Genomic DNA, 43,420 nt, shown 5'->3' with positions numbered 1-43,420 from the left:
GTATTTCCAGTCGATCGCCCGGACCGCCATCGCCGCGGCCTGGCGGTCGGTCAGGTTCTCGGTGAACTGCAACACCGTGACCAGCGACAACACCGCCGGTGGTAGACCCGGCGCCCCCCGCCGGCCGAACGCGCCGGTGAACGGCTCGTCGACGAACACCTCGGCGAGGCGGTCCCGCAGCCGCATCGCCANCGTCCCCCGCGGGAACGCCGCCCGCGCGACCGCCACCGTCTGCGCCGGGATCTCCGGCAGCCCCTTCGGCTGCAACGACATGTGCCCCACCTCCCGCGACCCACGAGGCGACCCGGACCGCACAGGAGATCATGCCGCACCCACGACACCCAGCCGAATTAAGCAGCAGAGTCGTCGGTGGCGGTGGCTGCTAGTTAGGTAAATCTAACTTTCCGGAGTGATGGTGACTACTGGTGCGCTGCGTCTGGTTCCTGCTCGGCTGGGTGCGTGGGCGGCGGAGGAGGTGTCTCCGCGGGCTGACGCGTTCCGGATCTCGCAGGTGTTGTGGCTTGACGGCGAGGTGGATGCGTCGTTGCTTGCCGCGGTTGGCGACTTCGCTTAGGCTTACCTAAGTTCACAGGTAGACAATCCAGTCGGAAGCGGTCGTCGATGCCCGTGAAGCCGCATTGACGAGTGTCCCGGGTCGTTCCTTCGCTGACGGCAGGCGGCGAAGGCCGCGGGATCTCGTCGACGGTCTTCGGTCAGGCGAACGGTTTCGGGTTCCTGCTCCTGGTATTGATCAACTTTCGGATATCGGCTTCGAGTGCGACGACCAAGCGGTGGGTGGCCCGGTGCGGCTTGCGGTTCCTCGGCCCGGCGAACGAGCGTTCCGCGGGGTTCATCCACGACGACGAGGTAGAGGTGACGTGCAGGTCGCATGTGGTGGGTGCCGAGGAGCCGATCAGCCCGAGGAGTCGAACAGGCTGGTCGTGCCGTTGCGGATGGGGTCGTGCGTCACCCGCTCGGGTACGCCGGGAGCCGGCGACAGCGTCGGCGCGGTGTGGGCCAGGCCTGGATCCGCGGTTTCTCGCCGACGGCGACAACCCGGAGGCCTTCGCCATCAACCACGATGACCTGTGGGTGACCAGACAAGCGCGCCGGTAGCGCCCGGTCAGCGGCCCGGCCGACGACCGGGGTCGTCGCTGCCGAGCCCTGCGATGCGACTCGATGAGGCTCCGCGCGCCGTGCGGGGAGCCGGCCGCTGGGTCAGGCTGCCGGCAAAACGGGCGTGAATCCGCGTGAACAAGAAGACTGACGACGACTGAAGGGATCTACCTACGATGGCGGCGAATCCTTTTGACGACGACGAGGGCACATTCTACGCGCTGATCAACCATGAGGAGCAGTACTCGCTGTGGCCGACCTTCAAGCCGGTGCCAGGCGGATGGGAAATCGCCTACGGCGCACCCGCCGGAGCGCCCCGTCAGGAGGTCCTCGCCTGGATCGACAGCAGGTGGATCGATCTGCGGCCCAAGTCGCTGCGTGACTTCATCGCCCAGCACGAGGCCGAGAAATCCGCCGCGGAGAGCGCTGCCGTTTCCGGCACCTGAAAATCTTCAACGCAGAGGGAGAACCGGCATGCTGAGAACCGTCCTGGGCAGCAAGATTCACCGCGCAACCATCACGCAGGCCGATCTGCACTATGTGGGATCGATCACAATTGACGAGAATCTCGTGCTTGCCGCTGGTCTGGTTGAGGGCGAAAAGGTTCAGGTCGTCGACATCACGAACGGCGCCCGCATCGAGACCTACGTCATCACGGGTGCCGCCGGCTCCGGCGAAATCTGCATCAACGGCGCAGCGGCGCACCTGGTGAACCCCGGTGATCTGGTCATCATCATGTCCTATCTGCTCGCGACCGAGGCCGAGCTGGTCACACATGAGCCGCGGGTTGTGCACGTGGATGCCGGGAACCGGATCGTCGCGCTCGGGCAGGACCTGGCCGAGCCGGTTCCGGGCGCCAATGACCAGATCCCCTCCAGAGCGAGCAGATGATCGAAGCACTCCAGCTGGAACCCCTTGTCCTCGACGGCTTCGTACCCTGTCCAGAGGACGTCGCCGCCTCCTATCGGCGGGAGGGCTAATCGAGCGTTTCGTCGAGGTGACCGAAGCCCGCGCCTATGTCACCGTGGCATCGCATGACGGTACCGACCTGGCGGCATTGGCGGCGGAGCTGAAGGCGGCCTGGCCCTGCCTCCAGCACACGATTGTGCTGGAGGCGGCGGGTGGGGGCGCCGTGCTCGACCGCCTGCTGGATTCGGTGCGGTCGCCGGACTTCCTGAGCGTTTTCAGTGTCGGTGGCACCGTGGTCCTGGCGCCGGACGGAAGCCCCGACACCGTTTTCCCGCTCATCGCGTGACATGGTGTCACCCAGTCGTCCATCGTGCCCCCGATTCTGCTGGCCTGGCTGAACTCCTCGTTGCAGGAGCGCTACGACCTGTCGAGCCTGGAGAGCCTGCATGTCGGTGGCGCGAGACTCAGTATCGAGGTGGCCCGGCGGGTGCGACCCGAACTCGACCTGATCCTGCGGCAGGGCTTCGGAATGGCTGAGGGACTGGTGGACTACAACCGGTTCGACGTCGACGAGGAGACAAGCCTGAAGTGTCAGGGAAAGCCCATTTCCCCGGGCGACGAACTGCTTGTCGTGGACGACGACGACCAGCCGGTGCCGCCGGGAACCCCGGGTCACCTCCTCACCCGGGGGTCCACCACGATTCGTGGCTACTACCGTTCGCCCGAGCAGAACGTCCACAGCTTCACCGTGGACGGCTTCTATCGCACCGGAGACATCGTCGAACGTGACGAACGTGGCTACCTGACCGTGCTGGGACGCTCGAAGGACCAGATCAACCGCGGCGGGGAGAAAATCGCTCCCGAGGAGGTGGAGAACCTCATCCTCGGGCACGAGGGTGTGCACGACGTCTCCGTCGTGGGGGTTCCTGACAGAATCATCGGTGAGCGGATCAAGGCCTATCTGATTCCGCGGCAGGGAGTCGATCCGGTCACGCTGCGCCTGCCCACCATCCGCCAGTTCCTCCGCGAGTGTGGCCTCGCCGCCTACAAGCTGCCGGACGCGCTCGAGATCGTCGGCGAGTTCCCGCACACAGCCATCGGCAAGGTGAGCAAGCTGGCGCAGCGGGGGGAGTAGTCCGGACCCCCCGTTCACAGCCGGGGGTCGACGGGTTCCGACTCCAGAGCGAGCACCGCGAAGACGCACTCGTGGACCCGCCAGAGGGGTTCGCCGGCCGCTGCGCGTTCCAGCGCCTCCAGCCCGAGGGCGTACTCCCGGAAGGCCAGCGAGCGCTTGCGTCCCAGATTGCGGGAACGCAGCCGCTCCAGGTTCGCGGGCTCGGTGTAGTCGGGGCCGTAGATGATGCGGAGGTACTCCCGGCCACGCACCTTCACGCCGGCCTGGGCCAGGCCGCGTTTTCCCGGTGCCAGCCCGGCGAGTGGTTTGACGACCATTCCCTCGCCGCCGGCGGCGGTCAGGGCCTCCCACCACTCGACTCCGGCGGCGACTGAGGCCGGGTCGCCCGCGTCCACCTGGATCCGTTCCGTGGTGACGACGAGGTCCGGGTCGGCGGCGGCCAGTCGGTCGGCGACGTCGAGGTGCCAGAGATGGTCCCGTCCCACGTGGGTCGTGCCGGCCGGCCACGAACCGCCCCACCCCGGGCCGCCCGGGCCGCCCGGGCCGCCCGCGGCGTCCGCGGCGTCCGCGGCGTCCGCGGTGTCCTGCGGCGCCGGCCCCGTCGCCAGCAGCATGAACGGGGCGAACCGGACTCCGTCGAGGCCGTCCACCGGCCAGCAGTAGCGCTGGTAGGCGGCGGTGAACGCGTCGGCGTTCGCGGCCCGTCCGCGGGTGCGGTCCAGCAGGTCGGCGACGTCGACTCCGCGGGCCGATGCCTGGGTGAGCGCGTCGACGGCGACGGGCAGCGCGGCGCGGGCGGCGGCCCCGGCGGCGGCGTACTGCCGGCGGATGAGGTCCTGGGCCTTCGCGCTCCACGGCATGATCTCCGCGTCGAACACCGCCCAGCCGGCGCCGGTCCGCGTCCACAGGCCGCTGGCGGTCATCGCGGCCCGCAGCCGGGCGAGCAGTGCCTCGGTGCGGTCGCGGTCGAAGAACGGCCGGCCGGTCCGGGTGAACACCGCGCCGGTGGTGCCGTCGGCGGCGCCGAACCGGGCCGCCGCGACCGCCCCGTCCCGGCAGACGACGGCGATCGCCCGGGAGCCCATGTGCTTCTGCTCGCACAGCAGCTCCTCGACGCCGTCGGCCCGGTAGGCCGCGAAGGCGTCCGCCGGATGTTCGAGCAGGCCGGGAAGCTTCGAGGTGGGTGGCGGGCTCATCGTCGGCGGCAGGTGGACGAGCCAGCGCGGGTCGAGGGCGAAGCGGCTCATCACCTCCAGGGCGGCGAGGGCGTTCTCCTCCCGCACCTGCACCCTGCCGCCGTGCCTCGTCTCGACGATCCGCCGGCCGAGGACGTCGGTCACATCCAGGATCTCCAGGCCCGCGCCCGCCGGGACTGCGCCCGCCGGGCCCGTGCGCGTCGCCGGCGCCGGCGCCGGCGACGGCGGCAGCGGGAAGGACGAGAGCAGCGCCTCGGCCGACACCGGTGCCTCAACTGACAGCGGTGACTCGGCCGGTGCCGGACCGGTGCCAGGGCGGATCGGCTCGAAGTAGACCTGCGCCGCCGGCACGGAGACCAGTTCCCGCTCGGGATACCGCAGGGCGGTCAGCCGTCCACCGAAGACGCAGCCGGTGTCGAGGCAGATCGTGTTGTTCACCCACTCGGGCTCGGGGACGGGCGTGTGACCGTAGGCCACCAGCGCCTTTCCCCGGTAGTCCCGGGCCCACGGGTAGCGGACCGGTAGTCCGTACTCGTCGGTCTCACCGGTGGTGTCGCCGTAGAGCGCGAACGACCGCACCCGGCCCGACGCCCGCCCGTGGTAGGCCTCCTTCAGCCCGGCGTGCGCGACGACCAGGCGGCCCTCGTCGAACACCAGGTGGGAGACCAGTCCGTCGCAGAACCGGTCGACCTCGGCGCGGAACTCGTCGCTTTCCTCGCCGAGCTGCCGCAGCGATTCCGCCAGGCCGTGGCCGACGGTCACCTTCTTCCCGCGCAGCGCCTGGACGAGCTTGTTCTCGTGATTGCCGGGGACGGCGAACGCCTCGCCCGCGGCGACCATGCCCATCGCCAGTCGCAGGACGCCGGGCGTGTCCGGCCCGCGGTCCACCAGGTCACCGACGAAGACCACGCGCCGACCGTCCGGATGGCTTGCGCCGACCGGACGTCCCGCGTCGTCGTGGCGCAGAGCGTAGCCGAGCCTGGTCAGGAGCTGCTCGAGTTCGGCGCGGCAGCCGTGGACGTCGCCGATCACGTCGAACGGCCCGGCGACGTCACGCCGGTCGGTCAGCAGCCGGGTGTACTCGATCGTCGCGCCCGTGATCTCCGCCTCCGAGCGCAGGACGTGGACCCGCCGGAACCCCTCGCGGGCCAGGCCGCGCAGCGAGCGCCGCAGCTCGGCCTGCTGCCGGCGGACGACATGCGGGCCGAAGTCACGGTCGGGTCGCGTCGCGTTGCGCGCCAGACAGACCGACTCCGGCACGTCGAGGACGATCGCGACCGGCAGCACGTCGTGCGACCTGGCCAGCTCGATCAGGGACGCCCGGGACGCACGCTGGACGTTCGTCGCGTCGACGACCGTGAGCCGCCCGGCGGCGAGCCGCCTGCCGGCGATGTAGCGCAGGACGTCGAACGCGTCGGGGGTCGCGGCCTGGTCGTTCTCGTCGTCCGCGACGAGCCCCCGGCAGGCGTCGGACGACAGCACCTGCGTCGGACGGAAACGCGTCCGGGCGAAGGTCGACTTCCCGGACCCGGTGACGCCGACGAGGACGACCAGGCAGATCTCGGGAATGGCCAGCGGCGCCGGCGGGGCGTCGATCCCCGGCAGGGGACGGTCGCCTGTCGGTGCGCTCATCGTCCTTTCCCCGTCCCTGCCCGGTGCTCTCCAGCTGCCCGGTGCTCTCCAGCCGCGCGGTGCTCTCCCGCCGGCAGCCGTTCAAGTATCGCCAGCTGCGTGGGCTGGCCGACCTGCGGATCGTCGACGCCGACTCCACCGAGCCGGGCCGTGTAGGGGTACCGGGCGCCGAGGCCGCCGACCCAGCTGGCGAACTCGTCCCGCGTCCACTCGAAACGGTGGTCGCGGTGCCGCAGCGCACCGGACGGCAGGCCCTCGTACCGGACGTTGTACTCGATGTTCGGCGTCGTGACGATCACCAGGCGGGGCTGCGCGTGGCCCAGTACCACCTCGGCGAGCGCGGGCAGCCGGGGCGGGTCGACGTGCTCGACGACCTCGGAGAGCACGATCGCGTCCAGGCCGGTGAGGCGGCTGTCCCGGTAGGTCAGCGACGAGACGACCAGGCGCAGCCGGGCGCGGACCTGGTCGGGCATCCGCTCGATCCGCAGCCGCCGCGCGGCGAGTTCCAGCGCGCGGTGGGAGACGTCGACCGCGACGACCTCGGTGAAGCTCGGCTCGGCGAGCAGTCTCGCGACCAGCTTGCCGTCGCCGCACCCGACGTCGGCGACCCGGTGTGCGTCCGAGGCTCGCAGCATCGCGAGGATCGCCCGCCGCCGCAGCTCCGCCAACGCCGGCGGCCGCGTCTCGCCGACGTCGCCACTCGTGCCCTCGCCACTCGTGCCCTCGCCACTCGTGCCCTCGCCACTCGTGCCCTCGGCGTCCGCCTCGGCCGCTTCTGTCTCGGTCGCGATTAGGCCGGGCTCGAAGCCGGTACCGAGACTGTCGGCCGCGAGGTCGTCGGCTGTCGCGAGCTGCGCGAGCGCCGCGGTGGTCAGGGCCCGGCGGTGACCGAGATAGCGCCTGGCGATCAGGTGCCGCTCCGGATGCCCCGGCAGCCAGCTGGCCCCCTCGCGGAGGAGCTTGTCGATCTCGTCCCGTCCGACGTAGTAGTGCTTCGCGTCGTCGAGGACCGGCAGCAGGACGTAGACCTGGGTGAGCGCGTCGGCGAGCCGGAGAGTCCCGGTGAGAGTGACGTCGTGGTGCGGTGCGTCGCCCCACTCCGGGAACCGCGGGTCCAGCGGGAGCGGGACCGCCGCGACCTGCCACCCCAGCGGTTCGAACAGCCGCCTGGCGAGATCGGCGCCGCCGGCCCGGCAGGGCAGCGACGGCAGCCTGATCTCCAGCGGCAGCGCGGTCGCGGCCAGCTCCGGCCGGGCCTTGCAGCGTCCCGCCATCGCCGTCGAGAACACCGCCGCCATCGCGACCGCGAGCAGGCTGGACGCCGCGTACGTCCGGTCGTCGACGTACTGGGCCGCATCCACCCCGGCCCCACCGCCGCGCCTGCCCCCGGTACCCGCCTGCCTGTTACGGACCAGCCCGACGGGGTCGATCTCCAGCAGCAGCGCCGCGGTGCAACGCTCCTCGGTCGCCTCCGGGTAGAAGACGTGCGCGCTGCCGGCGGCGGTATCGAACCGCTGTGCCCTGTCCGGATGCTTGTGGAGCAGGAATCCCAGATCGGTGGCGGGATGGTGGGTCGTCGACACGGCAAGGAACACCGCGCGATTCTTCCGGACCCGAGCCCCACCCGTCGCCCCGATTTCCGCCGGGCAGTGGGGTGGGGTCAAACAGCTGGGTAGAGTCGCTGTCTACCTGCGGGGACGCGTCGCATGCCCACCACGCCGCACGCCCGCCGCCGCTCCTGCCTGTCGCCCCTGCGCGCTTCCTGAACCGGGAGAGACCCCATGCCCGTGAACCAGCGTCCCACCCTGGGACCAATGGTCTCCGCCACCTGCCTGCAGCAGATGCGGGTCTACACCGAGGACATCGTCGGCCGAGGGCCTGTCCTGGGCGCCGGCAGGATGCGCGGGCAGGGCGTCATCGCCGATCTCGGCCTGCAGGACTCCCGACTGGACGACGACAAGCTCTTCCGCCTGTTCGTCGACACCTTCGGCATCGAGGGCACCCGGCTCTGCCTGGTCACCGGGGTGACGTCGGACGACTCCGGGGCGTATGTCGTGCAGCTGGTCGAAGGGGCGTGCAGCCACCAGATGCAGGCGGCGGAACCGATGTGCGCCTACACCCTGGGCGTCTTCGTCGGGGCGTTGCAGGCTGTGACCGGCGTCGTCATGCAGGGAACCGAGACCTCCTGCGAAGCGGCCGGCGACCCGGCCTGCACCTTTGTGATCCGTCCGCACCGGGCGCTCATCTAGCGCCTGGCGCGCTGTTCACGGGTCGGTCGTCAGGCCTGGTGACCGTCGGTGTCGCGGAGGTCCGCGCGCAGGTCCGCGAGCGCGGCGTCGCGGCCGGCCAGCGCCGACTCGACCAACGTCGTCCGCCGGCGCTCGGCGTCAAGGTCGGCGCGTAGGACCCGCGCGGCGTCCTCGGCGTTGGCCAGGCTCTGCCGCAGGCCCGCGACCTCCTGGCGGTTCGAGGCCGCCGCGGACTCCAACGCGGCGATGGCCGCACTCTCCATCCTGCCCATCTCGGCTTCGGCCCGGTCGGTCATCGCCTGGGTCGTGCCGCTCATCCGCAGCACCTCGGCCTGAGCCTCGGCGAGGGCGGCTCGGGTCTCGTCGAGCTGCGCGGTCACCAGCCGCAGCCTCGCCGAGGTCTCGTCCAGCCGATACCGCGTGGTCGCCAGGCCCGTGGACGTCTCCGTCTCGACCGAGGCGGGCGTCTCGGCCGACTCGGACGCTCGCGCGCCGGCGGATCGGGGTCGCAGCACACGGCTGGCGAGGGTACCGGCCAGCGCCCCCAGCACGAGCGCGGTGGCTGCCGGGGACACATCGCTGTTGCGCAGCATCCACTGAGGCTAGCGGGCGGGCCGGAAGGCCCGGACGGGCGCACTCACCAGTAGTCGCGGACGGCGCTCTGGACGGTGTCCGACCCGGTACCGGGTGGCGACATCCCGTCGGCGAGTCCCGGGTCGATGCTCAGGAGCAGGGCCTGGACGAGAAGCGCGACGTCGCTGCGACGCCGCGCGTCGATCTCGAAGACCGGCGCGACGATGCCGACCTGTGCCAGGACCCGGCGGTAGTCGTCCAGGCCGGGAGTCCGGCGGAGGTCCATCCCGGTGACACCGACCGCCAACGCCGTTTCATCGATCACCGTTCGGAAGGAGTCGATGAACTCGTGCAGGTCGGCGAGCGGCGTCGGCCGGGTGCTGGTCACCAGGAGGACGACGCCGATCGCCCCTTCGGCGAGGATGTGCCGCATGAAGGCGAACCGGTCCTGGCCCGGGGTGCCGTAGAGGTGGATCCGCTCGGCACCGTCGAGGCGCAGGACGCCGTAGTCCATGGCGACGGTGGTGGTGGCCTTGACACCCCTGGTCTCGTCCGTGGGCCGGGTCTCGGTGGTGACGGGGGCGATGTCGCTGATGGCTGCGATCGCCGTGGTCTTCCCCGCGCCCACCGGGCCAGAGAAAAGAATCTTGTGGTGGGTCACGAGTGTCCCTGCGGATGAGTCGAACGGCAGGCGTCAGTCGGCGCGAAGTCTGTCGAACAGCTTGCGCAACAGGCGCCGTCGTGGAGTGGGGGCGACGGTCGGCGGCGACGCCGGCGGCTGCGATGCCGACGGCGTGGTCGGGACGGGCGGGGACGGGACGAGCGGGGACGGCTGCGACGGGAGCTCCGAGCGGACGAGATCGACTGCGGCAGCCGCGCTGTAGAAGGCGAAGACGTCCTCCGCCGGCAGGTTCAACACGTTGATCGTCTGGCTGAGCGTGCTGGGTTGTCGAGCCCAGAGGGCCGCGATGCTCATCGCGCCGGGTGTCACGATCAGCCGGGTGAAGTTGGGCCACTCCCGCAGGGCGCACGGGGCGTCGAGGGACACCTCGAGTGGCAGCCTGCCCCGGGAGGCACTCAACGCGAGCTTCCACAACAGGCCGTCGAGGGGCACCATGTCCCGGTGGTTGACGTCGTACCGGGGCGCGCGGGAGAAGGCCAGATCGGCCTGCAGGGGGAGGTCCTCCCTTCCGGCATACGGCCGTAGGCCGTCTTCGCCACCGTAGACGATGGCGGTGAAGCTGCTCGGGTAGACGGCGATCGCCGGCCAGGGGCCCTGGATGTACACGGCCTGGCCGCGTTCCTCGGCCTGGCGCCACGCGGTGGTGACCAGCCCCTGCAGGAACCGTGCCGGGTCGTAGCGACGAACCGTGGCCGGCGCTTCACCGCCGGCCGGCGCCGCGGCCCCGGGCCACGGGTACGGGGCCGGCGGGGATGTTCCGACGTCCTCTCCCGGCGTCGGGAACTTCGCCCGGTCCACTCGGTGGCCGTCCACCCGTCATCTCCTGCCTCCCGGTGATCCAGCACGTGCGGCCCTGCCGATTCACCCTCCGTAGCTGTCGTAGCTGTCGGCCGGGATCTGCCGCCCGGGCCGACGCACGGCGCTCAGACGGCCTCGGACAGCGCCTCGGCGCCTCGGCGCACGTCGAGAAACGTCGCGCCCAGCTGGGCGTCCGGCCGGGTGATGACCACCAGAACGGTTTCCGGGCCGGCCCTGGTGAGCAGCACATGGCCGCGTTGCCCCCTGATGAGGATCTGGTCGAGCGCGCCGCGGTTGAGCTCCATACTTGCCTGGGTGCCTAGGGAGAGCATGGCCGCACTCATCGCGGCCACGCGGTCATGCTCGAACTCGGCCGGCAGCAGCGACGCCATGAGCAGGCCGTCCGTCGAGACCAGCGCGGAAGCCTCGATGTCGTCGGACGACGCATTGAGCTCGCTCAGGATGGCGGTCACCGACTGCTTCCGCATGCAAGTCTCCAACGTCGTCGACGGTCCGTCCCGGGAGAACTCAGGAGTCGACACACCGCGTTGTGTCTGACGCTCGTTCCGCGGTGTGGCTGACGGCTTCCCCCGGCGATCAGCCGCGCCCGGTCGACTATCGTGTGAAGGATATAGACGGTACCTGGCCGGGGTGTCCCCGGGGCCGCTGACCAGCCAAGTCGGCCTCGTGGCGCAGCGGAGTCGTGGCTGTGGAGCAGCCGTTCGGTCGGAGTCGCGTGGGTGAGACGGTTTCTGTGGAAAGTGCACCTCGTGCGGGTAATCTCGACCGCCAGGGCCGGGCCTGTCCGTCGCGGACGCGGGCCGGCCCGGGGCGGCTCGGCGGACATATCCCTGACGGACAAAAAGGGATGAAGGCGGTCACGATGCCGGACGAGGGGGGCAGTAGGTCGCGGCACCGCAGCACGTCGAAACGGTCGTGGCGTCATCGAGCCCTGACCTCGACGAGATCGGAACCCGCCGAGGCGGAGGTCGTCGAGGCGGAGGTCGCCGCCACCGAGCCGGTCGCTGCCGGGAGCGCGGTCGGCGACGCACGCTTCACGGATGCCTCGATGCCCCTGTGGGTGCCGCCGACCGTGTCGGTGCCGCCGGACGTGCCGGTGCCGCCGGACGTGCCGGTGCCGCCGGACGAGCCAGGTCCGGACAGCGAGCCAGAGCCACCCAGGTCAATCGGAACCGTTCAGGACAGAGGTGCATCGGTGAGTATTCAATCGGAGTTGTCGCGCGTGGTGTCGGACCTGCGGCGGTCGATTCCGGAGCTGAACGGTGCCATGGTGGCGTCGGTGGACGGGCTGTCCGTGGCGCACGACTTCCCCGAGTCGGAGGCCGAACGGATGGCGGCGATGGCGGCGACGGCCCTGGGCCTGGGCAAGCGCATCTCCGACCGGACCGGGCTCGGCGAGATGCAGGAGACGGTGGTCCGCGGCAACAGCGGCTACCTGGTGGTCTACGCGGCCGGCGAGCAGGCGGTACTGGTGCTGTCCGGTCCGTTCAACTCCAACCTCGGGCTGATGCGGATCGAGGCTCGCGCGGCCTCCACTGAGATCAACAAACTGCTCGGCTGAGGGCGGGACCAGCCATTGGGCCCCAGCCAGCCGACGTCGCGCGGTGGTCGGGAACTGTGCGTGGCGAGACACCGGTAGTCAGCATGTCAGATCTCGCAGAGATACTGGTTGACATGTCGACCGGTGATGATGCGGTCGGGCCTGCTGCCGCCGGCGTGGCAGGTGCGGCCGGTGCGGGTGGTGCGGGTGGTCCGAGCGGCGGGGCTGTCGCGGCGCCGCAGCCGTTCACGCACCTGAGCGCGCCCAACTCCGGGCTGTACCGGGAGGTGCTGACAGCCTTCGCCCGGGCCCGGGACCGCTTCATCGTGCACATGCGCCCCGAGGACGTCGCGGCCGACGCGGGCGGTGCCGTCCCCGCCGAGTCGCTGGTGGCCGCTCTCGACCAGCTGGCGGGGTGGGGCAACCTGCGCCGGGACCCGGACACCGGCCGCGTGACGACCGTGGAGGACTTCCACCGGGCCCGTTACCTGTACCAGCTGACTCCGGCGGGGCAGGCGGCCGAGGAGGCGATCGCGCTGTACGAGGCGGCGATCGGCCGTCGGGGCGCCCTGCAGTCGGTGGCCCTCGACGACATCGCCTCGCAGCTGCGTGCCCTGTTGGGGCTGGCCACGACGGAGGCGTCCGAGCTGGACCCGGCGAAGGTGCATCTGCTGCTGCTGGGGCTGGCGGAGCGCTTCACCGGCCTGGCGGACAACGCCCAGGCGTTCATGGCGTCGCTGCGTCGTGTCATCGACTTCTCGGACGGCGACGTCGACGCGTTCGTCGCCTACAAGCAGCGGCTCATCGACTACATCAACCGCTTCATCGCCGATCTCGCGAACCGCGGCGCGGAGATCGCCACGTTGCTCGGTGAGCTGGAGGAACGTGACGTCACTCGGCTGCTCGAGGTCGTGGCCCGCCGGGAGGCCGGCGACGCGCTGCCGGACCTGCCTCCGGACGCGCCCACCGTCGCCGGTCCGGCGGCCGACGGGCGCGCGGCGGCCGGGGGAGCGGGGGCGGCCGACGGGCGCGTGGCGGCCGGGGGAGCGGGGGCGGCGGCGTATGACGCCGCGGTCGAGGCGTCGCTGGTCGGATGGCGGAACAGGTGGCGCGGTCTGCGCGACTGGTTCGTGTCGACCGATGCCCGCCATCCCTCCCAGGCGAGGTTGCTGCGCGGTGCCGCCGTCACCGCCATCACCCAGCTCATCGACACCGTGGCCGCCCTCAACGAGCGCCGCTCCGGCCGTTCCGACCGGTCGGCCGACTTCCGCGCGCTCGCCCGCTGGTTCGCCGAGACGCCGGACGACGCGGCGGCGCACCGGCTGTGGCGGGCCGCCTTCGGGCTGGCCCCGGCCCGGCATCTGACGGTCTCCCAGGAGACCGTCGCGGCCTGGCAGGAGGACGAGCCGTCACCCGGCACGCCGTGGCGGCAGGCGCCGCCGGTACGGATCAGTCCCCAGCTGCGCCGCACCGGGTCCTACGAGCGGCGTGGCACCCCGAACCGGGTCGCGGACCGGGCCGAGCAGCGCCGGCTGCTCGCCGAGCACGCGGCCAGGGAGGCGGGGCAGGCCGCGGCCGCCAGAGATCGGCTGACTCTCGGCCGGCCGGTGCTGCTGTCCGATCTCGGGCTTCTCGACCGGCAGGCGTTCCGCCTCTTCCTCGCCCTGCTCGGGGATGCGCTCGCGGCCCGGCGCCCGGGTGAGGGGGCGGTGGAGACGACGTCGGGTGACGGCACGATTCTGATCCGGCTGTCCGTGGTGCCAGGCGGCGGCACGGTGTCGGTGGAGACCGAGGACGGTCTGCTGCACGGGCCGGAACATCTCGTCGAGATCGTCGATCTGACCGCACCCACGGCCCGCTCGCCGGCTGCCGTGCCGTCCCTGGCACCCGCGCCGGTACCGGGATGACGACGGACCCCGCCACCGCGGACACCCGCGCCGCGCGGCGGCGCGCGCTGCGGGCGCTGCTGGCCAGACCTCTGCGCACCGCGGCCTCCGACGACGAGGTGCTGGCGCTCATCCGCCGGCACGCCCCCGCGCTGCGTGAGTGGCTCGCCGCCGAGACGGGCTGGCGGCTGCTGGTGGACTCCGATTCCGCCAGGCTGTTCAAGACGGTCGCCACGACCGGGGAGGCGACCTACCCGGCGCGGGACGCCCGGGGCAGGGCGCCGTTCGGGCGGCGCCGCTACGTCCTGCTGTGCCTGGCACTGTCGGTGCTGGAGACGGCGGACGCCCAGATCACGCTGGGCCGGCTGGCGGAGGGCGTGCTGGTCGCGGCGAGCGACCCACAGCTGGCCGCGGTCGGTGTCGCCTTCACCCTCGGCCGCCGGGACGAACGCTCCGACCTGGTCGCGGTCGTCCGGCTGCTGCTCTCGCTGGGCGTGCTCGAGCGTGTCGCCGGCGACGAGGACGCCTACCTGAGCGACAGCGGGGACGTCCTGTACGACGTCCGCCGCCGGGTGCTCGCCGCACTCCTGGCGGGCACCCGCGGGCCGTCGACGATCAAGGCCACCGACCTGGAGGCCCGGCTGACGGAGCTGACCCACGAGCCTGTCCCCGACACCGAGGACCTGCGCAACCGCGCGCTGCGGCACCGGCTGACACGCCGGCTGCTGGACGAGCCGGTCGTCTACTACGACGAGCTCGCCGAGGACGAGCGCGCCTACCTGGTCAGCCAGCGCCACGCCATCACCAGGCGGATCGAGGAGGCCACCGGGCTGTTCGCGGAGATGCGGGCCGAGGGGATCGCGATGGTCGACCCCGACGACGACCTCACCGACGTGCGGATGCCCGAGCAGCGCACCGACGGCCATGTGGCCCTGCTGGTCGCCGAGTACCTGGCGGACCGGCTCGGCCAGGGCACGCCGGTGCCGCTGGCCCGCCTGCGCACCTTCGTCGCCCAGATGGCGGTCGAGCACGCCTCCTACTGGCGGCGGGGGGCGACCGAACCCGGCGCCGACGCCGAGCTTCTCGCGGTGGCGCTGGACAAGCTCCGGGCCCTGCGGCTGGTCGTCGACGCGCCCGGTGGCCCGGCGGACCCGCCGGCGGTCCTGCCCCGCCCGGCGATAGCCCGCTACGCGCTCGACGCCCCGACGATCCGTGACCGCCAGGCCACCGGCACCGCCACCGGCACCGGCACCGGTACCGGTACCGGCAACAGAACCGGCAACAGAACCGGCACCGGGCCGGCCAGCCCAGCAGGCAGGAACAGGAACAGGAAGGGGACGCGGCGGTGAGCAGCGAGACACCCGGGGGCGACAGGGCGACGACGTCGCTTCCTGCTCCCGGCCGGGACCGTTGGCAGCCGCTGCGGGCCGGACTCGTCGACCTCTTCTACTACGACGTCGAGGAGTTCCACTTCCACGACGGCCGGCTGCTGCTGCGCGGCAACAACGGCACCGGCAAGTCGAAGGTGCTGGCCCTGACGCTGCCGTTCCTGCTCGACGGGGAACTGGCCGCCCACCGGGTCGAGCCCGACGGTGACCGCAACAAGCGGATGGAGTGGAACCTGCTGCTGGGAGGCCGCCATCCGCACCCGGAGCGGCTCGGCTACGCCTGGCTGGAGTTCGGCCGGACGGGCCAGGACGGTGTCGCCGAGTACCGCACCGTCGGAGCCGGGCTGAAGGCGGTCGCCGGCCGTGGCATCGCCCGGCACTGGTTCTTCGTCACCCCCCAGCGGGTCGGCCGTGACCTGTCCCTGGTCGGCCCGACGCGGGTGGCGCTGACCAGGGAGAAGCTGAAGGACGTCGTCGAGGGCCACGGCCAGGTGTTCGACACGGCCTCCCAGTACCGGCGGGCGGTGGACGAGGAGCTGTTCGGGCTGGGTGCCCACCGGTACGAGGCCCTGGTCAATCTCCTGATCCAGCTCCGTCAGCCGCAGCTGTCCAAACGGCCCGACGAGAAACTGCTCTCCCGCGCGCTCACCGAAGCGCTGGCGCCGCTGGACCCGGCACTCCTGGCCACCGTCGCCGAGGCGTTCCGCGGCCTGGACGAGGAGCGGGAGGCGCTGCGCGCGCTGACCGAGGCCCAGGCGGCGTCGCAGGCGTTCCTGAATCATTACAGCCGCTACGCCCGGGTCGCCGCCAGGCGGCACACCGCGCCGCCGCGGCAGGCGCACAGCCGCTATGAGCAGTACGGCCGGGAGCTGGGCGAAGCCGAGGAGGCCTACCGGAGCGCGCAGGCGGCGCTCGACACCGCGCTCGCCGAGCTGGACACCCTCGACGCCGCGAAGGAGATCCTGACCGCCCGGCGGGAGGCGCTGCGCGAAAGCCCGGAGATGCGCAGCGCGGCGGCGCTGGACACGGCCAGGCAGGACGCGGCCAGGCTCGCCCAGCTCGCCACCCAGCGGACGGAGGCCGCCACGCAGGCGGCTCGGTCGGTCGGCAGCTGGCAGCGCCGGCTGGCCGAGGCGGCCACGGCAGCCGACGACGACCAGGCGGCGTTCGACGGAGCCGTCGGCGAGGCCGCCGCGGCGGCCGGCGTCGCCCTGCTCGCCGACCGGCATTCCGCGGTGCTCGACGAGCTGGCGCGGGAGCAGCGACCGTATGCCGGCGCGCGGCGGTCCGGTCAGGCCGCCGTCGACGCCCAGGATGCGGCGGTGAGCCACCTCGAACGGCTGCTGCGCGAGGCCGATGACGCGGCGGCGGCGGCGCGGGCGGCCCGCACCGAGCTCGACCGGATCATCGGCGAGCGCCAGGCCGTCGCGGAGCGGATCGCGGCCGCCGAGGACGTTCTCGCCCGGCACGGCGCCGATCTCGTCGCGGCCTGCACGGCCTACCTGGGGCGGGCCGAGCAGCTGCGGCTGCCCGACCCGGACGGGGCCCTCGCGGCACTCGCCGGCTGGGTGGAGACGCTCGACGGCCGCAGCCCGGTCGCGGCGGCGGTCGACGACGCGGTGCGGGAGACGACCGCCGTCCTCGGCCGCCGGCAGGCCGCCGTCGACGTGGAGAAGGCGGCCGCCCGGACCGAGCTCGACGCGCTGACGGAGGAGATCGCCCGGCTGGCGGCCGGCGGCCACGACGCGCCGCCCACCCCGTACACCCGGGACGGGTCGGGCCGCGCCGGCCGTCCCGGTGCCCCGCTGTGGAAGGTCGTCGACTTCGCCGCCGGCGTGCCCGACGAGCACCGGGCCGGCATCGAGGCGGCGCTGGAGGCGGCCGGCATCCTCGACGCCTGGGTCAGCCCCGACGGCAGGCTGCGGGACGCCGTCTCCGACGACGTCCTGGTCACCGCCGGCCTCCCGGCGCCGGGCGGCGGACTCGCGACGGTGCTCGTCCCGGCGGTCGACCGGGCGGACCCCGGCGCCGACGCTCTGAGCGACCGGTCCCTGGCCGACCTGCTGGCCACGATCGGCCTGCGCGGCCCGGACCGGTCGGGCGCTCCTGACCGGTCGGGCGCTCCTGACCGGTCGGGCGCTCCTGACCGGTCGGGCGGCCCGGACCGTGTCACGGACGGTTCCGTCAGCTGGGTCGGGGTCGACGGCAGCTTCGGCAACGGAACGCTGACCGGGTCGTGGCACAAGCCGGCCGCCGGCTACATCGGGGAGGGTTCCCGCGAGGCGGCCCGGAGGGCCCGGCTCGTGCGGCTGCGCGCGGACGCGGAGCTGACGGAGGAACGGCTGACGCGGTTGGTCGCGGCCGAGGCCGAGCTGGCGGACCGGCTCGAGACGCTGGCCGCCGAGCACCGCGCCCTTCCCCCCGACACCGAGCTGCGGGACGCCCACGCGACGCTCAGCGCCGAGCACGCCATCAGGCGGCGCGTCGACGCCGACCACGACCAGGCCGCCGTGATCGCGGACCGGGCCCGGCAGGCCGCCGCGCAGGCGCGGGAGCAGGTCGAGGACTTCGCCGCCGATGTCCGTCTGCCCGCCGAGCCGGTGGCCCTCGCAGCGGTGCGCCGGGCGCTCGGCGACTACCGGACCGCCCTGGCCAGGCTGTGGCCGGCGGCGACCGCGCTGGCCAGATCCCGCACCGTGGCGGCGGAGGCGAGCGCGGAACTGGCCGACGTGACAGCCCGGCACCGCCAGGCGGCCACGGAGCAGGCCGAGGCGCAGGCGCAGGCCGACGCGGGGGCCGAACGGCACCGGATCCTGGTCGAGACCGCCGGCGCCGCCGTCGACGAGCTGTTCCGCAAGCTCGCCGCCGTCGACGCCGAGCTCGCCGACCGCGACCGGCGGGAGAAGGGGGCGCGGGCCGCCGAACGGACCGCGCTCGACGCCCGCGGCAAGGCCGACGGCCGGCGCGAGACCCTGCGGGAGTCCATCACCGCCGCGGCCGCCGAGCGGGAGAGCGCCATCGCGAGGCTGCGGGCGTTCGCGGCGACCGGGCTGCTCACCATCGCCGTCCCGGACCTGGACCTCGACCTCCCCGACTCGTCGGTCGCGTGGGCGCCGAATCCGGCGATCGCGCTCGCCCGCGCCGTCAACGCGGCCCTCGACGACGTCGACGACTCCGACCGGCGCTGGGAGCTCGTGCAGCAGCGCGTGTCCAGCGAGCACAAGATCCTAACCGACGCGCTCTCCCGGCACGGCCACTCGGTCGGGATGACCGTGACTGACGGCGTGATCGCGGTCGACGTGCTGTTCCAGGGCCGCCGCCAGGATGTTCCCGAACTCGTCACCGCGCTCGAGCGGGAGACCGGGCAACGGGCGCTGCTGCTGTCCGCCAAGGAACGCGAGGTCCTGGAGAACCACCTGGTCAACGAGGTCGCCAGTGCGCTGCAGGAACTGGTCGGCGACACCGAGGAACAGGTCGGGCGGATCAACACCAACCTCGCCGAGCGGCCCACCTCGACCGGGATGCGGCTGCGGCTGCAGTGGCGGATGGCCCGCGCCGCGCCGGCGGGCCTCGGCCCGGTGCGGGACCGCCTGCTGCGGCAGACGACCGACGCGTGGAGCGCCGCGGACCGGGCGGCCGTCGGCGCGTTCCTCCAGGAGCAGATCAGCCGGGAGCACAGCGAGGACGCCTCCGGCGGCTGGGCGGAGCAGCTGACCCGCGCCCTGGACTACCGCCGCTGGCACGAGTTCGCCGTCCAGCGGTTCCAGGACGGCCAGTGGCGCCCGGCCAGCGGCCCGGCCTCCGGCGGCGAGCGGGTGCTCGCCGCCTCGATCCCGCTGTTCGCCGCCGCCGCGTCGTTCTACGACTCGGCCGGTGACCGGCGGGCGCCCCGCCTCATCGCCCTGGACGAGGCGTTCGCCGGGGTGGACGACGACTCCAGAGCCAAGTGCCTGGGCCTGCTCGCCACCTTCGATCTGGATGTCGTGATGACGAGCGAGCGGGAGTGGGGCTGCTACCCGCAGGTCCCCGGGCTGGCGATCGCCCAGCTGTCCCGGCGGGACGGGGTGGACGCGGTGCTGGTCACGCCGTGGCGGTGGGACGGCCGCGAACGGACCCGGCTGGACCGGCCGTCGACGTACCTGCCGGCTCCGGCGGCACCGGCGGCACCGGCGGAGACGGGCGGGGCCGGGCGGCGGGCCCGCGACGACGAGGCTCTTTCGCTGTTCGACGAGCCCCTTCCCCCGGGCGGTGAGTCTGTTCCCCTCGGCGAGGCGCCGCTGCCGCCCGGCGGCGAGCCGCTTCCGCGCCCGTGAACGATGCCGACCAGCCGGGTGACCTCGAGCGACTGCGGCGGCTGCTCGGCGGCGAGGACACCGCCTGGCTGCTCACCAGGGCCCGCGGCCGGCTGGAACGAGGCAGGTCGCTCACCGGGACGGTCACCCTGGCCCGGGCCACCGCGGAGCAGCGGCGGGCCGCCGAGCGCCTGCTCGGCCGGCGGGCCGGCGCCGGCAGCTCGCTGTCGGTGTCGCTGGACGACGTCGACGCCGTGCTGCGCGCCAGCGGCGCCGCACCCGGCGGGCTCGAGGCCGCGGTCACCCTGCTGACAGGGCAGGTGACCAACCTCGCGGCGCGGGCCGCGGCGGACGCCCGGGAGTGGTCGGCCGTCCGAGGCCTGGTGGAGGAGCTGGTGTCCCGGCGTCCCGTGCTCGCCCCCTGGCTGTCGTGGCTGGACGGCACCGGGATGCTGCGCCGGCTCGCGGACGGGCCGGCCGCCGCGTCCGCGCTGGTGGCTGATGTGGTGCGGGTGCTGGACGCACTGCCGTCACCCGGCGTCGCGCTGGGCCGGCTGGCGGCGAGCCGCGCCGGCGACGCGCACGCGCTCGACGAGGGCCGGCCGCTGACCACCCTCGTGCTGGCCGCCGTCCGGGTGCTCGGCGGAGCCTCCCCGACCGGCGACGGGTCAGCCGCGGGGCGCCGCGCCGCCTGGGCGGCTGTCGGAGTGCACCGCGACGAGCTGTCGTCCACTGCCCTGTGCCTGGGTCTGCCAGGCGGCTCGGCGACCCCCAGCGGGCGGATGCTGGCCGCCGCCCGCGAGGCGGGCGAGCCCTGCGTGCTCACGCTGCGCCAGCTTGTCGGCCGCCGCGAGGATCTGGACGACCTCGGTGTGGGCTCCACGATGGTCTTCGTCTGTGAGAATCCGATCGTCGTCGCCAGCGCGGCGGACGAGCTGGCACACCGGTCCCCGCCCCTGATCTGCGTCTCCGGCCAGCCCTCGCTCGCCGTCGTGACCATGCTGGACGCACTCGCGGAGCGGGGAGCGCGGTTCGCCTACCACGGAGACTTCGACTGGGGCGGCCTCCGCATCGCGAACGGGCTGCTCGAACGGATCCCCTGGCTGCCGTGGCGCTTCGACTCCCGCTCCTATGAGGCAGCCCTGGCGTTGGTCGAGGGCGGCCCCCTGACGGGCCGCCCGGTCGACGCGTCCTGGGACCAGGGCCTGCGCCCGGCCCTGGAACGCCACGCGCGGCGGATCGACGAGGAACTCGTCCTCCCCGACCTGCTCGCCGACCTCGCCGCCGCGGCGGAGCCGCCTGTCAGGTGAACCGCGCTGTCCGCCCGGGTGGTGCATGCGCGGGGATGCGCCGCTGATTGTTTCCACATCGAAATACGGAATCGGCGGCAATTGCGTTCTGCGGTCGGGTGCTGCATGATCGATCACGGATGGCCGGGCACAGAGAAAATAGTGCGTTCGTACGGTCGCCGTTGGTAGTTGGTTTGCCGGGTGGTGCGGTGCCGCTGTGCCAGGCCGGTGTCATCGAACTGCCTGCTTCAACCCATGGTCGATTGGCATCACGGTTCGCTAGGGTTAGCTGCGTCATTCGGCCTCCCACCCGTCGTCCGGAGACGGTGGATCCGAACACCGGCTGGTGTCGGGCGGTCGGGCGGCGATGGCTCGGTACGCGGTCAATTCTGCTGATCGGATGTTTCCGCGTAGCTGAGGGATTTGGCAACATGGCTTGGGGGAGTCGTGCCCACGTGACGCTTCAATCGTCGGAGAACCCGAAAAGGGAAGGCCTTCCCGGACTTCTGTCGTGGCGTGTCGTGGCCGTCGCCCTCGCGTTCCTGTGCGCGGCGGCGGTCGGGGTGCCGGCGACGGCGGCGCCCCGCGCGGCGACCCCGGCCACGGGCGCGGGCGTCTCCGCCACGGACACCGCTGCCACCGCTGCCACCGCTACTCCCGCTGCGGGAGCGGCTCCGGCCACCGCCGGTTCCGCGGAGGACATCGAGCCACGTGCCGTGCGCGCGGTCATCATCGCCGACGAGTCCGGCAGTCTCGACGCCGAGGCGGTGCGGCAGGAGAAGGAAGCCGTCGAGCTGCTCGCCTTCAGCGCGCTGACTCCCGACTCGGAAATCGCGGTGGTCGGCTTCGGCAGCTCGAACGGTGAACCGGGGCAGCAGGCCGTCCAGACGTACTGCCCGCTGACGAAGGCCGATCCGGAGAAACAGCAGTCGCTGGTCACGTGCATCGACGGGTTGCACCGCCGGGAACCATCGGAGGGTAACGACACCGACCACGCCGCGGCCATCGGCCAGGCACTGAGCATTCTCGGCCCGGCCCGGGACGACAGTTCCTCCCTCATCTTCCTGCTCACCGACGGCCGTCTCGACGTGCCGAACAGCCCGCAGTACGGAGCGCCGGCAGCGCGCAACACCGAGGCGGGCCGCCAGCTTTCCGCCGCGGTGGCCAGGGCCAGGGAGAACGGCGTGCAGATCTGGCCGCTCGGATTCGGCTCGGCGGACAAGTCGGCCCTCGATGTCTTCGCCGCCGGCGGTGCCCAGCAGACCTGCAGTGACCTGGAGGAATACCAGCCCAAAGCCCGGCTGGCGACCTCCCTGAGCGAGGTGACGCGCTCGCTGTTCGAGGCCATCGGCAATGCCAACTGCGCTCGGACGACCGGCTTCGAGACAGACGAGCTGCAGCCCGGCTCCTCGGCCGAGGTGGAGGTCGAGATCCCCGAGATCAGCACCGACGGGGTCATCGTGGCCGTCAAGGGCGACCCGCGGGTCCGGGTGGCCTACATCGACCCGGAGAACAACGACGTCAGCGACAGGGAGGAGTTCGACCGCTCCGTCTTCACCCGGAGCACCCCCAACGGCACGGTGGAGTCGCTACGGGTGCAGAACCCGCGGCCGGGGACCTGGAAGGTCCGGTTCACAGCTCCGGACGGCCTCTCGTCCCAGCAGACCGTCGGCGCCGCCGCGATGTGGCAGGGGGTGCTGCGGGCAGTGGTCCTCCTCGACCCGCCGGTCCCGGGGCCCGGGCAGGAGGCTGTGATCACGGTACGGCTGCAGACCCGCGACGGGGAGATCAAGGACCCACGCACGCTGGACGGTATCCGGTTCGGCGCACAGGTCTCCGGCGCGGGCTTCGACGAGGAGCAGGTGAGCCTGGTCGACGACGGAACGGGCGGTGACGCACAGGGGGGCGACGCCGTCTTCAGCGGCCGCATCGCCATTCCGCCCGACGCGACCGGGAACCTGACGATCCGCGGCACGGTCGTCGGCCCGGGTGTGGTGGGAGCGTCCGTCGATGCCCAGACGGTCATCCAGAACGGGCCCGCTCCCCTGACCGCGTCGATGAAGTTCGACAGCGACGGCACGGTGGCACCCGGGGAGTCACTGTCCGGCACGGTCGTGCTCGACAACATCGACGGTCGCGCCCACACCCTGTCCCTGCAGCTGCAGTACCTCGTCAACGGTGTGAATGCGGTGATAGATCCGCCGACCATCACCAGCACCCGGCGGGGCCGTTCGGAACACCGTTTCACCGTCACCTTCGCCGAGGACTCGGCGCAGGGCCCGACCGGTGGCACGGCGGTCCTCGTCGATGCCGGCGATTCGGCCCGGACGATCGCCTGGGCCGTCCTCCGCGCGGAGGTCCGGGAGCCACCCTCCTGGCTGGACCGCTTCTGGTGGCTGCTGGTGCTGCTCGGGGCTCTTGTGCTCGCGCTGGTGCTGTTCGCCGCCTGGCGGCTGCGGGCCGCCCGGGAGGCGGGCGACGTCAGCAACGTCACGGTCCGCATTTTCCGCGACGGTGGGCAGGTCGGCGAACTGCGGGCCCGGCGGGACACCGGGGGCCGGTTCGCGTTCGTCGTGCACGATGCGACCGGGACAACCCCGAGGCTGGACTACGCGCACGGTGGCACCGGCTACGTGGTGACCCGCGACAGGCACCGTGTCCTGCTGCTGCGGACGCCGAGCCACCAGGTACAGGAACTGCGCAACCAGCTGCCGGTGCCGATCGAGGGCGGTCTGACGCTGGTGGTGGCCGAGGCCACGACCTCGCCGGGAGCGTTTCCCCCCGGACCGGGTGCGGACGACCCCTACGAGAGGGCCGGTGACTACCGCTCGTCGGGAGAGGACCACGGCGACAGCTATCTCGGCGGCGGGACTCCCAGCGGTGCGACGCCGGGCGGCGGGAGCGCCGACAGCCCCGGCCGAGGGGCGCCGGGCGGCTCCGGGCGGACCGGCGCGGCGGCCGGCGGCGTGGCATTGGAGAGCGACCAGTTCGACCAGACAACGATCATCCGATCGCCCGACGCGGGTACGGCGAGCCCCGGCCCGTTCCCCGCGAAGCCACCCCGGCGGTCGTGGCGACCGGGGCGGCGGTCCCGCCCGCAGGACCCGCTGCCTGGTTACTCCTCGTACTCCCCGCCCACCTTTGACGATCTCTCCGACTGACGGACCCGGTGACGAGCCATGAACATCTACCAGCCCATGCTGTTTGTCGGACTCGGCGGGACGGGCTGCCTGATCGGCGCCGAACTCGAGCGCCGGCTGCGCGGTGAGCTGTGCGGCCCGGACGGCCGGGCGTTGAACCTGCGCGTCCCCGGCAAGAACTACCTGCCGTACCAGCTTCCATCCTGCCTGCAGTTCGTCTATGCGGATCTCAGCGAGAACGAGCTGACCCGGCTGCGCACCCGCGTGGTGCCCTCGGAGGACCACGTGAACGCGGCGGCGGCCACCCAGCACGTCACGCACGGGCTGATCCCGACCATCGACAACTACCCCGATCTGGCACGCAGTCTGCGGGTGAACGCGCGAGAGCATGTTCGCCCCTGGCTGCCGCCGTCCGAAGGCGAGCCGCTGGTCGCCCCGTTGATCCTCGGTGCGGGCCAGCTGCCGACGATCGGGCGGGCGGCGCTGTTCGAGACGTTCCGCTCCGGGGTCGCGCCCGCCCGCGAGCCGGTCGCCCAGGCGGTCGGCCAGATCGCCACCTCCGGCCAGGAGCTGGCCGCGCTGGGCGGCAAACTCGGGCAGACCTGCGACGTCTTCGTCGCCTTCTCGGTGGCGGGCGGCACCGGCGCCGGCATCTTCTATGACTACCTGCACCTGATCGGTGACGCGTTCCAGCAGGCGAAGGTCCGCGCCAAGATCTACCCGCTGGTGCTCATGCCGTCAGCCTTCGACGAGGGGCTTGGCGGTGGCCGGCCGGCCCGGCTGAACGCCGGCCGGGCCCTGCTCGACCTGTTCCGGCTGGTCGACGACCAGAACGGCCGCCCCGCGGGCACCAACCTGACCATGCACGGCACCAGCGGCACGCTCGGGGTGCGCTACCCCGACGGGGGCCGGTCCATCAACCTGATGACCTCGACCGTCAAGACCGGGTTCCTGTTCAGCCGGGCCGGCGGGGTGCAGCGCGACGACCTGCACCGTTCGATCGTCTCGCTGGTCCTTTCCCTGGTCGGGACGGGGCTGGAGAACAGCGGCGGCTCCACCGCCACCGAGACCTTCCAGTCGTTCGCGGACAGTTTCATCAACTCCGACGCCGAGCGGGGCAGCCCTGCCTCCTCCGGCATCGGGCGCCGCGGTGTCTCCACCAGCCTGGTCGCCTCGATGACCATCCCGGCGGAGGACCTCGCCGACCTCGTGGCCGCCCGGTTGCTCGCCCGCGGGGTGGACGACCTGTCGTCATCCACCCCCGGCTCCTCGGCGGACGACGCGGCGCTGATCAGGCGGTTCGCCTTCGCGGCGAACATCGGGCCGATTCTGAGCCGCCAGCCGCCGGGCATCACCGAGTCGTCGGCGGAGCGGGGCGCCGGGGCGATCCTGGCCGCCCTGCAGGCCCGACTGCAGGCGATGCAGGGCAGCCTGACCAGCCTGCACGCCAGCGTCTCCCGGCAGGTGCCGGAGATCGCCGCCGCGTTCGACCCGGGCGCCGGGCTGGACGACCTGCTCGGCGTCGTCGACCTGCTGCACGCCCGGCGCATCGTCGAGGGACAGCCGACGGCGGCCGAGCAGGTCAGCCGCGATGGGGTGGTGGGCTTCCTGGCCAACCGGCGCAGCGAGCCGAGGCCACCCGCCGGCCTCACGCTGAACCCGCCGGTCCCGGCTCCGGGCTCGGTGCGGGACCACCGTCTCGGGTCCAGGGCGCGTTGGGGTGACCCGGCTGTCCAGCAGATCATCGGCGCGCAGGACGCCTGGTACAACTGGCGGACCAGGACCGTCTGGAACTCCGCCTGGGACGAGCACCAGCGGCGCTGGGAGCGCCCGATCACCCGGCTGCGTGCCCAGCTCAGGCTGGTCGCGGACGCCTTCGCGGAGCACAGCCGGGCCGAGCCGGGCGAGTTCGCGCGGCGCGCGGCCGACCTGTACCGGGCCCGGACGGGTGTCACCAACCTGCTGCCGCCGCACGGCGACATGGACAACTTCTACCAGCAGGCACTCGGGCGCCTGGTGGCCGCGCAGGGCCTGGGCGGCGCGGCGTCCGAAGGGCAGGTCGTCCACCGGGTGCTCGGACCGGACGGCTGGCGCCGGGTGTGGCAGGCGCTGATCGAGCGCGGCGGGGACGCCGCCGTGGCCGTCGCGCGGGACCGGCTCAAGGAGGAGGTGAAGCGCCTCTTCCAGGAGTCCAGCGGCATAGCCGGCGAACCGCTGCTGCCGACGATGGCCAGCCTGCTGGCCGAGGTCGTGCGCCGGGACGGCCCGCCCGCCGTCGGCGACGACGACCTGCGCCAGTTCGAGGCGAAGATCCACGGACTGGTGCCCGCGACCTTCTCCCCGCAGGGTTCCGGCAAGCTGAAGATCCTGGTCTCCTACCCGGCGGGTGCCCGCGACCCCCAGATCGAGAAGTACCTGAACCGGTCGCTGCGGCTGCCGACGGAGCCCGGCATCTCGATGGAGTTCCGGCCGATCAACGCCGAGTCGATCGTGGTCGTGCTGCTGCGCTCCTCGATGAGCGTCACCCAGGTGCCGGAGCTGCGCCAGATCCTGCACCACTGGGCCGGCGCGCTGCGCAACGAGCAGCGGGAGGACTTCCTGCGCTGGCGCCAGCGCCTGGGCTACGACTACGGCTGGCTGGCCACCACCGAGCACGACCGGGTGGCCATCCTGCACCGGCTGCTGTGCGCGATGTGGAACGGGCAGGTCCAGGTGCTCGACGGCAAGGCCGGCTCGCCCTACGCGATTCGGGTCGTGCTCGGCGACAGCGGTGGGGACGCGGACGAGCTCGGCGGCTACGGCGGCGGCGGGTACGGCGGCGGCTACGGCGGAACCGGCTACGGCGGCAGCAGCCGACAGCACGCCCGTGACACCCGCGACGAGGTGGACATGACGCTCGCGCTGTCCCCGTTCGAGCCGGCCTCGTCCTGGGGCAGCCTGCTGCGCGCCTACGAGGACTGGTCGTTCGCCGACGACGAGGTGGTTCGCGACGATTTCTGCCGCGAGCTGATGAAGGCTCAGCCGGACGGCCTGAACTCCCAGGTGGTCGAGCCGGACCCGGTGTTCCGGGCCTTCGTCGACAGCGTCGGCGAACAGGCGCGGCTGCTCGCCGACATGCTCGGCGGGCTTCCGGCGGGCAGCCGCAGCTGGGCCGAGCAGCAACACGACTTCTGGGCCCGCACCGTGCCCGCGGCTCTTGAGATGCCGTTCGCCAACGTGTCGACCCCGGCCCGCCGCGACCTGCGCGAGCTCTACCGGATGGTCAACGACCGTCCCGTGGACTTCACCAAGTGAAGGCGCTCGCCGTCGAGGCCAAGGTCATCGACATCGACCTGCGGGAGCGTTATGACGACCTGCTGGCCTTCGGGTCCTTCACGGACGTCCAGCGTGCCTTCGCCGACTCGTACGGCCTGAGCGAGGCGGACCTGACCCGGGTGCTGGTGATTGACGACAGCCGCGACCTTGAGTCGCACGCCCGGGGGTTCGAGCGGATCGTGAAGGCACCCGGCGTGAAACGGGTGATCTGCCTCGCCGTCGGCCCGGCACTGGACGACGCGGCCGACGGCACCGAAGCGCTGTTGTACGGCGGCAGCGGGGCCAGACCGAGACGGACGGCGGTGCGCCGTCCGTTCGAGCTCGCCTCGCACGCCACGCTCTGGGTGGGCGACTCCCGCGGCATCGGCTGGAGTCTCGGCAACCACCAGCCCGACGTGATCGTGACCGGGCCCTCACCGGCAAGCAGCCCGATGTTCGACTCGCTCGTCGACGCGCTGCTGTCGCCGCGGGTGTTCGACCGTGTCTACGAGGCGGTGCGGACCATGCCCGGCGCCGTCGCCTCACCGGGTCTGCGCGTCATGATCGGCCAGGTCGACGACGATGTGCTCGCCGACGCCAGAGCCCGGGCCATCGACCGCATCCTCGCCTCGCACCAGGCCGACGACGGGGCCCGACCGGCCAGCGATCTGGTGCCCGAGCCGTTCCGGCTGCTGCTGCGGTATCCGCGGGTGGCCGATGCGGGCAACCCGATCCTCGCCTCCGGCGGTGAGATGGCAGGGATCGTCGCCACCTGTCGCGATCTGGTCACCGACGGCAGCGCGGCGCTGAACTTCGTCACCAGTCCCGGCGTGGCGCTGCAGAACCTGCGGGTGCCGCGCACCGGCGCCCACCATGGCCAGGGCCTCCGGTTCAGCCAGGCGGGGCTGATCGCCGCCGCCACCCGGCAGGTCGGGGCACGCACGCTGTGGCTGCGGGACGAGCTGCTGCGCCTCATGGAGGAGCACGACAGCCTGCATCCGCTCGGCACCACCGCGCAGGAGGAACTGCGGGCGCGGGGCTTCGCGTTGGCCCCACCGGCGGGCATGGGCCGGGCCGACCTGCTCGCCGCGCTGCGCAAGATGGTCGACGCCGCGCTGACCAGTCGTCGCCCGGTCGCGGAGGTCACGGGCTGGCTGCGCTGGATGCACGAGTTTCTCCTGCCCAGGGGCAGCGCGGCGCGGTGCGAGGAGCTCGTGGGTGCCTGCCCCACCGACCGGCTGGAGTTCCTGCGGGACATGCCCCGCAGGCTGGCCGTCAATCTCACCGCGATGCTGGCCGTCCTGCCGGTGCTGATCGGAGCCGGGCTCGTCGCGGCCGCCGCGGGTTCTGTGTCGGGGAACCTCGGCGCCTGGCTCGGAACGGCGGCCGTGGCGCTGGTCGCGGTGCGCGGCTATCCGTTGGTGGTGGCCCGGCGCATGACTCCGCTGGTTGACCATCAGGCGTCCGACGTGGTCTTTCTGGTGCTGCTCGCACTGCTCGGCGCCGCCGGGGCGTTCGGGCTGTTCGCGGTCGGCCGCGGCGATCCCGGCGGCTATCTGCCGATGGCTGTCGGGATGGCCGCGCTGGCGCTCGCCTGCATCCTCGGCTGGTGGCTGCTGCTCGGGCGGGCGAGCGGCCCGCCCGGCGAGAGCCCGGTCGACCTGCTCGGCCTGGTGGTGACCGCGGTCGCGGGCGCGCACGTCGGGCTCGCCCTGGGCACCACCGAGTCCCTGGACGACTTCTTCAGCGTGCCTGTGCAGCTGGCGGCCGGGGCGCTGGCGCTGGCCGCGCTGGCCTGGTGGCCGCACCTGGTGTGGACGCGGGCGGTGCGCGCCTGGGGCCCGGCGCAGTACGTGGAGCTGGCCCGGGAGACCTCCGAGGCAGTGGCCCGGATCATGGAGGATGTGGCCCGGTACGACTGGTCGCTCACCGGGCCACGGCGCGCCGGTGCCGACCTGGTCCGGGCCATGTCGCTGGCCTTCGAGGACGTGACGGCGGTTCTCGGCACCTACTCGGACCGGCTGCGCGGGTTCCCGGCCCAGCCGCCGCGCCAGCGGCGCCCCGGGGCCGACACCGATGTCGCGCTGCGGCTGCGGGCCATGGGTACGCCGATCAGCAACGTGGTGGAGGCCGACGTCATCGACCTGATCGCCAGCGTTGTCGAGCGGTGCTGGCCTGACATCGAACGCGAGGCGCTCGACGCGCTGAGCAGCCGGGTTCGCGGCGAGACCGGCTTCGGTCTCGACCGCTACGACCGGCATCTCTCCCGGACAGGCGTCCACGCGCCCCCGCCGTTCCGGACCGACGACGCCGACCGTGAGAAGATCGTCGACGCCGCCTGGCAGGAGTCCGAGCGGCTCGGTGTGCTGCTGCGGACGTCGGTCTCCGACGGTGGACTGATGCAGCTGTGCGCGCCCGAGCACCTGCAGCTGCTGGACGTCGACACGAGCGGGGCCAGCGCCGTCCGGTTCGCGCCGCGGGCGGCGCGGTCGTCGCTGGTGAGCCGCGGGTCGGACTCGAAACCGGTGGCCGGAACACCGTCGGGACCGTTGCCTCCCGAGGTGCTCGCCGAGCTGGAATGGACCGACTGGGGGCAGACCGCCGGGGTGCTGCGGCTGGTCCGGATGCGCTCCGGCACCGTCGAGACCGTGCTCAAGGAGGGATCGTGACCTGGTCGACGGGATCGGCTGGCGGCGGTGACTGGTGGGTCAACAGTCCCCGCTCCAGCCGTGACGCCACCCTGACCCATCACACCAGCAGGGGCGAGCCGGTCGACGCGCTGCGCGAGGAGAGCATCGTCTACCGGGACGTCCGCGGAGTGCGCCGGACGATGCAGGCCCGGGTGACCGACGACCAGGTCGATCCCCGGTACAGCCGGCGCCTCGTCGTCGACATGGACACGCTCACCGAGTACGTCCAGAAGCGGGCGCACGCCGCCGGGCGGCGCACGCCGACCGACGCCGCCTCGGTGTCGCGGCCCTCCGACGGCATCGACGAGATCGACAACGAGATCCAGACCGGTCTGCATCTGATCGACGTCTTCGGCGAGCAGGAGTACCCGCGGGAACTGTCCCGTCTGTTCGGCTACTACCCCGACGACGCCGACCCGGAGCCGTTCGTGCTGCTGGTCGAGCGCGGGCGCCCGGTCGAGCAGTTCGCCGGCCGGCTGCTGCTCGACCAGACCGAGCAGTTCCCCGCGAGCCTGCTGCGGGCGCTGGATCTGCTGGAGTCCGCCGCGGTCGTGCACCGCTGGCTGAGCAGCAGCACGGTGCTGTTCGACGACCGGCACGTCCAGATCACCGACTTCCGGTACGCCGTGTTCAGCGGCGAGCGCTGCGGACCGGCGCCCGACCCCTACCCGGCGCCCGAGACCCGCGGCGGCACCGGTGTGGCGACGCCGAAGGCGGACATGTACAGCGCCGGCCAGGTCCTGCTCCGGGTGACCGACGGGCCGCGTCGCGGCGCGGCGACGAGGCGCGGCGACGAGGCGCGTCGCGGCGACGCGCGGCGGCCTCACGGTCGGGGTGTGGTGACGGCGATGACCGAGGAGGATCCGGCCCTGCGTCCCCCGGCAGCCGAACTGCTGGAGCGCCTGCGGCAGGACCGCAGCCCCGTCGTGTCCGGCGCCTGGGGCCCCCGCTCGGAGCGGGACTCCCGGTTCCTCGCCGGGCTCAGCGCCTTCGACACGATCGCCCGTCGTCGACGTCCGGTCGACGACGGCCAGACAGGACCGCCCGCAGGACCGCCCGGACCGGCGGCGGACGACCCCGCAGGACGGTGATGACGACATGACCACGCCCCTGGGGCCGACCGAGGTGCGGTGCCCCATCTGCCTGGATGTCTTCGACTGGGACGACACCGACCTGTTCGTCTTCCGGGACGGCGCCTACGTCCCGCTGGACCTGACGGGCGTGAGCGACCCGGTCAAGCGCCACGACGAGATGATCGGTGTGTACCGGCGGTGCCCGAACCCGTCGGCGGACATGGCCGAGCGGCACTTCCTGCCGATCTCCTACGCCAGTTCCGGGCCACCGCTGGTGATCGGTCTGGTCGGGCGCACCGAGGCCGGCAAGTCGCACCTCCTGGCGTCGATCATCAGCGAGATGGAGCGCGGTGGGCTCGCCCCGCTCGGCCTCCACGTCGCCCCGGTCGACGAGGAGAGCCACCGTAGGTACCTGCGGGAGCATGTCGCCTCCTTCGTCGACGGAGGACGGGCGATCGAGCACACGGCCCGGGTGCAGCGGGACGCGATGGTCACCTTCACCGATGCGGTGCTGGTCGGCGGCGGCGGCGGGCGGGAACGGGCGGTGGCCTTCTTCGACGTCGCGGGCGACGACCTGGCGGTGCGGACGAGGTCGATGCGGTTCGTGCTCGCACTCGACGCGCTGATCTTCGTCGTCGACCCGGAGTACGCGCTGCGCCAGGGTGCTCCGTCCGACGGTGACGTGGCGTTCGAGACGGTGATGGCCCGGCTGCGCGCCCAGCCGGGGCTGACCGAGCGCCTGCCGGTCGCCATCGTGGTGAGCAAGTCCGATATCTACCGGTTCGAACGGCCGGTCGCGCGCTGGTACCGCCGGCCGAGCCTGTCGGCCTATCTGGACGGGCAGCCGGACACGGCGGAGATCGTGGCCGAGAGCCGGGACGCCTTCGCCTTCCTGCACTCCCGCGGCGCCCGGGCCTGGCTGCGCCCGTACGAGACGTTCCGTCACGCGACCCTGCACTTCGTGTCGGCCACCGGGTCGAAGGCGGTCGCCGACGAGCGGACCGGCGGGCACAAGGTCTTTCCCCGCGGTGTCCGGCCGCGCCGCGTGCTCGACCCTCTCGGCGCGATCTTCGCGATGTGCGGCCTGCTCGGCGACGAGGCGGCCAGGAAGGCCGGAGTCTGATGACGCCGGGGCGTCTCGACCAGAACGAGTTCGAGTTCGTCGACGAACGCGGCGGGTTCGTCCTCGTGGCCAGCTCGATCACGAACCCGGACGAGCGGGAGCGGTGGCTGCGCTGGCTCGCCGGCTGGGAGAACGTGAACCGCACCAACCGCGTCTCCCAGCCGCGGACGTCGCGGGCCTACCTGCGCGCTGGCGAGAACGCGGCGGTCGTCCTGCGTGAGCAGACCGGCGAGGACTCCCGGCGCGGCATGCGGGTGAGCGTGCTGACCGGCCACTCCGTCGACCTCACCGCCAGACGCGCGGCGCGCCTGGTGCGCTGGCCCGACGGCCGGCCCTGGCCGCCGGCCCACGGCGCGGAGGCGGTGGCCCGCCTGCCTGCGCGCACGCCCGAGGAGTACGGCATCCGTGGTCCCGGCCAGCAGTCGGACGTCGCCTGGCGCGGCGAGTTGCGGGTGACGTCCCCGTCGTCCGACCTGGGGGAGGTCCTGCTGCAGGATCCGCTGGCGGTGACGCTCGCGGCGGTGCTGCGGCAGCGGGTCGATGAGGCGGTCGGCCAGGGGAGACAGGTCGTGCTGGTCGGTGCGGACGAGCCCACCGCGGCGGCCCTGGTCGTGGCCCTCACCGGCCTGCTGGAGTACATCGGCGACGATCCCCGCTGGCCGACGTTCTCGACCTTCGAGGCCACGTACCCGCGGGTCGCGGCGCATCCGCACGACCCAAAAGTGATCTTCATGCCGGATCGGGTCGAGCCGGAGCGGGGCTTCGACCGTCCCGTGGCGTACGCCTACCTCGCCCCTGCCCTGTGCGGGGAGGGACAGCAGCCCTACGTGGCGCATCGCGCCGCCGGTCCGGATCCGTTCGCCCGGATCGCCCGGGCCGTCGTCCTGGCCGGCGGCGCCGGGCTCGGCGAGGGGCAGTGGCGGGCCTTCCCGGTGCTGGAGGACCGCTGGCTGCGGCGGGTGGCGGACTGGGCCGCGCAGGTGGATGCCTGGGCCGCGTCACACGGAGTCCCGGCGTCACCCGGAGTCCCGGCGTCACCCGCCCCGGGGGAACCGGTACCGCATCTCCCGCCCGCCCCGGAGGAGCTCGACTACCGGCTGACCGGCCTGCCGCGGGCCGACCCGCCGCCGGTCGTGCCGCCGCCGGTCGTGCCGTCGCCGAAACGGACGCAGACGGGCTCCGCCGGCGGGTACGAGGAGGCGGGCCCCTGGTACGAACGGCACGGAACGCAGACCTCGACCGGGTGGGCCGCGCCCGCTGACACCACCCGCCGGCAGCCGGCCTCCGACCCGGGCCCACCACCACGGACCCCGCACGAAGCCGAGGAGCTGCTGCGCCGGGCGATCCACAACTTCCCGGACGCCGGCCCCTTCACGCCCTCGACGCACACGGTCGACGCGTTCATCCAGCTCGCGCGCACCCACCGGTGGCTGAACTCCAACGAGCGCAACCTCGTCAAGGGCTTCCTGCTGCGTCACCTGCACTGGGAACAACGGCCCTCCGCGGCCTGGGAGACGGGAACAGCCGGTTCCCGCAGCACCCGGCTTCCGGCCGTCGATGCCCTGGCCGCCATCCCCCTGCGCCAGGACCTCGCCGCGAACGAGCTGGTGGAGTGCCTGCTCAAAGTGCTGCAGCTGAGCGCGGAGAACAGACACGGCGACGTCGGTCGTCACCTCAGGACAGCGCTCGAACTGCTGGTGGCGTTCCGTCCGCTGACCCCGGCCGCCCGCGACCAGCCGGCGGCCGCCGCGCGCGGCCCGGTGACCGGTACAGGCCCCACCGACTCCATCGTGCCTGCTGCTCCCGCGTGGCCCACCGGCCCCACCGGCCCCACCGGCCTCGCGGGCTCGGCCAGTCCAGCGGGCTCGGCCAGTCCAGCGGTCGAGACCGGCGTGTCCGCGCACACCGCGGACCGTGCCCGGCCCGATGGCGTTGTCCCCGCGGGCGAGCCCCTGCTGAGGATCGACGATGTCTTCGTCATCCACCTGCAGCAGCTCGTGGTCGCGGCGGCGGAGGCCGTTCCCCTCGGTCCGCCGGTCGAAGGCCTGTTGATAACCGCGAGCCTGCTGGGCACGGCGGCCTGGCTGCCGCCGGAAGCCGTCACCGAGGTGCTGCGGGCCAGCGTCGCCCACCGGGGTGAGGAGCTGCTGGCCGCCGAGGGCCTCGACCTGGACCACCCCCTGACGCGGCCGGTCCGTGGGCCGGGGGCCGCCGGGCCTGAGCTCGACCAGCTTCAGCAGAAGGTGCGGGAGGAACTCGGACGGCTGACCGGGGAACTGCGCGACCTCAACCCGACGCCGGTGAACCAGACCGCGCCGGACGGGAGGTACGCCGACCCGGCGGCGGGGGACCAGGCGGTCGTGACAGTGCTCATCCGTCGGCTGCGCAGGCTGCCGGCCCGGCTCGACATGCTCGGCGCGGAGCTGGTGGACGCCGTCGACCAGCTCGAGGAGGAGCTGCGACGCCAGATCGACGCCCAGGCCGGGGATGGAGCCGGGGAGGGAGAAGGCGTTCCCAGCCGCCGGGCCATGTCCGGTGACGACGTCTTCGGGCGGGTCGCCGGGTTCCTGACCAGTCACTGGGCGGCGGCCGCCTTCATCCTCCTCTGCCTGTTGACAGCAGTTCTGGATCTCCTGTGACGACTCCCTTCACCCTCACCGGGCCGCCGGACGGCGACGAGACGGAGCCGGTGAACGAGACGGGGCCGGTGAACGAGGCGGCCACCGGCGGACGGTGGTTCGCGCTGCCCTGGGTGATGGCCGGTGCGGCCCTGCCGGCCCTGCTCGTTCTCTGGGACATCCAGGCCTATGACCGGGCTTTCGACCATGGGCTCGGCCGTGGTGCGGCGGCACTCGCCCTCGCCGCGCTGCTCGGCGCACTGCTGGTGCTGGCGGTCCATCGGGTTCACCCCGACGACGCCGCGCTCGCGGTGGCGGTGGTGGTGGGCGTCGTGCTCACCGTCGGCTTTCTCAACCGTGAAAGGTTCCTGCCCACGTTCTGGCCGTTCCTGAGCGTCGCCGTGGGCGCCGCGGCCATGCTCACCGCGGCGCTGCTGGCCGCCGGGCGCGGGCCCTGGCCCTGGTCTCGGCCCCGGCCCGATCCACGGGCGAGGGCGGGGTGGGCACGGCGGCCACCGGAGCGGCCGCTCGCCGCGGTGCTCGCTCTGCTCGCGCTGCTCACCGTGGCGGTCCTGGGTCTCACGGCCCCGTGGACGGAGTCGCTCTCGTCCCGACCGCTCGGAGCCTCGCCGGCCGAGCTGCTGCGCTATCTGTTGTTCGCGCTGGTGGCCGCACTGCTTCCGGCTCGGACCGTCCGTGCCCGGGCCGCCGGGGCCGCCGGGGCCGCCTGGGCCGTCTGGGCGGTGGCCGCGCCACTCGGCCTGCTGCTCACCACCGCTGACGTCGCCTCCGCCGCGCTGCTGGCGATCGGCGTGCTCACCCTCCTGGCCGTCCGCCGGCTGTGGGCGGCAGCCGCCGCCGCCGCGGTGGTGGCCGGTGGGGGCGGCCTGGCCTGGTGCATGCTCGCCACCGGTGCTGTCGACGGGGAACGCCGGGCCGCGGGCCTGCCCGATCTGACCGACCGTGGCTGGCACGACGACATCTGGGACCGGCTCCGCCTGATCGACGCCGGCTGGACCGGGCCGGACCGGGCCGGCCTGCCGCCGGCCCACGGGTCCTGGTCCGGCCGGGATCTCCCGTTGATCGGCCTGGTCGAACAGTACGGCGTGCTGTTCGCCGTGTTCGCCGGGCTGGGTGTGGCCGCCCTGGTCGGCCTGTTGGTGTGGCTCGTCGCGCGTGCGCCGTCGTCGCCGGTGAGAGCGGTGTCGGCAGGGCTGGTCGCGATGCTCGCGGCCGGGCTGGCCCTGCCGGGCCTGGTGCTGCTCACGGATGCTCCGCGGCTGGGGACCGCCGTGCCGCTGCTGTCCGGCGGCGGGACGTCGCTGGTCCTCGCCCTGGCCTCGGTCGGGCTGGTCCTCGGCGCCGCGGCCCGGGCCGGCGGCGACCAGGACGCCCGGCGGCCGGCAGGCACCGGTGCTCTCGCGACGCCGGGAGTCACCGCCGCCCTCACCGCCGGAGCGGTCGCGGTGGCGACGGCAGTCGTGACACTGGCGCCGCTGGCCGGTGCCCCCACGGAGAACACACGCGGCGATCACGCCACCGTCCTGACCGAGGCCGGGAGTGAGAGTGAGAGTGAGTAGGACAGCACCCACTCCGGTGCCTTCCCCGCCACCGGTCGTCGAGCCTGGGCCGGGAGGGTCGTCGGTGGGGCACGAACACCACCCGGAGGACCAGGGCGGCGGTGCGCCGGTGCACGACGGCGATCCCGGTCCGTGGGGGGCGGCGGAGCAGGTGCTGCGCCGCGCGGTGTGCGCCTTCGACGACCGGGCCTGCCTGACCGCGCAGATCCACACGCTGGACGCGCTCGTCTCCGCGATGAAACGTCGCCAGTGGCTGTCCGCCGAGGAGAGCCGCGCCCTGCACGTCGCCCTGACCGCGATCCTTCCCGGCCTGCACGGCCGGCCGGTCCTGCGGCGCGCAACCCCCACGGAGCCGGCTCGGCCGGTGCGCCGCCGGCCCGACTGCGTGCCCGCGCTGCTGCGGACCCTGCCCACCGCCCGCGTCCAGCCGGACCCGATGCTCGACGAGCTCGTCGCGGCGCTCACCGCCCCGGCCGGCGTGCGTACCGACCGGGCCGAGCTGCGCGCAGCCCTTGCGGGTCTGGTGAGTCGCGTCCCGCCCGCACCGATGCTGGACGCCGCGACGAGCATCCAGCAGTTCGAGCTGCACCTGGCCAGCTGCGCCCACGCGGCCCAGGGCCGGATTCTCGCAGTGGCCGCGACGGCGGTCGACCCTCCCGTCGCCGTGCTGTGGGTACTGCTGGACAGCATCCGGGACGGCGCGTGGCTCACCGAGGCCAGGTTGGAAGGCCTGCGGAGCGCGCTGTTCCCGCCGGAGGCCCGGGCCGCCGCGAACCTTCCCGCCACCCCCGCGGCGATCGGGCCGCAGCTCGACCCGGAGGTCGCGGAGCGCGTCCTCGCGGCGGCCGACCAGGTCATCGCGGACCTGGGCCGCGATCTCGCGGAGCTCCACCAGGACTTCGCGGCGGCCACCGCCCAGGAGCTGGCCTGGGCCGCCGACATCGTCGTCGACGCGCTGTCCGCACTGTCGAGGCAGGTGTGCGGCCAGGGGCCGGGGGACACGCGGGTTCAGTCCGCGGTGACCAGGCTGCGTACGACGGTCATGCGCACGATGACGGGTGACGACGGCTCCGGCCGGACCATCCGACCCGACGGAACCGACGAGACCCGCCGGGAGCGGTCAGCCGCCGCCCAGGAGACCATCGACGAGCTCACCTGGCGGATCCGGACCGCCCCGACGTCGGCCGGTCTCACGATCCTTGTCGCCGACGCCATCGCGGCGCTGCTCGAACGACTCGACACCCCCGTCTCTGTCGACGACCTCGACGCCGCGCTGCGACAGCGCTGGCCGGACGACTAGTCGTTCCGCGGACCAACAAGGCCGACAAGGAGGCCAGCCAGCCGTGAACAGCTTCTCGGAGGAGCCGCCGCAGGACCCCCGGACCCGATCCACCCGCGCCGTCGCGGCGACGATGGTCCTGGTCGTCGCCCTGCTGGCCGGGGCTCTGATCGTCTCGCTGGTGACCGACCGTGCCCAGAACGGTGTCCTGTCGTCAACGTCGCCGGACACCACCCCGACCGTCACCGCACCGCCGAGTGCAACCGAATCGCCGAGTGCAACCGAATCGCCGAATGCAACCGAATCACCGAATGCAACCGAATCGCAGACCTCCACCGCCACAGCCACGACAGCCCCCCCACGGACCGTGCCGACGGAGGCCGGGGGTGGGCAGCCTCCGCCAGGACGCCCGGAGGTCACTGTCATCGACAATTCTCAGGACGGCGGCCTGGTGGAGCCCGCGAGAGCCGTTCTGCGGAACCTGAACTACGTGGTCGCCAGCGCGGGGGAGGCCCGTACCGTGCCGGGAGAGCGGGAGGGTTCCATCAATGTCTCGCACACGAGGATCCTGTACGAGGACGGGCACGAGGCGGCCGCGATGGAACTGGCCAGAGTCCTTGCTCCCTTCGACAGCGAGGAAATCCAGCCGCGCCTGAACGACGGGTCGAAGTTCTCCCCAAACGGGACTCTTATCCTTGTTCTTAACGAAAGTTTCTCGGCCCGTCCCTGACTCTGTGCCGACCCGATGGAAACCGGCGATCGGCCGTGCCCGTCCCGGGGGTGCCTATCCAGGGATTTTCCGCCGTAGTCGCGGAATTCTGTCGAAGTAACCGGCGAGCCTGGCGGCCTGGTCGAAGAACTCCGTCACTCTCGAGGAGTCCTCGTCGAGGTGGGCGAGTGTCTCCGCGCCGAGGTAGAACGCGACGGCCGCGTTGGCGAGTACCGGCAGGCGCACCAGGCTGGCGAACGGCCTGCCGTTCAGCAGCGTGCCGATCACCTCGGCGGCCAGCGCCTCCCAGCGCCGGGTCTCCAGCGTCAGCCGGTCCGCCAGCCGTGACCCCGGCCGTGCCCCGGCGTACAGCTCCTGGACGGCGGAGATGTGCCCGACCTCGGTGTCCTCGAGATAGAGCCGGCGAAGTATCTCCACCGCGCGCCCGGCCCGGTCCACACCGGACAACTCGTCCCGGTACCGCTGGGCGCGCGCCTCACAGGTGTGGGTGAGGGCTGCGACCAGGACGTCGTCCAGATCCGTGAAGTGGTAGTAGAGAACGCCGGGGGTGAAGCCGCCGACCTGGGCGATCGCCCGGGCGGTCGTGCCGGCGTAACCGTGCCGCACGAGGCAGGCCAGCGTGGCGTCGAGGATCCGGCCGCGGGTGTCGGTCCGGCCGCGGGTGTCAGACAACGCGTATCGGCCGAACGTCGTTCGCGGCGAGGTAGCCCTCGAGCCGGCGGGCGAGCGCCGCGAGACGGTGGCTGGGCACCTGTGGGTACAGATGATGTTCAAGGTGGTAGGTGAGCTCGAGGAACACGGCGGGAATGATCCTCCCGCGCAGGGTCCGGGTCTGGGTCAGGGGTGTGTCGCCGTAGTCGTGGTGCGGCAGGTACACCGTCAGAAACGGGTACACCCAGCTCCCGACGATCGCCATCACCGCGTAGACCAGCACGGCCGGGGTGTACGGCCACACCAGGGCGCCGCCCGTGAGCGCCACCACGGGCGCGGCGGCCTCGGCGAGCAGCCAGCCGCGGTCGCGTCCCCGCTGGTAGGACCACCACCACAACCGCGGCAGGAAGACCGGGCCGTAGGCCACGGCGCCGAGCAGCGACAGGTCGGCTGGATGTCCCTCCGGATCGTCGGGGTGGGGGAACAGCTGGTGGTGGCGGGTGTGCGTGGCGCGGTAGGCGTGCCCGCTCTCCAGGAGGACGAGCCCCATGACGAACAGCGCCCGGTCGGTGGCGGGGCCGGACAGGCCGAGCGTGCCGTGCACCACGTCGTGGGTGACCGTGACGACCGCGACGAAGATCCCGAAGACGATCACCGGTGTGAGCCACCACCAGCCGGCCCACGCCGCCGCCGCGAAACAGAGCATGCCGGCGAACGGGCGGGCGAGCGCGATCCACCGCTGCCGGCGGGTGGTGACGAGCAGATCGGCCCCCAGGTCGGCCAGCGCCGGCAGGCCCGCCGCGGTCAACGGCGGAACCCCCTCTCGCGCAGCATCCCCTCCGCGACGATGCGACTGCCCAGCACGCAGGCCACTGTGCCCAGACCCGGCCAGGTCGAGTCACCGACCAGCCAGAGCCCGGGGCCGCCGAGATCATGCGGAACAGCGTGCTGGTTGGTGTTGCGAAGGTGCTGGCGGGCGCCCCCGACGGCGCCGGCCGGGCGGAAGCCGAACCGTTCGTAGCTGCGCGGCGTGCCCGTCGCCGCGAACACCGCCCGTTCCCCCAGTGACGGGTAGGCGCGGCGGGCGCATCCGACGAGCAGCTCGCCGACCCCCTTCTTGCGCTGCTCGTATTCGCTGTCGTCGAGTCCCGCCCAGGCGGACAGCTCGGTGTGGGTGGAGATCATGACGGCGCGATGCCCTGGCGGTGCGCTGAGGATGTCCCCGGGTTCGGAGACGGACACGAACATGTTGTTCCCCTCGCCCAGCGGGCGGTCGTACGACTGCAGGAACTGATGGTGGGTGAACTCCTGTCCGTGCACCTCCTCCTCGGGTACTCCGAGGAACACGACGCACGCGCCCCCGAGCGCCTGCGCGTCACGTTCCAGATAGGGCCGCAGCCGGTCGGCCACCGGGAGCCCGGCGCAGATCGTGGCAGTGGTGGCGACGGGTACCGCGGCCACGATCCGGCGGGCGCCGATCGCGCCGCGGCGCGTCGACACCCGGTAGGCGCCCGGCTCGCCGTCGATCCGGGAGACCGCGCACCCGGTGCGCAGCCGGCCGCCCAGCCCCCGGTAGTGCGTGACGAGTGCCCGCCAGAAGCCGTGCATCCCCCCGGCGTGCCGGCTCAGGCCGGCGCCGCGGATCGTCACGCCGAGCGCCGCGTTGATCAGCGGCGCGTCGTCGACGGTCGCGTGCACCGTGTCCTCGACGAGCATCGCCAGCAGCCCGACGAGGGCCGGGTCGTCGCGCAGCCCGTGGCGGCGCAGCGCGTCCCCGAGCGTCCAGGTCAGATAGCGGGCGAGGGGGACGCCGGCCGGGCCGAGCGCCCGCAGGTCGTGCAGTGCGTCCGTCGGACGCCGCACCGGGAGACGCACCCCGGACCGGCTCGCCCGCCAGAACGCCCGCGCCAACCGGTCGAGCAGGGACCACAGCCGCCGGTGCCGGTCGGTGTCGCCGAGCAGGCGCCGACGCTCGGCGTGCCACAGCGCCGGATCGCGGTGCAGCACGACCTCGCGATCAGGCAGGTGGGCCACGTAGCCCGGTAGCTCGCAGGCGTCCAACGGCTTCATTCCGCTGCTCTGCAGCAGCTCGAAGCCGACGCCGCCCGGCGCGAAGTCGACGAGCGTGGTGGCACCCACGTCGAAGGAGAATCCGCGCTTGCGGAAGTAGCCCGCGCAGCCGCCGGCATGGCCGTGCGCCTCGAGTACCACCGTCGACAGGCCGGCGGCCTGCAGCCGAAGCGCTGTGGCCATGCCGGCCGGGCCGCCGCCGACCACCGCGACGTCGAACGGCTCGGTTGCTGTCGGCGCGTCCTGAACATCTGTTCTGAACATTTGTTCAGAGTGCGGCAGAGGGGTCGGGAGGGTCAAGGCGAATCCGCGACCAGGCTCGACCGACGACCCCGAGCACCGCGTGGGATTCGGCGGCATGCGGGGTGTTCGGAGGGCATCGCCGTCCTCCTGGCCCGCGGCTGAGCCGATCTGGCCCCGGTGGGCCAGCCGTACTGGGCCGGCCGGGTGGCCGAGCTGCGGCGTCTCGTTGCGTGAGATCCACGCCGTCCGGCGAGGCCGTGTCCTCAGGGAGGCTGGGTTCCCGAACGCGTGGATGTCGAGGAGCTCTCTGCCGCGGTCTCGGCGGTCGTGTCACCGAGAAGTGGGCGCAACCACTGGGCGGCGGGATCGGAGTCGATGAGCAGCGCCTTGACAAGCAAGGTCATCGGAACCGCGAGCAGCGCCCCGAGCGGGCCGAGGACGAGTGCCCAGAAGACCACGGAAAAGAAGGTCAGTGTCGCGGACATCCGCACGACGTTCCCGACGACCTTGGGCTGGATCAACGACTGCACGACCATGTTGATCAACGAGTAGACGGCCACAACCCAGAGCATGCGGGCGACCCCGCCCTCGAGCAGGCCGAGCAGCGCGGGTGGGATCAGGCCTACCAGGAACCCGATGTTGGGAATGTAGTTGGTGATGAACGACAGCAGTCCCCACAGCAGTGGTAGCGGGATGGCCAGCCAGTGCAGGGCAAACACGTCGAACACCGCCACGACCAGCCCGAAGAGCGAGGAGACGGCAAGATATCGTCGCGTGTTGCGGGCGAAATCCCGCAGTGCGCCGACCAGGAGCGGCCGCGACTCGGCGGCCACGTCGAGCCGCCGGACGAACAGCTCACTGTCGATCGCCAGGAAGAAAAGCAGAGTGACGAGGAGCACCAGGTTCGACCCCACCGAGGCCAGCCCGGAAAGAATGTCCTGAAGCGCGCCGGACACTTTGGACAGGTCGAGCCGGCTGACCGTCACGCTGGCCTGTTCCGGCCTGACGCCGAGATCCTCCAGCCACCCGGCGACCTCGTCGAGCAGGTCGTCGAACTGCGGGCCATAGTCCGGCAGCAGCGTGACCAGCCGGGCGGCCGACGCGACCAGGGCGGCCACCAGGCCGGCGATGACCGCGTAGACAGTCGCCATCGCCGCGACGACGCCGACCCATCCGGGCGCGCCGCACCGGCGCAGCCGCGTCTGTAGCGGGTGCACCGTGATGACGAGGACCAACGCCAGGAACGTCGGGCCCAGGGTGTCCCGGAAGGCCCGGATTCCCGCTACGGCCACGGCCAGCGACGCCAGCCCGAGCAGAATCACCGTCGAGCGTGCCAGCGATCCTGGTGTGGCACCAGCTGACGGTCTCTGCACCGGATCTCCGATCCTTTCGCGTTCGCGCATCTCGAGAGGCGTCGACGCCGATGCCGGACACCTCCCGGGAAAGCCGCGCCTTTCCGGGTTCGGCGGTTATGCGGGCCGGGCCCACATGCCGTGTCACCACTATCCGATCCGTCGCCGGAAGACTTCGGCATGTCGAGCCCGAGGATCCGGCGTCCGGACACGGGACTGGCTGGACACCGTCGGCCGGGAGTGACGAGTGCGGCATATCACCGGGCCTCGGCGTCCGGCCTTTCCCGAGTCCTCCCGAGTCCTCCCGGGTCCTCCCGGGTCTGCCTGTAAGCCCGTTGTGGCAGCGCCCGGCGCGGCGCCTTTCCGCCGAGATGGAGGTCCGCGCGCTGACCGGCGCCGGAGCGGAGAAGGCGACAGCGGCCCGCTGACCGCGTGTGGAGTCCGCGTGTGGAGTCAGAGCGTGCGGGAGTGGTACCCGGCGGCCCGGGCCGTGAGCTGGGCCGTTCGCTGTTCGGTGGTGACTCGGGGGAGGTCGAGGTTGTCCACGTCGGCGAGGGAGACGACCCGGAAGTCGTGCACCAGCATGGCCGGGTCGATCGGCGCGCCGGGCGGTGCCGCCTGCCACCGGATGAGCCCCAGCCCTTCGCGCAGGCCGGTGGTGTCGAGCCAGTTGGCGACCCCGGGGTCCTCGTGGGCGAGGACGAAGGTGAACGTGCCGTCGGGGTTGGGTGCGGTCTGGGCGAGGTTGAGCGAGACCTGGTGCTTCCTGGCGTTGGGGCCGAGCATCCACGGGTCCATGAGCTGGAAGCCGGTGTAGGCGGCGCCGACCGGGTCCGTCGTCACGACGATCGCCTGGTCCGGGCGGAGGTCC

General features: G+C 72.6%; 29 protein-coding genes and 2 pseudogenes. 20 read left to right on the top strand and 11 right to left on the bottom strand.

Going from position 1 to position 43,420, the window contains the following annotated elements:
• Nucleotides 1-1,292 precede the first annotated feature (1,292 nt).
• The 5 genes and pseudogenes from B207_RS0122935 (at nucleotide 1,293) to B207_RS42985 (ending at nucleotide 3,160) form a co-directional block, all read left to right on the top strand.
• Nucleotides 1,293-1,562, top strand: coding sequence for an MbtH family protein (locus B207_RS0122935; protein WP_018638945.1), 270 nt, complete (start codon nucleotides 1,293-1,295; stop codon nucleotides 1,560-1,562).
• 28 nt (nucleotides 1,563-1,590) lie between these two features.
• Complete coding sequence (gene panD, locus B207_RS0122930; RefSeq protein ID WP_018638944.1) at nucleotides 1,591-2,007, top strand: aspartate 1-decarboxylase; 417 nt, start codon at nucleotides 1,591-1,593, stop codon at nucleotides 2,005-2,007.
• 106 nt (nucleotides 2,008-2,113) lie between these two features.
• Nucleotides 2,114-2,371, top strand: a complete 258-nt coding sequence (locus B207_RS41800) for a hypothetical protein (protein WP_018638943.1) — start codon at nucleotides 2,114-2,116, stop codon at nucleotides 2,369-2,371.
• 12 nt (nucleotides 2,372-2,383) lie between these two features.
• Nucleotides 2,384-2,728: pseudogene (locus B207_RS42990) on the top strand (AMP-binding protein); the annotation flags it as partial.
• A 45-nt stretch (nucleotides 2,729-2,773) separates the two neighbouring features.
• Nucleotides 2,774-3,160, top strand: a complete 387-nt coding sequence (locus B207_RS42985; protein ID WP_407671452.1) for an AMP-binding enzyme — start codon at nucleotides 2,774-2,776, stop codon at nucleotides 3,158-3,160.
• A 14-nt stretch (nucleotides 3,161-3,174) separates the two neighbouring features.
• Here B207_RS42985 and B207_RS0122920 read toward each other — a convergent pair whose 3' ends face one another.
• Both B207_RS0122920 and B207_RS0122915 read right to left on the bottom strand, forming a co-directional pair.
• On the bottom strand, nucleotides 3,175-5,988 hold the full coding sequence (locus B207_RS0122920; protein ID WP_018638937.1) for a polynucleotide kinase-phosphatase: 2,814 nt from the start codon (nucleotides 5,986-5,988) through the stop codon (nucleotides 3,175-3,177).
• Nucleotides 5,985-7,583: a 3' terminal RNA ribose 2'-O-methyltransferase Hen1 gene (locus B207_RS0122915; protein ID WP_018638936.1), complete on the bottom strand. Its 1,599-nt coding sequence runs from the start codon at nucleotides 7,581-7,583 to the stop codon at nucleotides 5,985-5,987. The genes B207_RS0122920 and B207_RS0122915 overlap by 4 nt, the downstream gene beginning before the upstream one ends.
• A 186-nt stretch (nucleotides 7,584-7,769) precedes the next feature.
• Between B207_RS0122915 and B207_RS0122910 the strand changes: the two genes are divergently transcribed.
• Nucleotides 7,770-8,237, top strand: a complete 468-nt coding sequence (locus tag B207_RS0122910; protein ID WP_026311347.1) for a 4-vinyl reductase — start codon at nucleotides 7,770-7,772, stop codon at nucleotides 8,235-8,237.
• A 29-nt stretch (nucleotides 8,238-8,266) separates the two neighbouring features.
• Here the strand turns inward: B207_RS0122910 and B207_RS0122905 are convergent, their stop codons facing one another.
• The 4 genes from B207_RS0122905 to B207_RS0122890 form a co-directional block, all read right to left on the bottom strand.
• Nucleotides 8,267-8,830, bottom strand: coding sequence for a hypothetical protein (locus tag B207_RS0122905; RefSeq protein ID WP_018638934.1), 564 nt, complete (start codon nucleotides 8,828-8,830; stop codon nucleotides 8,267-8,269).
• A 44-nt stretch (nucleotides 8,831-8,874) separates the two neighbouring features.
• Nucleotides 8,875-9,471: a GTP-binding protein gene (locus B207_RS0122900; RefSeq protein ID WP_026311346.1), complete on the bottom strand. Its 597-nt coding sequence runs from the start codon at nucleotides 9,469-9,471 to the stop codon at nucleotides 8,875-8,877.
• A 33-nt stretch (nucleotides 9,472-9,504) separates the two neighbouring features.
• Nucleotides 9,505-10,305 carry a hypothetical protein gene (locus B207_RS0122895; RefSeq protein ID WP_018638932.1) on the bottom strand — a complete coding sequence of 267 codons (801 nt, stop codon included), beginning with the start codon at nucleotides 10,303-10,305 and terminating at the stop codon, nucleotides 9,505-9,507.
• 110 nt (nucleotides 10,306-10,415) lie between these two features.
• A complete protein-coding gene (locus tag B207_RS0122890; RefSeq protein WP_026311345.1) occupies nucleotides 10,416-10,778 on the bottom strand; it encodes a roadblock/LC7 domain-containing protein in 363 nt (120 codons plus the stop codon).
• Nucleotides 10,779-11,506: 728 nt separating this feature from the next.
• Between B207_RS0122890 and B207_RS40040 the strand changes: the two genes are divergently transcribed.
• From B207_RS40040 to B207_RS0122820, 14 genes are all read left to right on the top strand, one after another.
• Nucleotides 11,507-11,872 (top strand): roadblock/LC7 domain-containing protein, encoded by a 366-nt coding sequence (locus tag B207_RS40040; protein WP_026311344.1) that lies wholly within the window; start codon nucleotides 11,507-11,509, stop codon nucleotides 11,870-11,872.
• A 113-nt stretch (nucleotides 11,873-11,985) separates the two neighbouring features.
• Nucleotides 11,986-13,758 (top strand): TIGR02677 family protein, encoded by a 1,773-nt coding sequence (locus B207_RS0122880; RefSeq protein WP_018638929.1) that lies wholly within the window; start codon nucleotides 11,986-11,988, stop codon nucleotides 13,756-13,758.
• Complete coding sequence (locus B207_RS0122875; protein ID WP_018638928.1) at nucleotides 13,755-15,086, top strand: TIGR02678 family protein; 1,332 nt, start codon at nucleotides 13,755-13,757, stop codon at nucleotides 15,084-15,086. The genes B207_RS0122880 and B207_RS0122875 overlap by 4 nt, the downstream gene beginning before the upstream one ends.
• Nucleotides 15,083-19,438 (top strand): TIGR02680 family protein, encoded by a 4,356-nt coding sequence (locus B207_RS0122870; protein WP_018638927.1) that lies wholly within the window; start codon nucleotides 15,083-15,085, stop codon nucleotides 19,436-19,438. Before B207_RS0122875 ends, B207_RS0122870 begins: the two co-directional genes overlap by 4 nt.
• Nucleotides 19,435-20,727: a TIGR02679 family protein gene (locus B207_RS0122865; protein ID WP_018638926.1), complete on the top strand. Its 1,293-nt coding sequence runs from the start codon at nucleotides 19,435-19,437 to the stop codon at nucleotides 20,725-20,727. Before B207_RS0122870 ends, B207_RS0122865 begins: the two co-directional genes overlap by 4 nt.
• A 434-nt stretch (nucleotides 20,728-21,161) precedes the next feature.
• Nucleotides 21,162-23,867, top strand: coding sequence for a VWA domain-containing protein (locus tag B207_RS0122860; RefSeq protein WP_084692275.1), 2,706 nt, complete (start codon nucleotides 21,162-21,164; stop codon nucleotides 23,865-23,867).
• 18 nt (nucleotides 23,868-23,885) lie between these two features.
• Complete coding sequence (locus B207_RS0122855) at nucleotides 23,886-27,140, top strand: tubulin-like doman-containing protein (protein WP_018638925.1); 3,255 nt, start codon at nucleotides 23,886-23,888, stop codon at nucleotides 27,138-27,140.
• Complete coding sequence (locus tag B207_RS0122850; protein ID WP_018638924.1) at nucleotides 27,137-29,809, top strand: hypothetical protein; 2,673 nt, start codon at nucleotides 27,137-27,139, stop codon at nucleotides 29,807-29,809. The genes B207_RS0122855 and B207_RS0122850 overlap by 4 nt, the downstream gene beginning before the upstream one ends.
• Nucleotides 29,806-30,921 (top strand): protein kinase family protein, encoded by a 1,116-nt coding sequence (locus B207_RS35080; protein ID WP_035741855.1) that lies wholly within the window; start codon nucleotides 29,806-29,808, stop codon nucleotides 30,919-30,921. The genes B207_RS0122850 and B207_RS35080 overlap by 4 nt, the downstream gene beginning before the upstream one ends.
• Before the next feature lie 7 nt (nucleotides 30,922-30,928).
• Nucleotides 30,929-32,026, top strand: coding sequence for a TRAFAC clade GTPase domain-containing protein (locus B207_RS0122840; RefSeq protein ID WP_026311342.1), 1,098 nt, complete (start codon nucleotides 30,929-30,931; stop codon nucleotides 32,024-32,026).
• A complete protein-coding gene (locus tag B207_RS0122835) occupies nucleotides 32,026-34,665 on the top strand; it encodes a hypothetical protein (protein WP_026311341.1) in 2,640 nt (879 codons plus the stop codon). The genes B207_RS0122840 and B207_RS0122835 overlap by 1 nt, the downstream gene beginning before the upstream one ends.
• Nucleotides 34,662-36,224: a putative peptidoglycan glycosyltransferase FtsW/RodA gene (locus B207_RS0122830; RefSeq protein WP_026311340.1), complete on the top strand. Its 1,563-nt coding sequence runs from the start codon at nucleotides 34,662-34,664 to the stop codon at nucleotides 36,222-36,224. The genes B207_RS0122835 and B207_RS0122830 overlap by 4 nt, the downstream gene beginning before the upstream one ends.
• A gap of 64 nt (nucleotides 36,225-36,288) precedes the next feature.
• Nucleotides 36,289-37,524: a hypothetical protein gene (locus tag B207_RS0122825; RefSeq protein ID WP_018638923.1), complete on the top strand. Its 1,236-nt coding sequence runs from the start codon at nucleotides 36,289-36,291 to the stop codon at nucleotides 37,522-37,524.
• Nucleotides 37,525-37,567: 43 nt separating this feature from the next.
• Complete coding sequence (locus B207_RS0122820; RefSeq protein ID WP_018638922.1) at nucleotides 37,568-38,233, top strand: LytR C-terminal domain-containing protein; 666 nt, start codon at nucleotides 37,568-37,570, stop codon at nucleotides 38,231-38,233.
• 54 nt (nucleotides 38,234-38,287) lie between these two features.
• On the opposite strand, the gene B207_RS0122815 is transcribed toward B207_RS0122820, so the two are convergent.
• From B207_RS0122815 to B207_RS40780, 5 genes and pseudogenes are all read right to left on the bottom strand, one after another.
• Nucleotides 38,288-38,905, bottom strand: a complete 618-nt coding sequence (locus tag B207_RS0122815) for a TetR/AcrR family transcriptional regulator (RefSeq protein WP_018638921.1) — start codon at nucleotides 38,903-38,905, stop codon at nucleotides 38,288-38,290.
• A complete protein-coding gene (locus tag B207_RS38805; RefSeq protein ID WP_018638920.1) occupies nucleotides 38,898-39,692 on the bottom strand; it encodes a fatty acid desaturase in 795 nt (264 codons plus the stop codon). Before B207_RS38805 ends, B207_RS0122815 begins: the two co-directional genes overlap by 8 nt.
• A complete protein-coding gene (locus tag B207_RS0122805; protein WP_018638919.1) occupies nucleotides 39,689-41,218 on the bottom strand; it encodes a phytoene desaturase family protein in 1,530 nt (509 codons plus the stop codon). Before B207_RS0122805 ends, B207_RS38805 begins: the two co-directional genes overlap by 4 nt.
• Before the next feature lie 242 nt (nucleotides 41,219-41,460).
• A complete protein-coding gene (locus tag B207_RS35070) occupies nucleotides 41,461-42,570 on the bottom strand; it encodes an AI-2E family transporter (protein WP_051102629.1) in 1,110 nt (369 codons plus the stop codon).
• 432 nt (nucleotides 42,571-43,002) lie between these two features.
• A pseudogene (locus B207_RS40780) lies at nucleotides 43,003-43,420 on the bottom strand (hypothetical protein); the annotation flags it as partial.

Origin of the sequence: Parafrankia elaeagni, from assembly GCF_000374165.1 — a bacterium.
GTDB classification, from domain to species: Bacteria; Actinomycetota; Actinomycetes; order Frankiales; family Frankiaceae; genus Parafrankia; species Parafrankia elaeagni.
The sequence above is the reverse complement of the archived record's forward strand: the minus strand, read 5'-3'. Positions and strand labels throughout refer to the sequence as shown.

Coding starts and splice junctions, on each gene's coding strand:
- B207_RS0122855 (WP_018638925.1), top strand. CDS start 23,886: ATGAACATCTACCAGCCCATGCTGTTTGTCGGACTCGGCGGGACGGGC.
- B207_RS0122920 (WP_018638937.1), bottom strand. CDS start 5,988: ATGAGCGCACCGACAGGCGACCGTCCCCTGCCGGGGATCGACGCCCCG.
- B207_RS0122890 (WP_026311345.1), bottom strand. CDS start 10,778: ATGCGGAAGCAGTCGGTGACCGCCATCCTGAGCGAGCTCAATGCGTCG.
- B207_RS0122875 (WP_018638928.1), top strand. CDS start 13,755: ATGACGACGGACCCCGCCACCGCGGACACCCGCGCCGCGCGGCGGCGC.
- B207_RS0122905 (WP_018638934.1), bottom strand. CDS start 8,830: ATGCTGCGCAACAGCGATGTGTCCCCGGCAGCCACCGCGCTCGTGCTG.
- B207_RS0122835 (WP_026311341.1), top strand. CDS start 32,026: ATGACGCCGGGGCGTCTCGACCAGAACGAGTTCGAGTTCGTCGACGAA.
- B207_RS0122935 (WP_018638945.1), top strand. CDS start 1,293: ATGGCGGCGAATCCTTTTGACGACGACGAGGGCACATTCTACGCGCTG.
- panD (WP_018638944.1), top strand. CDS start 1,591: ATGCTGAGAACCGTCCTGGGCAGCAAGATTCACCGCGCAACCATCACG.
- B207_RS0122910 (WP_026311347.1), top strand. CDS start 7,770: ATGCCCGTGAACCAGCGTCCCACCCTGGGACCAATGGTCTCCGCCACC.
- B207_RS0122840 (WP_026311342.1), top strand. CDS start 30,929: ATGACCACGCCCCTGGGGCCGACCGAGGTGCGGTGCCCCATCTGCCTG.
- B207_RS0122880 (WP_018638929.1), top strand. CDS start 11,986: ATGTCGACCGGTGATGATGCGGTCGGGCCTGCTGCCGCCGGCGTGGCA.
- B207_RS0122805 (WP_018638919.1), bottom strand. CDS start 41,218: ATGTTCAGAACAGATGTTCAGGACGCGCCGACAGCAACCGAGCCGTTC.